This is a genomic window from Psychrobacter sp. H7-1, from assembly GCF_904846585.1.
Taxonomy (GTDB): Bacteria; Pseudomonadota; Gammaproteobacteria; order Pseudomonadales; family Moraxellaceae; genus Psychrobacter; species Psychrobacter raelei.
Genome location: NZ_CAJHBH010000008.1, coordinates 1 through 57,671, shown reverse-complemented (window position 1 = coordinate 57,671; position 57,671 = coordinate 1). Strand labels below are relative to the sequence as shown.

Sequence of the window (57,671 nt, the reverse complement as noted above, 5' to 3'; positions counted from 1 at the left end):
TTTAAAGCCATTAAAACTTCGATGTTTTAAAAGAAAATTATTTATTAAAACTAAATAAAATATTGGGACATATTTTAATCTAAATGACAACCAGTACCCAAAAAAAATAGCCTAAAAATCACAAAAAACCCCTAAACATCGTCGGTAATTAAATCAAAAAAATAGCCTGCAAACCCTTTTACAACAGTGTATAACAACTGTAACACGGGACTTGCCAGTATTTAATTCTACTAATATAATGACCCTCGACGGCACTTAGCACGCAGAGAAATACTGATTGTATAAATCCGTTATAAGACCTGCTTTTAGTTAAGCTATATTATTAAATAGAATACTAGCCTAACCCAGGATGCCCAGCCACGTTAATTGCTAAAGCATTTATCTAGCAGCTCTGTAATTAACTCATTTAAATTCTAATTAATCATATAAATAGGAATAAAAACTATGTCTACTTCATCTAAAGCATTATTAGAACTTTTAACGCCAGAAAATTGCCAAGTAATCTTTATTGACCAACAACCACAAATGGCATTTGGCGTACAGTCTATCGACCGTCAAACTCTTAAAAACAATGTTGTTGGTTTAGCCAAAGCTGCTAAAGTTTTCAATATTCCTACTACTATTACTACTGTTGAGACAGCCAGCTTCTCTGGTAACACCTTACCAGAACTATTAGAAGTGTTCCCAGATAACGATCTTCTTGAGCGTAGCTCAATGAACTCTTGGGATGACCAAAATGTTCGTGATGCTTTAGCCGAAAATGCTAAAAATGGCCGTAAAAAAATTGTTGTGTCAGGCCTATGGACTGAAGTATGTAACCTATCTTTCGCTCTTTCTTGCTTACAAGATACTGATTATGAAATCTATATGGTAGCTGACGCTTCTGGTGGTACTACTGTAGAAGCACATCAGTGGGCTATGGAGCGTATGCTTCAAGTAGGCGTTGTTCCTGTAACTTGGCAGCAAGTGCTTCTTGAGTGGCAACGTGACTGGGCTAACAAAGCAACTTATGATGCTGTAATGGACATCGTACGTGAGCACTCTGGTGCGTATGGTATGGGTGTTGACTATGCCTACACTATGGTTCATAAAGCGCCTGCGCGTGTTGCAGCTAAAGGTAGCATCGGTCCTAACCCTGCTCCAAAAAAATAATTAACGATTAAACGTTACCTTTATTTTTAAATAAAAAAGGGCGAACTTAGCTTGTGAACTAACTTAATCCTAGTTATATCGAGCTCAGTTAGTCCTTTTTTGCATTCACCCACCCGAGTATATCCCTCATGAAAATCTATTTAGCTTCTTTAATTGTCGGTATTGTTGTTGGTGTTATCTATAGTGTTGTCAATGTTCGCTCTCCTGCACCGCCTACTTGGGCATTGGTCGGGCTGTTGGGAATGCTGATTGGGGAGCAGCTCATTCCTTTTGTTAAGCAGCACGTATTTCACACGCCACCGTCTGCTGAGCAAGTAGTACAACAAGATAGCTCTCAAAATAATATGCAGTAATCTCTGCTTGCTATTCATAGCATACAGACAAGGAAATAAAGCCTAGTCTCTATGGCTCAATAACTTTTATTTTCTTATTTGTATTTGTGAATTTAACCAAGCATTATTATAGATTAGCTAAACTATTTGGGTTGTCTAAATTGCAAATCATAGGGATTAACCTTTAGTGCATGAAATGTCACATAGGTAATCTATGACTGCGCTCACATTAAGCGATATAAGATGTAGCCAGTCATTTTGTAGATTACGAAAAAAATATTGTATGGCTTTAGTGTTGTTGTGTATTGAATAAATACTTAATAGTTGCGACTCACTGATATCTTATATACGATAATAAAGCGATGACGATAAGATCTAATAAGTAATTATCCATGGAAGTCGACAAGTCTGTGAAATTGCACTGTAATCAATCATACCTTGTTGAATAATGTTTTACTTCATTATAATTAGGATAATAATATGACAACTCCAGACATTATCTATCATAACGGGAAAATAACCACTTTAAATCGCTCACAGCCTACGGCGGAAGCGGTCGCTATTAAAGATGGTAAATTTGTGGCCGTAGGTAGTGATTCAGAAATTCTTTCAATGGCAGGCAGCAATACTAAGTCGATTAACCTAAAAGGACGTAGTTTATTACCAGGCTTATTTGATAATCATACTCACGTCATCCGCGGTGGCCTCAATTACAACATGGAACTGCGCTGGGATGGTGTACGCACGCTTGCAGATGCTATGGCGATGTTGAAGCAGCAAGTGGCAAATACCCCTTCTCCTCAGTGGGTACGTGTGGTTGGTGGCTTTACTGAAAATCAGTTTGCTGAAAAGCGCCTTCCTACCATTGATGAAATCAACGCCGTTGCTCCAGATACGCCTGTATTTATCTTACACCTATATGATCGCGCTTTACTGAATGCGGCTGCTTTACGTGCAGTAGGTTATACAAAAGAGACGCCAGAACCACCTGGTGGCGAGATTCAACGTGATGCCAATGGCAATCCAACAGGCCTACTGTTAGCCAAGCCAAATGCTTCAATTCTTTATGCTACTTTGGCCAAAGGTCCAAAGCTACCCTTTGAATACCAATTAAATTCTACGCGTCATTTTATGCGTGAGCTGAACCGCTTAGGTGTGACTGGTATTATTGATGCTGGTGGTGGCTCGCAGAACTATCCTGATGATTATGAAGTGGTTCAAAAGCTTCATGATGAAGGTCAGCTGACTGTTCGTATGGCCTACAACCTATTTACTCAAAAGCCAAAAGAAGAAAAAGAAGACTTCTTAAACTGGACGTCATCGGTCACTTATAAGCAAGGTGATGACTACTTCCGCCATAATGGCGCAGGTGAAATGCTGGTGTACTCAGCTGCTGACTTTGAAGATTTCCGTCAGCCACGTCCTGAAATGCCAGCTGATATGGAGCATGACCTTGAAGAAGTGATTCGTATTTTGGCTCAAAACAAATGGCCATGGCGCTTACATGCTACTTACGATGAGACCATTGAGCGTGCCCTTAATGTTTATGAAAAGGTGAACGAAGAGATTCCTTTTGAAGGTCTAAACTGGTTCTTTGACCATGCTGAAACCATCTCTCAAAAAAATATCGACCGTATTGCCGCTCTAGGTGGTGGTATTGCCGTACAGCACCGTATGGCTTATCAAGGTGAGTACTTCGCTGAGCGCTATGGCACAGCGGCTGCTTCTAACACCCCACCTATTAAACAAATGCTAGACAGTGGTGTTAAAGTTTCTGCCGGTACTGATGCGACACGTGTTGCCTCTTATAACCCTTGGGTATCGCTATCTTGGTTGATCAGCGGTCAAACCGTTGGCGGTATGCAGCTTTATGATCAAGACAACCTATTAGACCGTGAAACAGCGCTACGTATGTGGACTGAAAAAGTCGCTTGGTTTACCAATGAAGAAGGCAAACGTGGTCGCATTGAAGAAGGTCATTTAGCAGACTTCATCGTACCAAACAAAGACTTTTTCGCCATTCCAGAAAATGAAATTCCTTATCTTACCTCAGATTTAACAGTCGTGGGCGGTAAGACGGTATATGGTGCGGGTGAATTCTCAGACTTCGACTCACCAATCCCTCCTGCTATGCCAGATTGGTCACCTGTCAATCAGTATGGCGGCTACGCTGCTTGGGGTGATCCTGAAGGGGCTGGCAAGAACTCTTTAGCGCCAAACAGTGCTACCATGGCCGCCTCTTGTGGCTGCTCAAGTGCCTGTAACTTGCATGGCCATAATCATGCCAAGGCTTGGAAATCAAATGCACCTGTCTCTAACATGAAAGACTTCTTCGGTGCCTTTGGTTGCTCTTGCTGGGCTGTTTAAGCACTTTTAATAAACGCCTAGTTTGGTTTTTAATAACGAGAAGCCCGCTGATTAGCGGGCTTTTTTGTATTTTGAATTATAACTTGATGAGTATAGAGTAATAATAGCAGAGTATTCACATTATACGCCACCAGCACCTCTCATTGACTGCTCACTGTTCTTTACTAACATATGCTTAGCGGTTTCTTTCAAAATATCCCATTCTACGGAGTTAACTTTAATTCCAGTATCCCAAGATAATTGATGGCGCTTTAAGATTTCCTCTGAGCTTAGATAGTCCACGTGGTTTTTTCCATAGCGCTCTAGGACAAAATCATTATCAGCAAGCTCAATAATCATATCCTGTGGCCCGTCTATCTCATCGACCTGTTCATCAAAGAAGTAAAGCTCAGGATAAATATTACCTAAGTTTAAAATAAACAAAGTATGTTTAGGATCTGTACCATTATCCCAGCGTGCCATACAAGCAATACCTTTTACAGCAAGCCTGACTAACTCCCCGTAAGCCAGCCAGCGATTATGGCAGTTTTTTAGCTCAATCTTAATATGATGGTGCTTATCATCTGCAAAATGCTCTAACGCATAGTCTAAAACTGCCGGTAGGTGATAAGCGATACTATTACCATGAAAATCAAACGTCAAAGTTAATGAAGACTTAGACTTCTCATCATTTTCATCTAATACCACTTCATCAACAATCTGATTATTGATAATATCTAATTCGACTTCTTGCTCATTGAACAGAAAATCACTAGCATTGTTAAATTGGCGAATACCTTCAAGCCCAGCCATCTGTAGCTCTGCCACCATGTTGGCAATGAGATCGGCCTCGCCATATTCATTACGCGTGCCCAAAAAAGCCTTTTGCACCAAGCTTATAATTTCATTATGAGAGACTATCATATTTCATCTCCTTGCTGTATTTCTGCTTCTGTCGGCAACAAAGGAAATAACCACTCTGCTTCGTGAGCCTCTTCAAATAAAGGCGCGCCTTGGAATAAAGTAATGCGTACCCACCGATCTGAACGCGGATCAAATTTAGTCGCTCCAAATATAGATAATTTACAGCGCAGTAAATTCATAGGTAGTGCATCCTTATGTAGCACATTCATTTGAATATCACCCATTGGCTTGTTACCCATATTCCACACACGGCGAATAATACCGCGATACTTTGGATGCTTTAAGACAAACTCTGACAGCTTTTGCGACTCATCAGCCTGTTTCATCGCCAAATAAAGATTGCGTGCTTGCCTACCGATATCTAAGGGCAGCTCTTTTTCAACACCTTCCTCTACACCTCTAACACCAAGCCTTGGCTCTTCTTTATCTTCAGAGCGATACCAAAACCAGTAAGCATTATTAGAATCAGTGAAGTCGGTATGAATTGCCCACTGATAACGAGCTTCCAAGATACGGATAATGTCGCCCACCTTTTTACCTAAAGGCACCTCCATGGTTTCATCCGCATTCATAAGTGACTCAAACGCATCTACTTTTTCAGGATACAGCTCCATTAAGCAGGCGATTAAGACCTCCTGCGCCTCATAGCTCATATATTGATAATGTTTGAGCAGCTCTCGCCAAATGCATAAAGTTGATGCAGTCAACTCAACAGACTTAAGCAGCTCTTCAAGTTCTGATACTGCCGTTTGATTCTTTTGTTGCTGTCGCTCATTGATAGTAACAACTTGCTGTAGGTGTTTTACAGCTCGCTCAAGGTATTGTTTTAATGTGGCAAACTTGTTCGTTTCAATCTTGCCCTCTAATACAGTGGCTAATGCCTGCTCTCTGCTACTTAACCACTGATCAACAATACAAGGGTGGTTAATGAGGTAAGGCGCCATACCCAAACCCGTTGCATTGCCCACACCTAGATAACGTTGTAGTTTAGGATGCAAACCAACTGCGGTCTCCCCGCCTCTATTCTTCGCTAAGAAATCCACCAAATCTAGGCTGAACTGGCGTAATAAATAGACGGCACACATCTGAGCACTAAATGACTGACCAAAGTCGATGGTTTTTTCTAATGGTTTAAAATCATGGATTCCAAATTTGCCATTGCCATAGACAGCAGTCGTTCTTAGAATATACCCCACTTGTGCTAGCACTTCAGGCTTTGGCTGATTGCCACTCGCTAAGCTGTCAACAATGTGCTCAAACACGCGCATACTCTTATTCGCCCGTGCCAGCACAATCACTTTATTTGAGTTACGTCCCGCCTCTTGCAGCGGCACATTTGCACGCAGCTGCTCAAGTAGCTCATCAGGCACCTCACCTAGGACGAGGCAAAAAGTCACATCCCACCGCTCTGCAATCACACGGTCATTTCTCTCTTCATCTGCAATCTCATCACAGAAGACTACTAAGTGATAGACACCATTGTCAGTGGTTAAGCGATAGATGGCATGTCCATACCCATCACTTGATAAACACCAACTTTGTGTACTAAGCTGCCAGTTTTCTCGACTTATTTTTCTGAGCAGCGTTCGAACAAAGCTAATTCTGGTTTGATGCATGGCGCCTAGCCTGTCTGGATGCATAACATCACTTGGATCTCTCAGATTCAGTGGCTTGATGTCACATATCAAATCACTTGGTTTATCACAATTATTAATCGTCACATTCATATCCTTATCATCCTTAATACTACCGATTAAAAGCTACTGTATTTCCTTTACGATAATCTTGGGCCCTCATCTTTTAGCTATCACATCCGATTTAACAGCAGCTTGAACTATAGGCTGCCCAGTTAATAAACGATTGGGGCGATACAAGTCTTGATCTTTTGCCATTTGCTTCGCTATTTGGGGGCCATTCCATAGTGCTGGCAGCATAATAAAAGAAACAGGTACGGCAGTAATCACAATAAATGATTGTAGTGCTGTGACACCGCCTGCGCCGATAGAAATGAGTGCAATTGCAGTGACCCCCATCATGACCCCCCAAAACGTGCGGATAATGGCATTTGGCTCGCGCTCACCACTAATCACCACACTGATGGTATAAGTCATAGAGTCACCTGTCGTCACAATGAAAATGGTCGTTAAAATTAAGAATAAGATCGAGGTAACCATAGGAAACGGTAACTGCTGAGTAATGGCTAATAAAGCCCCCGGCAAGTTAAACCCTTCAAATGCTGCGCTCACGCTACCTGGGTTCGCAATTTCAAACGCAAGCCCTGTTCCGCCAACAATAGTAAACCAAAAGCAGGTCACTAAAGGCGCTACAATACAAACTGTCGTGATTAGCTGGCGAATGGTGCGACCACGTGAAATACGAGCGATAAAGATGGCCATCATAGGACCATAACCTAAGAACCAGCCCCAGAAAAATACGGTCCACCAGCTCAACCATCCCTCATCACCTCGGAAGGTCGCCATAGGCAGAAAGTTATTAACCATACTACCCATACTTTGAATATAACCATTGACAATAAAATTACTTGGACCAAATACTAAGATAAAAAGCATCAATGCAAATGCTAAGATAACGTTAAAACGGCTAAGCAGCTGCATACCTCTAGCAAGGCCACTGATGGCTGATAAGGTATATAAAGCAATGGCGAACAAAATAATGATAAGCTGGGTGATGAAGGTATCTGGAATACCAAACAGTGTGTTTAGGGCATAACTGATTTGTAACCCTAAAAAGCCAATGGGACCAATTGTTCCTGCTGCTACAGCAATAATACAGCAGGCATCGATAATGGCACCTGTATGACCGGTTAAAACACGCTCTCCCAATACTGGATACAGAAAAGTACGCGGCTTTAATGGTAATCCTTTGTCGTAATGCAAGTGCATAATGACAATAGCAGATAAGCTACCCACAATCGCCCACGCTAAAAACCCCCAATGCATAAAAGATTGTGATAATGCATTGAAAGCTCTTTGCTGGATATCAGCCGTCTCTGCAAATATTGGCGGCGGCGTGACAAAATGTGCCATAGGCTCAGCTGCTGCCCAGAAAACACCGCCACCTGCTAACAATGTACAAAATAAGATAGCCATCCATTTGAAGCTATCCATTTCAGGCTCTGCTAAGTTTCCTAAGATAACTCGGCCAGTGCGGCCCGCACCCACGGCTAAAGCAATTAAGAAAGTAGCTAGCAACAGTATCTGCCAAAAAGGACCAAAAAACTTCACTGACCAATTAAAGCCTATTTCAACTGCTTGAGCTAAATACTGCTGACTAAAAATAGCCATCAATACGAATATAATAATAAAACCACCGCTATACCATAGGGCTGGGTTTTTCAGGCCCAGCGCATCTTTCGACTCTAAATGAGGCTGCGGTGTTTTGTGTACGTTTGAGCTCATATTTGGCTCAGTGGTAGGTGTCATCTCTATATCAGTCATAATCGTATTTCCTTATACTAGATTGGTATTGTTTGTCAGATATGCATTCTTTAATAGCCACTCACCTAGGGCATCCGAGCCCAGTTAAGATCTATAACGGTGTGATATCAACCAAGATTCAATTGTCCTTTAATAATTTAAAATAGCATCACCTAACCGGTAGTTTATTCCCTAAGGTATAAACTACTGCGGCCAATCAAACGCAAGTTTTGAATAAAACTGACTACGAAATAAGTGATGTGAAAAGCTAGAATGCCAGCATGAAGTATCTATTAAGCGATTACTTCAGAACGTTGACGGTCTTTTTGGTAACTGCTGTTAAGCTCTGGCATAGGTACAAGAGAGCGCTCTAAGAATTGATACCAATTACCGCCAATAATTTGCCCTGCCTCATTCTCGCTAAAGCCAGTTTTGAGTAGACCCTCATAGATATTACGCATACCATCCCTGCCAGCAAACCACGGCAGAGAGTCTGGCCAACCAGAATTATTGGCAGAGCCTTCGCCATAATCCATCTGCTTAGACCAGCGCCCATTACGCATCCATTCCAGCACAGATTGCGGCTGATTTAGGCACAAATCACTACCAATACCTAAGTGATCCACACCCACCATGTCTGCTGTCTTGGCGACCATCGCACAGAAGTCCTCTAAACGGCAGTCACTGCCATTGGGCAAATGAAAAGGATATAAGCTAAAGCCTAATAGACCACCGCGCGAGGCTAACGCTTTAATGACTGTATCTGACTTATTACGTAGCGCATCATGAGCAAAGGTTGGATTAGCATGGCTGATACAGATAGGACGCTCAGACAAATCAATGGCCTCAAGCGTTGAGCGCTCTGCACTGTGCGACATATCGATAATCATACCAACACGGTTCATCTCCTCGATGACTTGCTTACCATAACGTGTAATACCCGAGTCATTGGCTTCATAACAGCCCGTTGCCAATAGACTTTGGTTGTTATACGTCAGCTGCATGATAAGTAGGCCTTGCTGGCGCATCACACTAACAAGGCCAATCTCATCTTCAATTGGAGAGCAGTTTTGTGCCCCAAATAAAATACCTACCTTACCCAGCTCTTTTGCTTTTTGAATATCCTGAGCACTGTATACCGGCATGATGACATCCGAGTTTTGCTCAAAGCGCTGATCCCACTCGGCAAAACGTGTTAGTGTTGCTCGGGCATCTTCATGGTACACCAAGGTTGCATGTACCGCATGAATACCGCTGGCTTTTAGCATCAAAAAATAATCTCTGTCCCAATTGCTGTATTGCAGCCCATCTATAACTATCTGATTTTCAAACATGGTACTTCCTTGTATCCGATTTTAATAAATATCCCTTTCGCCTTTATGACTAAGCGCTTGAACATTATTTGGCACTTAAAACCATCAGTAAGCGCGCTGATAAGCAGTTTTAACAATGGTATAAAACTCTTTGGCGTATTGACCTTGCTCACGTGGACCAAAGCTTGATGATTTACGACCACCAAAAGGTACGTGATAGTCGGTACCCGCTGTGGCTAAGTTCACCATGACACATCCTGCTTCAACTCGCTCTTTAAACAAGGCACTGTTGCGTAAGCTTTGAGTAATAATGCCGCCTGTTAAACCAAAGCGTGTCTCGTTAGTAATCGCTATCGCCTCTTCAATATCATCACTAATACGAATGACGGATGCTAATGGTGCGAAAACCTCTTCTTGGTTAATTTCCCAGTCGTTTTGTGTGCCGAGCAATAAGGTAGGTGCCATATAGTAGCCTTCATGTGGCATGTCTAAACGCTCGCCACCTAAAGCGATTTCAGCGCCTTGTTTTTTGGCTTTTTCAACCCAGTTAAGGTTAGCGGCCAGCTGCTTATCGTCCACAACAGGACCCATAAAGATACCTTCTTCTAGCGCATGACCAATCTTAAGCGTCTTCATACGCTGAGCTAATCTCTCAACATATTCATCATAAACACTGTCCATCACTAGCAAGCGTGAAGAGGCGGTACATTTTTGACCCGCACCTGAGAATGAACCGCCAATAGTCGCTTCAATAGCAATATCTAAATCGGCATCATTAGCAATCACTAAGGCGTTTTTACTGCCCATCTCTAACTGACAGCGTACAAAGTTTGGTGCAGTTGCTGCCGCTACTTTACGACCTGTTGGTACAGAGCCTGTAAAGCTCACCGCATCAATATCTGGTGAGTTAATAAGGGCATCACCGACGCTACCGCCACTACCTAACACAAGGTTAAAGGTCCCTGCTGGCAGGCCATGACGATGGATAATTTCTGTTAATGCCACAGAACTGGCAGGCGTTAAGTTAGCCGGCTTCCAAATCACACTGTTGCCAAATGCCAAAGCAGGTGCAATTTTCCAAACCGCAGTCGCTGTTGGGAAGTTCCATGGTGAGATAATAGCAACCACACCCACCGCTTCGCGTGTTATTTCAATCTTAACGCCAGGGCGTACCGAATCTGCTAGATCACCCATTTGACGCAGCACTTCTGCCGCAAAATAATGAAAGAACTGACCTGAGCGATAAATCTCGCCACGCCCTTCAGCAAATGGCTTACCTTCTTCACGAGAAAGCAGACGACCTAACTCATCACAGCGAGCGATTAGCTCATCACCAATAGATTGTAAAATAGCTTGCTTACGCTCCATTGGCACACGCGCCCACTCAGGCTGAGCACGGCGAGCAGCAGCAATGGCTTCTTCTACATGAGATTCATCTGCTTGAGCATACTCACCAATGGTTTCACTGATATCTGATGGATTAATATTGGTAATAGTGTGCGTACCTGTACGCCATTCACCGTTGATATAAAGTGCATTATTAGTTGGTAGATTAGTCATAGTTGCATCCTTTGCAAAACATTCAATAAAATGAAATAAGTTAGTATTTAAAATAATTTATATGAGTCATGATTTCTTGCACGCATGTCTTTAATATCATGCGATGTTATATGGTGTATTGATCAGCTGTTTACTGTCCAACATTGGCATAAACCACCAACTCTACTAGCATCTCTTCACGTGCCAGCCCAGCCACGACCACTGCGGCTCTATTGGGATAAGGCGCAGTGAAATACTCTGCATAAATCTTATTAACCGTCGCAAGATACGCTCGATCTGTCACATAGATCAAAGCCTGTACCACTGAATCCATATCTTCACCAGCACAGGAAAGTGTATGCTTTAAGTTTTCCATTGTTTGACGGGCTTGAGCCTCAATACCACCTTCTACTACCACGCCATTTTCATCAATAGGGATTTGAGCGGTATATAAGGTGCCATTGCTGACCACTGCCCACTCTAGCGGGGCTTTTGAGGCATAAAGATCGGTTTTCACTGCGGTTTTTTTGATAGATTGTGACATGGCTCCCTCCAAAATCAGTAAGAAGTTGGCAATCGAATCAGCCCATCCTAGAGCTATATTTTGATTGCCTTATTTGGTTAGCTGCTATATTAGGCAAATTCAAGTGATAAATCTAACAAATAATATCTTAGATATGATAGATTTAATCTATCGATAAAAATAGTAATCAAATATAAGCAACAAGGAGGTTGTCGTTATGAATATCAAGTTACAACAGCTGCGTCATTTTTTGTATGTGGTAGAAGAGGGTGGCTTTCGGGCAGCGGCTTCTCGTGCCAATCGCTCCCAAGCCACTTTATCCTCTTCTATAAAAGCCTTAGAAAGTGAATTAGGACGAGCCTTATTTGAACCTGGTAATAACTCGATCTTAACGCCCTTTGGCGAAGAGTGCGCACCCAAAATCGATCAGTTTATGCAGCTTTATCATCGCCTTGAAACCGACCTACAGTCTACTGCTTTAGGAAAATACGGTAAGATAAGAATAGCCACTGTTCCCTCTATAGCCACCAAACTGCTGCCTGACGTCTTAGCAGAATACTCCAGACGTTATCCTGATGTAGAGATAAGCTTGGTTGATGACAACTCGGTAGGTGTTTGCAACCGTTTGCTTGCTGGCGAGGTCGATATTGCGCTAGGTAATTTAGACACCACCCATGAGCAAGAGGTAACTTTTATGCCGTTACTTGCTGACCCTATTGGCGTGGTCTGTACCAAAAACCATCGACTTGCTCAGTTTGAAGAGGGCGTCGTGTGGCAAGAGCTGTTAGGCGAACCTTTTATTTATAATGGTACCTGTCAGTTACTCAGCCATACCCCTGCTTATGAGATAAATATCAAGCCTAGATATGAGGTGGGCAATATTACCTCCTTATTCTCATTATTAAGAAATGAGCTCGGTGTGACGACCTTACCCAAGCTTGCCTTTCCAGAGTACGATAACCATTTGGTATGGATACCGCTTATTGACCCTATTGTAAAACGTCAGATAGGCATGTTTAGCATTGCTGGCAGAACATTACCACCGCAAGTACAGCTCTTTACTCAGCTTTGCTCCAGTTATATAAAAAGCTTAAATTGAGTGTAGACTCATTGAGTTAATGGCCCAGCTTACTTATAAAGACAGCACTTATAAGGAAAGCCCCATAGATTTTCAGCCCAGTTTTCATTAAACTTAACCGCTTAACTTAGCAATAAACAACCTTAAGATACCCTATGACTGCTCCTTTTGCTTCAAAGTCTACACCTATACACATGGATGTAGACCGCCACAGTCCTGATTTACGTCAACGTTTAAATAGCGTCCGTATCGTTATGGTCAATACCACTCTGCCTGCTAATATAGGTTCAGCGGCTCGTTCCATGTTCACCATGGGGCTAACAGACTTGGTTGTAGTCAACCCTAAACACCCGATTGATGAGGACAGTATCGCTCATGCTGCAGGGGCGCAAAGTGTTTTAAGAGATTGCTGCGTAGTAGATACCTTAGATGAGGCTTTGAGCGACTGCCAGCTGGTATTTGCCGCCAGTAGTCGCCAGCGCCACATTCCGCGTCCTGTTGTCACCCCAGATGAGTCAGCCCAATTGGTTTTAGATAGACCCATCAGTGAGACCAAAGTTGCCATTTTGTTTGGTAGAGAGGACCGAGGGCTTACCAATGAAGAGCTGGCACTGGCAGACTATCATATTCAAATCGATGCCAATCCAGACTACCCAGTGCTTAATGTGGCCTCAGCAGTTCAAGTAATTGCCAGCTTTTTTTACAGCCGTTTCTTGCAGCACAGCCACAGCAAGCTAAATCAAACCAATGACACTGCTGATAAAGACGGTACTGATATTGAGGTAATGATACGCCAAAAATGGGATGCACCGGCTGTCAATCAACAACAAAAGCAAAGCTTACAGTCTCGTATAATAGAGCTGATGCATAGCCTAGAATTGGTAGAGAGTACAGAGCATGATAAGCTAAGAGAGTTGCCCAGCCGACTATCACGGCTGCTATCTCGACTACAGCTTGACCAAAAAGAGTATGAGCTGTTAAGTGCCATCATTGCTAAAGTACAGCGCAGACTCTAAAATGAGCGTTTACCTTGTTTTATTACTTCAAGGGATTTAGCACTTTTACGTACGTATAAGCACTCTTAAGTTGTATAATCTAAATAAGATTACTTACCTATTTCATTTTAAACAACAAAATAAGACATCGCCATGAGACTCATTAAAGCCATTAAAAAAGCCAAGGCCTCATTACAAGAAGACATTGCCGCTGTATTCAATCGTGACCCTGCAGCCCGTAACAGTACCGAGGTACTGCTGACCTATCCCGGTATTCATGCCTTAATATTACACCGCGGTGCCCATTATTTATGGAATAAAGACTACAAGTTCTGTGCTCGCGCCATCTCATATGGTTCACGCATGGTCACTGGTATTGAGATCCACCCAGCTGCTCAAATTGGTCGTCGATTTTTTATTGATCATGGCATGGGTGTGGTCATCGGTGAGACCGCCAAGATTGGCGATGATGTGACTTTATATCATGGAGTTACCTTAGGCGGCGTCTCCTTAGGTCAAGGTAAACGCCACCCTACTTTAGAAGATGGCGTGATCGTTGGTGCTGGTGCAAAAGTATTGGGCCCCTTCACAGTGGGTAAAAACGCTAAGATTGGCTCTAATGCAGTGGTTGTCAAAGAAGTGCCTGCCGAAGCCACCATGGTGGGCAATGCGGCGCGTATGATTACAAGTAGTGCTGAGGATGAAGCGAACAACACTTCGGCCGCGTTAGAGGCGACCAAACAAAAGCCGACAGCTAACAATGAAATCAGCTGCCCTGATGAGATTATTGCTAAACCGCAAAAGGCGCATAAAAAACGTCTGTCAGAGCGGGTAGACTTTAATGCTTATGGCCTCAATCCAAACTCTGAGGACCCAGTAGCAGAAGCCTTTAGCAAGATGCTCAGCCACATTCAGCAGTCTGAGACACGTATTAGCGAGATGCAAGAGGCGCTGTGCCGCTTGGACCCCAATTTTAAGCCCAAAGACTGTCATAAGATTTCAGCCGATGAGATTGATGTTATTAATAATTAGTCAGATGCGGCCGCAAACCCATCGCTAAAAAGCGCAACGTAAAAAAGGCCACTTACTCTAAGTGGCCTTTTTGATGCAGCTCTTGTAGTCCTACCCACTCATGATGCTTAAAGGGATAGCGCTCTGCGATACCAATCAGCTCATTATCGGCTGTTTTAATAGCCAGTACATCTATATCTATAATCACCCTGCGATTCTTAGGCTCACTCATATTATGAATCACAGAATGCACATCAAGCTGACTGAGTTTTTGGGCTTCAAAAAACTCATTTTGTATCTGTTTTTCAATAATCTTCGTGGTTTTTATCAGCTCCCCCAAGCTTGGGTTATCCAAGGCGGTGTGTACACCCATAATCAGATAGCCACACTGATTGGTATAATCGGGTTTGGGATTATCTTCGGTGGCAGTATAGTCTGGATTGACAAACTCAGTTGACCACACGCTGTTTTTGGCAAGCTGAGATAAGCACTGCCGAGCCTGCGCCAGATGTTTATCAGCCGCCTCATTGCTACCCAGCTCAACCACATATCCTATTGGTTGGGTCTGGCAAATCTGCGCTAAAGGCTCAATGGCACTCAACACCTTTACCAAAGAGGCATCAGAATCATCGGCAGGTGCAGATTTACTTTTTTCGCTTATGCTATTTTTATAAGGCACTATACGGCTCATGACACACCACTCCTATGTCCATCCAGGCGCTTACTCTGCTGTTTTGGCAGTACGCGTAATTTGTACCGCAACGTAATCCGCCTCTTTAATGGCCGTGGGTTTGGCTACCGTAACCGTCACTTGAGTGGTGGCATATTTTTGTAAGATATTTTGAGCAATTAATTCAGCCAGTGTCTCAATCAGCATGGCTTTGGCCTGCTGACACCACTGGGTGATGTCATCACACACGGCTTTGTAATTAATGGCATGGTCAATATCATCACTACTTGCCGCCTCCCTGATATCCGTTGCCATCGTCACATCAATCACCAAGGGCTGAGTAATTACCCGCTCCCAATCAAATACCCCGATTACTGCCTCAACTTTTAAGCCGTTAACTTTGACAAAATCAGTGGGGTTGTCTTTTTTACTCATTACAGTCTACTTTTATCAATTATTAGGAAGTTCAATTATTCGCAAATTTAATTATTAACAAGTTAATTAGCACGCTTATTGAGCTGTTTGCTGGGGCGATTTTGCCATAAATCTATACTAAACAACAAAAGCCCAAACCAGATAAGACCAAATATCATTAGCCGATGTATATCAAAAGGTTCATGGTAATAAAATATTGCCAATAAAAATATAATCGTTGGGGTCAAATAGTTCATAAAGCTTAAAATACTATAGGCCACCATCTTGGTCGATTGGTTAAACAGCAGCAGCGGTATTAGGGTGATCGGACCGGCCAACATCAAAAACCAAATGTTATCGCTCCACCAAAATGACAAACTTGAGCTGGCCACATTGGATGTCATAAACCACCAAATACATAGCGGCACAAGTAGCGCCGTTTCCAAAAACAGCGAGTCAAGCGCAGGCAGTGGCGTCCGTCTTTGCATAACCCCATACACACTAAAGGAGCACGCCAATATTAAAGACACCCACGGCAAATTACCCAGCATAATTACTTGGATAAGTACCGAGGAGATGGCAAAGCCGACCGCTATCCATTGCAGCGGCCGCAAACGCTCTTGCAAGAATACCAAAGACAATAAAATACCAATTAACGGGCTAATAAAATAGCCCAAACTGGCCTCTAAAATCTGATTGGCATTGACCGCCCACACATAAGTGAGCCAGTTAGTGGCAATGATAAGGCTTGATAAAAAGGTAATCCAAATCAGCCGCGGCTGCGCCTTTAAAGTAGCAATCCACTGCCATCGCTTGCTTACTATCAGCACCAAACTTAGGCACACAAAGGTCCAAATAATACGGTGGCCGATAATCTCTACGGCATTATACTCACCCAAACGCTTGAAATAAAAAGGAAAACTTCCCCATATTGAAAAAGCAATTAAAGCGGTGATGATGCCCTTACTGGTGGTATGAACCACCGCAGGCTTGGGCTTACTGGGTGTGCTATTGGTGGGAGTGGCTAATGACATAAGACATCCAAAGGGCTAAATGCAGTCAGCTATATTAAGATATAGGCAATGTTAATAAACGCAGAAAAATCAAAATTATAGTCATAAAGACTATGATAAGCAGCAGCGATACAAAAAATATTGAAATTATAACTCGAGAAACCGCTCAGCGTTGTATCAACTGCTTATAAATGCACAGTTAAATCATAACAAACGTTTTGGCTGTTCTAAACAGCAAAGCCATCTCATAACAGATGGCTTTGACTTACACCGTGCAGCTAACAGCAGATAACTTAGCTTTTTAGCCTTGACGAGTGGCTAGGTTCATACCAATTTTATTTGCCAACTCTGCAAAGCCTGGGAAGCTGGTATTCACGGTTTCTACCCCTTGAATGGTAATGGTGTCAGTAGCACGCAAGCTTGCCACAGAGAAGCTCATCGCGATACGGTGATCGTGGTGAGAGTAGATTTCACCGCCGCCAAACACCGCTTGATGAGATTGACCATCGCCTTTACCCTCGATAATAATGCCATCTTCAGTTACTGTACAGTCCACACCCAATTGGGTCAGACCATCTGCCATTACTGCGATACGATCTGATTCTTTTACGCGCAGCTCTTTGGCTCCCGTTAACACGGTTTGACCTTGGGCACAGCTGGCGGCAACGAATAGCACTGGAAACTCATCAATCGCCAAGGGCACTAGCGCCTCTGGAATGGTAATGCCTTTTAACTGAGCCGACTTGATAGTGATATCTGCCACAGGCTCACCGCCCACAAAAGTCTCATTACTTAGGCTAATGTCTGCACCCATAAGCTTTAAGATATCAATGATACCAGTACGTGTCGGATTCATACCCACTTGAGTGATGGTAATTTGGCTGTCTTTGGCAATAGAGGCCGCCACCATAAAAAATGCTGCTGAGGAGATATCAGCAGGTACAGCAATATCACAAGCAGTCAGCTTACCGCCGCCCTCAACGCTGATGGTATTGCCCTCGACTTCCACATCATAACCAAACGCGCTTAACATACGCTCGGTGTGGTCACGGCTAATCTCTGGCTGAATTACGGTGGTCTTCCCCTCAGCCCATAGACCGGCCAAGATTAAGCAAGATTTTACCTGAGCTGACGCCACCGGCATGTCATAAGTGATGCCATGCAGCTTACTGCCACGCTTGTCGCTGCCCGTGATGCTAATAGGCGCCGTGCCTCGCTCTCCTGTGGTCTGTAAGGTGGCACCCATTTCACGCAGCGGCTTGGCCACACGCTCCATCGGGCGCTTAGATAAGCTTGCATCGCCGGTTAATACGCTATCGAAGCTTTGGGCGGCCAAAATACCCGATAATAGACGCATGGTAGTGCCTGAGTTCCCCATATATAAAGGGGTGCGACTAGGCTTTAGACCATTGATACCTACCCCATGAATGACCACATTACCATTTTCTGGCCCCTCAATAGTCACGCCCATGTCTTTAAAGGCTTGTAGTGTCGCTAGGGCATCCTCGCCTTCTAAAAAGCCACTTACCCGAGTCACGCCTTCAGCAAGGCTACCAAACATGATGCTACGATGTGATATTGACTTATCACCCGGCACAGCGATAGTGCCATTAATGGTTGAGCTTGGAGTAATAATGTATGCACTAGAGGCATGGGTTGAGGTTGCCATAGAGTTTTCCGTATTGGTTTTTGTGTTAGATATTTCCGTGAGATTTTTAGTATAGGGGGTACCGGTTAGCATATGCCCAAAGTGCTTTCTGGCAGACTGAGCGCGGCCCAAAAGCCCCAGTAGCTGAGTTGAATCCTCATCTTGAATAAGGCGGCGCAGCTTAGCTAGATATTGACTGTATTCATCTAATGCATTTAACAAAGCAGGTTTGTTGGCAATAAAAATATCATGCCACATTACCGGATCGCTTGCGGCAATGCGGGTAAAATCGCGAAACCCGCCAGCGGCATAACGAAAAATATCCATATTATCATCATGATCCGCCAACTGCTCAACCAGATTAAAAGCCAACAAATGCGGCAAGTGACTGGTGTAAGCCAATACTGCATCGTGATGTGCCACATCCATTTTCATGACTGTCGCGCCCACACTCTGCCACAACTGGCTGATTTGAGCAATGGCCTTAGGTGTGGTGCTTTTTAACTCACACACAATCAGGCTGTGATTGACAAACAAATCACTGCGGCGGGCATGAAACCCAGACTGCTCGGCACCGGCTATCGGGTGTGCAGGCACAAACCCTGTGGGCAGCTGACCAAAAGCCTTTTGTGCGGCATCTACCACGTTCTGTTTGGTACTACTGACATCGCTAATTAAACACGCTGTCGTAATCAGACCTTGCTGCATAGCGCTGTTAATATCAGCAAATACAGCACCCACTGCCTTGACCGGTACCGCTAGGATAATACAATCACTGCCTGCGACCACCTCAAACAGTGAGTCGCTCCCCTTATCAATAACGCCTGCCTCTATCGCTGACTTAATACTAGGAGCATGTCTGTCTACGGCCACAAGCTTTGCAGCCAGCTGTCTGTCCCTAATTGCTTGAGCAAGGCTTGCGCCAATAAGGCCCAGACCAACAATACAAACCTGTTCAAACAACATATGCGCCAAACCTATCTTATCTTGTTATGTGAATAATCAATAAAACCACGTCAGTATAACCGACTACAGGGACTGCAACGTATCACGCAGGGTATCTATCAATCTTGTATTGTCCTCAGGCGTTCCCACAGTGATACGCAGCCACTCGGGCAGACCATACGCAGTCAGTGGATACACAATCACTCCTTGCTCCAATAAAGCCTGATTAATACTTTGAGCATCCCCCACGTTGACCATCACAAAGTTGGCATAGGATTTGACGAAACCCAAACCCAGTGCATCAAATTGCTTGCATATCCAGCGCATCTGACCATCATTGATTTTATGCACTTTGGCAATAAAGTCTTGATCGCCCAAGGCCGCCACAGCAGCTGATTGCGCCACCAGACTCACATTAAAAGGCTGACGCACTCTATCAAGCATAGTTGCCACTTCAGGATGGCTCAACGCATAACCCACGCGTAGACCTGCCAGCCCATAAGCTTTAGAGAAAGTGCGCACAATAATCACATTATCAAAATCCTCAAGTAAAGCGCGATTATTACTCTCAGGGCTATACTCGACATAGGCTTCATCTAGCACCACCAACACATGTGAGGGCACTTGAGCGACAAAATCACGTATCTCTTCACTGCTTAACAAGGTGCCGGTCGGGTTGTTAGGATTGGCAATAAATACCAAGCGCGCATTGGGGGTATGTTGAACTGCATCAAGCATAGCCGGTAAATCATGACCATAGCGCTTAGCGGGTACTTCAACACCCTTAGCCCCTAGTATCTTAGCCAGCATAGCGTACACAATAAAAGCATATTCGCTATAAATAATGGCATCTTCATGGCCCACAAAGGTACGGGCTATCAAGTCGAGCAAATCGTTAGAGCCATTACCTAAAGTGACCTGCTTACTGTGTACCTCATTAAAATACGCTATCGCTTGTTTAAGGTCATGCCCTTTGCCATCTGGGTAGCGAGCCAATTGCCCCAGCTGCTCAGTGATGGCCAAGGTTACGTAAGGCGAGCACCCTAGCGGGTTCTCGTTGCTGGCAAGCTTTAAGACATCATTTACCTCATACTCACGTTTGAGCTCCTCCACAGACCTACTCGATTGATAAGCGCTTAGGGTGGCTATGCTGGCGTAAGCTGGGGTTGCAAATGTCTTTTGACTCATGATACTACCTTTATAAGTGGGCCTTTATAGGGCTATTGAACGTTTAGCTTTTAGGTTTTTTAGGTTAATGGCTAGCGCTTAAATCACAGCTTGCGGATAAGAGCCTAAGACACGAACATCTCGAACTAAAGGACGAATCTCTTCAATGGCCGCGCGCACATTTTCATCCTCAATATGACCTTCCATATCGATAAAGAACACATAAGACCATTTATTAGGACGCTCAGGACGGGTCTCGATGCTGGTCATAGATACGCCGTGCTTAGATAATGGCTTTAAAATCTCAATTAAGGCGCCCGCTTTGTTATGCGCTGAGACCAAAATAGAGGTTTTGTCTTGGCCTGAAGGCGCAATATCTTCATGACCTATGATCAAAAATCGAGTGGTGTTACCTGGATTATCTTCAATATTTTCATGCAGCTTATGTAATCCGTATTCTGCGACAGCCACATCACCGGCAATCGCCGCTGAGTGCCATTCGTTCTTAAGACGGCGCGCCGCCTCCCCATTGCTTGACACTTGAACACGCTCAACATTAGGATAATTCACATCGAGCCAATGACGGCACTGTGCCAACGACTGCTGATGTGAATAAATACGGCTTAGACTATCCACCTTGGTATGCTCAGCCACTAAGAAGTTTTGATGAATGGGCAGCTCCACCTCACCAATAATTTTTAGAGTAGAGCCTAAAAACCCATCGAGTGTGTGGTTAACAACGCCTTCAGAGGAGTTCTCAACAGGCACAACCCCATACATAGCAGAACCCGACTCCACCTCACGAAATACATCGGTAATGGTGGTTAACGGCACGGTGGTTGACGCTTTGCCAAAGTGCTTCAGCGCAGCAGCGTGAGTAAAGGTACCGACTGGGCCCAAAAAGGCAATTTTTTGCGGGGATTCTAAGTCCAAACAAACCGACATAATCTCACGAAATAAGCGCGCCATTTTTTCATCACTAATGGGACTGTCTGACGCTTGATTGCGCTTCATGATGTTTTTTAGCACTTGTGCTTCTCGCTCTGGGCGATAAAAGATAGGATTAGACTCTACCTCATCGGCGTGCTCTTTTTTAAAGATGGCCACTTCTTGAGCCAATTTGGCACGGTTGCTAATAAGTTGTAAAATCTCGCCGTCTACGTGATCAATTTTTTGGCGAAGCTCACCTAATACATTTGTCGAGGCTGCTTGAGCCGCATTATTATCGTTATTTGTTGACGAAGTCATAAAAAAGCCTATAGGTCATGTTATGATAATTGGATAAGTTACACGTCATAAAAATGACGTTTCATCCAAGCGACTTTATAAAAAAAAAGTCCTAATAAAGTAACTATAACAAACTTACGCCCTGTTAAGATAGCGCCGTTTAAATACCAACTTCACTGAGCTTCCATTGTACCGTACGGTTTTTGGAATGTTTAGCATATTTTTAATGGTATTAAGCACATAGCTAGTTTAATATGCAGGCGAAATTAACGCTAGGGTGTCCTGCCTGATTGCTCAAGTTAGCACAAAATCAGGCCAAGATACCCTTGATATTTTTTAATCTCATAGAAACAAATTAGGAATACATGATGAGTGCCTTATCTCAATTACAGACCATGACCACCATTGTTGCTGATACCGGTGATTTAAGCGCCATTGCACGCTTAAAACCAGTTGATGCAACGACCAACCCTAGCCTCATTACCAAAGCACTCACTCACCCTGACAAGCAGGCCATGTTATCTGACACCCTAAATCGCTATTCAAATCATGGCGAGGATATGATTGATAAAGTAATCGATGACTTGACCATCCAAGTGGGCTTAGACATCCTAAAACTTATCGATGGCCGTGTGTCTACTGAAGTTGATGCCCGCTTATCTTATGATACTGAGGCCACCATTGCCAAAGCGCATGAATTTATGGAAGCGTATGCGCGTGCCGGCGTGGATAAAGAGTGCATCTTAATTAAGATTGCCGCCACTTGGCAGGGTATTAAAGCGGCTGAACAGCTTGAAAAAGAAGGCATTCATTGTAACCTGACGTTGATTTTTGGTCAGCATCAAGCCGTTGCCTGTGCTGAGTCTGGCGTGACTTTGATTTCACCTTTTGTGGGTCGTATTCTAGATTGGCAAAAGCGCGAGCAAAACCGTCAAATTATCCCAATTAGCGATGATATGGGCGTGCAATCTGTGAAGCGTACGTATCAGTATTACAAACAGCACGGCTACAACACACAAGTAATGGGTGCAAGCTTTAGAAGTGTAGAGCAAATACTTGCCTTGGCCGGTTGCGATTTATTGACCATTTCACCTGACCTACTTGATGAGCTAGCGGCTTTAGATACCCCAGTTGAGCAAGTATTATCACCTAAAATGGCAAGTGACATCATGCCAAAAGTCAGCCTAACTGAAGCACAGTTTAATGCCGCTTACGAACAAGATAGCATCACTCAGCACTTATTGCCCAAAGGTATCGATGGCTTTATCGCTGCTCGTGATGAGCTGGCCAAAGCCTTACAGCAATTGGTAAAGTAATGAATCGATAAGCTTTAGGCTTATAAAAATCCAAAAAAAAAACTCTACTGCCTAAGCAGTAGAGTTTTTTTGTATCAAAGAGATTTTAGCCTTCAAGCACAGTATAGACGGGTACTGGGAAGGTATCATGCAAATCTACCAAGTCTAGCAATACCAACACGCCCGCCACGCTATGACCTGCTTCGATGCACAAATGATAAGCTGTTTTTAAGGTGCCGCCAGTGGCTAAAATATCATCAACCAATAGCACATTACAGGCATGTAGGCCGTCTTGAATCTCTAACGTATCACTGCCGTACTCAAGGGCGTAAGACTTATTGGCTACCGGAGGTGGTAATTTACCAGGCTTACGTAGCAGCATCATGCCCTTGCCCAAGCGGCCTGCCAATAGGCTGGCAAATATAAAGCCGCGCGCTTCGATGGCCACAAAGCAATCAATCTCCTCTAACATACCCTCTGGCAAAGCATCCAACATGGCATCAATGACTTCATTGACATGATTAAGCAGTAAAGGGGTAATATCATAAAAATCAATACCAGGCTTTGGAAAATCAGGCACAGTACGAATGGCTTGCCAAAGCGGATGCTGGCAGCGCGTCGACTGCTCTACGTTGGCCTGATTAGAAGGACTAGAAGAATTAGGGGTTTGATTACTCATAAATGATTTCCAATACTCATTGGTCTATTAGGTCATATTATATTTTAACATATCTTGAGTTGCGCGTGCGGCCGCAGCGCCAATTACCCTGCCTAATCACTGATAATTTTGAGCAGATTTATCCCATAAGACTCAAAATACTCAAGGTGATACTTACGCTTAGATAACAGTTATTGAGCGGCAGTTACTGGTGAGCGGTTAAAGTGTAATTGTGGGCAATGTAAGCTCACTAACAGTTACACTGCAAGAGTTGGTTTGCTATAATCAGTCTGTGAAATTTGAGTTTATCCTTGTTTACTAGAATCTTGATTCAGATGAGAGTTTCTAGCTCAAGCAGGATGGTTACTTTGTTTATTAAAGAGTGCTTTTATGAAAAAATGGGAATGTATCATTTGTGGCTGGGTATATGATGAGGCGTTAGGCTGTCCAGAGGAAGGGATTGCGCCAGGAACCAAATGGGAAGATATCCCCGATGACTGGACGTGCCCTGAATGCGGCGTAGGTAAACTAGATTTTGAGATGTCAGAAATCTAAAGGCTCAGCTCAGCTGCCATACCCCTAGGATGTACCAAAAGGATTCCCCCTTATGCGCAAGCGCTCAACAGACTATCAGTGGTACCCCTCACCCGTCTCTGACTTTATGCAGCAGGCCATCATTCCGGTCTCTGATGAGATTGAATTGTGTGTTGAGGTGGGGGGCAACCCGAACAATCCGCCCCTATTACTGATCATGGGACTGGGCTCGCAGCTGATTTTTTGGCCCGATTCGCTACTAAAGCGCCTTATCGATGCCGGCTTCTACATAATTCGCTATGACAATCGTGACATTGGCTTATCAACTAAGATTAAGCGCGATGACCTGCCTCGGGTCAATACCTTGTCAGCTATGTTTAAGCTGCAGTTTGGACTCGATAACTCGCAGACGCCGGTGCCCTATCGCTTAACTGATATGGCAGATGATGCCGCCCATTTAATTCAAGCTCTGGGTCTGTCTCAAGTGCATGTTTTAGGGGCCTCTATGGGCGGTATCATTGCTCAGATTTTATCGGCAAAGTATCCTCATTTAATCAATCGCTTGGCGCTTATCTTCTCAACTAATAACAAACCGTTATTGGCCCCGCCACGTCCAAAGCAGTTGTATACCTTAATTAAACGCCCTGATAGTCATGCTGAAGAGGACATTGTCAATCATGGCAAATGGTTTATAAAAACGGTGGGCTCCAAAGGCCATATTAATGAGCAAGCAGTGGCTGATATTGCCCGCCTACGCTATCAGCGCTGTTTTTATCCAGCCGGCACGTTACAGCAGCTGACGGCTATCTTAATGACCGGCTCAATTCAGCCTTACAGTAAAGAGGTCAAAGCCCCTACCTTGGTGATGCATGGCAGTAATGATGGCTTATTACCTCCCTCACATGGCAAAGCTGTGGCCAGTGACATCCCCAATGCCAAATTCAAGCTTATAAAAGGCATGTCTCATGATTTGCCTGAGTATTTCCAGCCGTTTATCGTCAGTCAACTAAAGCGCCACATGCTACAAATATAGCGCAATACCTGCTGTGCTTGGTACAGGTTGCAAATTAAGACGCCTCACAGCGGCGTCATAAAACTGAAACAGCCCTGCTTTATGGTAGAGATAAGCTGCCGGTCGTATAACACCCGGCGTACTTAAGCCTGTCCACACCACTTTAGGTGCTTTGTTTATGCCATGCTCTCACACTCCCTATCAAATCAAGACCAAGCCCTCCAAATACGCTGATTTTATGCAAGCGTACAAAATAAAAACCCCAAAATATAAGTTTTATCTGGAGCGTGGCGGCGATACAGAGGATCCTATTATATTGCTGGTTATGGGGCTTGGTGCCCAGTCTTTGGTATGGTCAAATGTATTTTGTAAGCGCTTAATAGACAATGGCTTTCAAGTTATTCGCTTTGACAACAGAGACATTGGAAAATCCAGCAAGCTCAAACACAAAAATCCACTCAATCAAGTCTACAAGGCGCGCCGTAAAAAGCTGAAGATGCTTGCTAAATTCAAACTCGGCCTACCCCTAAAGCTTGATGATCAAAGCATTCCTTATACTTTGTATGATATGAGTGAGGATATCAACCAACTGCTTAATGCGCTACAAATTGAGCGATGTCATGTGCTAGGTATGTCTATGGGGGGTATGATTGCACAGATTTTGGCCGCTCACTATCCGCACCGAATAGATAAACTCGGCTTACTTGCTACCAGTAATAATAAGCCGTTATTGCCGCCGCCCAAATGGGATGCGCTAAGAGCCTTGACTCAGCCTATACCCGAAGACAAAGATCCGCAGCAAATCATCAATAACCATTTGCACCTACAAAGAACGATTGGCTCACCGGACTTTTTTGATGAAAATCTTGCTTTAAGTCGCACTAAGCTGCTGTATAAGCGCCGGTTTTACCCCAAAGGAGTATCACGTCAGCTGCTGGCTATTTTGGCCACAGGTTCTTTGACCAAGATAGACAAGCTTATAAAGCAGCCTACTCTTATTGTACATGGTGCTTGCGATCGACTCCTGCCACCGGCACATGGTCACAGTTTAGCCAAAACCATCGCTCATGCTAATTTTAAACTGATACCCGGACTTGGCCATGATATCCCCTACCCTTTAGCCCGCTACCTTGCCGACCTATTCAGTGAGCACTTTTATACCCCTGATTCAGATGTCGCTTAATAAGACAGTGAGCTGTTTTTGACCGTTATTTTCAAAAAAAAGCGCCCTTTAAAGATATAAAGGGCGCTTTTTAAGCAGATATAAGCTTAGCAAATCATTAGTAGCTGATTATGCTATCAATGAATTATAGCTGCTCAGATTTTTTTGATAATACTTCGTTTAAAATCCAAACGGGTCTTACCACACCAGAGACTTCATCAGCCACAGCTTCTTGACGAATGTCTAGTAAATAGCGGTAACCTGGCTCAAAGGTAAAGCCTTGGATATCACCTGATAGCGTATTGAAGTTCTTTTGGAAAGGTTGACGATATTGTAAGCACTCGCCCTGAACCATAGTACCGTTAGCGGCAGGAATGTCACACACCGCTTTTTTTGGATCAACTTCAATCTTGATGCTAGGAATATTAATAACCTTAACAACTTGAGCCTCACCGTCCACAACCATAGCGCGTTCGTCGTTAAGTTGAGTGGTAGTACAGCCTGCTAAAGCAACCGTAGCCAATAAAACTGAAGATAGTAATAGTTTCATAAATACCTCTAAGTATAGTCAACTCAAATGAGTGAAAAGTTAAATAAATTAAAATCGTTCTTTCGTTCTTTTAGAGGCAAGCGATGCCCTCTAATTATGAACCAATTATAAGGGCAATACTGTGTTGCTATCCACTCACTATTTGTAATATTAGGTTAATAATGTCAATAGATATGGGTAATTCACTAAACTAATTACCCATTGATAACATTTTAATGAATTAGCTGCGGTAGTCGGCATTAATAGAGACGTATTCGTGTGATAAATCACAGGTGTAGACCGTATCTGTGGCTGATCCCATACCCAAATCAATGTGAATGGTAATCTCAGGTCGACTCATTACTGCTTGGCCTTGTGCTTCACTATAACTGTTATCCAACTGGCCACGAGTACAGATTGCCACATCATCTAGCTTAACGCTCACTAAGTTGGCATCTAAGTTTTTTGCCCCAGAGTAACCAACGGCTGCTACAATGCGGCCCCAGTTTGGATCACTGGCAAAAAAGGCTGTTTTAACCAGTGGCGAATGAGCCACCGCATAAGCCACGTCACAGCAGTCTTCTGTGGTCTTACCGCCCGTAACCTTAACGGTAATAAATTTGGTCGCCCCCTCGCCATCTCTGACAATCAAGGTTGCCAAACGCAAAAATACTTGCTTTAACGCCTCATAAATAGCAGCATAATGCGGATGCTGCTCTGAATCAATCACATGACTGCTGTCTTCACCCGTCGCAATCAGCACACAGCAGTCGTTGGTTGAGGTGTCACCATCAATGGTGATACGGTTGAACGATTGATTGGTCAATTCCACCAATATCTGCTGTAATAAAGGCTGTGCGATAGGCGCATCTGTTGCCACAAAGCCAAGCATGGTCGCCATATTCGGGCGAATCATGCCCGCGCCTTTTGAGATACCAGTAATATGATAGCTGATGCCATCTGCCACTTGCACTTGCTGACTGTCAAGCTTAGGAATAGTATCTGTAGTACGAATGGCATTGGCGGCAGCCAGCCAATTATCTGCTCCTAATGCAGCCAGACATTTATCTAGGCCGGTAATAATGGCCTCACTATTAATAGTCTCGCCAATCACACCCGTTGAAAAAGGCAGCACCTGTGTGCTCTCTACAGCGCCTTTATCTGCCAGCGCCTGACAAGTTTGTAAGGCACGTTTATGGCCTTCATCACCTGTCGCAGCATTGGCATTACCGGTGTTAATCAGCAGATAACGTGGCGAGCTGTTATTGGCGGCTAACTGAGCCAAATGTTCACGCACCAATAATACCGGCGCTGCGCAGCACTGATTGCTGGTTGTCACACAGGCTACCGCAGCGGTCGGGCTTAGCTCAAACACCACCAAATCATCTCGATTTTTATAACGTACGCCAGCGGCAGTAATACCGATTTTAACGCCTTTGATGGCATGAATGGTGCTAGGTGGGGCAATATTTCCTACTGGCATAGTGGTCCTTTTTATAACTGATTAATGATTTTTCTTAGATAACATACAGCTCTATTCTATTAGAACTTAAATGAAGCCCAAATTGGCGCATGATCAGAGGGCTTCTCCATAGCACGCAGCTCATAGCTGATACCAGCATCAATACATTTGTCCTCAATATCTTGAGTACACAAAATATGATCAATCCTTAGGCCACGCTTAGGGTCATCATCAAAGCCGCGGCTACGGTAGTCAAACCAGCTAAAGGTGTCATTGGCGTCTGGATAATGGATACGGTAAGTGTCTGATAACTCACGGCTCATAAGCGCACTGTACCACTCACGCTCCTCAGGTAAAAACGAGGTTTTGCCTTGGCTTAACCACCGCTTGGCATTTTTTTCACCAATGCCAATGTCATTATCTTCCGGCGCAATGTTCATATCACCCATAATGATAAGGGTGCGACCTTCTGCCTTTAGGGCATCAATATACTGGTTTAAATCAGCATAGTAAGCGCGCTTCATAGGAAACTTGGTTTCATGATTGCGGCTTTCACCTTGGGGAAAATAGCCATTTAATACATCCACCTCTTGCCCGTTAAACACATAGCGGGCATGAATGAAACGTTTTTGGGCATCTTCTGGCTCATCAGGAAAGCCTTTTTGGACGAATATGGGTTTTACTTTAGACACCAAAGCCACCCCATAATGAGCTTTTTGACCAAAAAACTCCACATGATATCCCAGTGACTCTACCAGTTCTAAAGGGAACTGCTCATCATGAACCTTGGTTTCTTGCAGTCCCATCACATCAGGGTCGATAATATCTCTTACCGCTTCTAATTGATGTTGACGGGCTCTAATACCATTAATGTTAAAACTGACAAAACGGGTCATTAATACATCCTAAACCATCGAATTTAATATCTACTAGATTTATCACTTGGTAATTACCAAGGCGTTTACTGCGCTAGCAATCATCGACTAGGGCAATAAACGGGTAATCTGCCACGTGTCTTGGGTCGATGCTCTTGAGTATAACAAACGGTCGTGCAGCCTATTGGCTCGTCCTTGCCAAAACTCAATTTCAGTAGCAGCAATCTCATACCCTCCCCAAAACTCAGGGGTGGGTACTGTATCACCTTCTGGGAATTTTTGCTTTAAGTTGGCAAAGATCTCATCCATGGCCTCACGGCTGGCGACCTCCCCGCTTTGAGGCTGACTCACCCAAGCGCCCACCTGACTTTCATAAGGGCGCTTTTGAAAATAAGCCTCAGTCTTGGCGCGATCGACTTTAGTAATGACGCCGCGCACACGCACTTGACGCTGCATGTCATGCCAAAAAAACAAAGCTTCAGCATGCGGGTTTTGCTCGATATCTTGACCCTTGTGGCTTAAGTAATTGGTATAAAATACAACGCCAAGCTCAGTAACTTCACGTACCAATACGGTTCTGACCGCTGGCATATTATCCGAGCCACAAGTCGCCAAACTAATGGCATAAGGCTCGGGTACGTTTTGTTCTATGGCCTCATTAAGCCACTGTTTTAACATAGCAAAAGGCTCTTGTGGTAAGATATCTTCGTGCAAAGCGCCTTTTTCATAAGACAGTCTTTTATCGCTAAAATCCATCATGCATCCTTAATATGTGAGTATTCGCTTAGAGGTAGTCAGACAGCTCATCGAATAAGCCATCGAATATCAAGAGCCGTTGGAGACTCCCAACAGCACTTGAGTTGACTGATTAAGCCATCACCTGTTTGACTTTATCTGCTAATTCATGTGCTAATTTGTCGCACTCTTCTGCATTATCCAGCTCAACCATCACTCGAATGAGCGGCTCAGTACCTGATTTGCGAATTAAGATACGGCCACGCCCTTCAATCTGTTTTGAGGCCGCCTCAAAGGCTGCCACCAACTCAGGGAAGTCATAAGGATCTTGCATTTGCTCTAAACGTACGTTGACCAGGCATTGAGGCAACAGCTTAAAGCCTTCTGTCAGCTGGCTTAAGCTCTTTTGAGTTTGCGCCATGACCGCCAGTACTTGAAGGCCGGCAATAATCGCATCTCCAGTGCGACTTTTATCTAAGCACAAGATATGACCTGATGGCTCACCGCCCAAAATCCAGCCTTTGGCCTCTAGGCCTTGCATCACATAGCGGTCTCCCACTTTGGCTCGCTCTAAAGCTATACCGGCCGCCTCTAATGCCAATTGCAGCCCCATATTGCTCATCTGAGTACCTACCACACCTTCAGCCTTGGCCTCTGATTTAGTGGCCAGGATATATAAGATACCATCGCCATCGACCACCACCCCTTTTTCATCGACCATAATAATACGGTCACCATCTCCATCTAAGGCAATACCCACATCAGCCTTGTGCTCAAGCACCGCCTTTTGTAGGGTTTCTGGATGGGTTGAGCCGCAATTATCATTAATATTAATGCCATTAGGCTTGTTGTGAATGGCAATAACGTTGGCACCCAGCTCACGCAGTACTCGAGGCCCCACACTGTAACCAGCACCATTAGCGCAGTCGATAACCACGGTCAAATTAGATAAGTCATACTGATAGGGAAAGCTGCCTTTACAAAACTCGATGTAACGGCCTTTGGCATCATTAATACGAAAATGCTTGCCAAGCTGAGCAGGATCATCTTGCGTATAATCGGCATGGCCTTCAACCACTGTTTTTAGCTTATCATTGATGGCATTTTGCATCTCATCGCTAAGCTTGCGGCCGTCCGCAGCAAAGAACTTAATACCATTATCATAATAAGGATTGTGTGAGGCTGAAATCACCACCCCAGCATCTGCATGGAAGCTGCGGGTTAAGTGCGCAATAGCCGGAGTTGGCAACGGGCCAATCATGTGCACATCTACCCCAGCTGAGTTGAATCCTGCCTGTAGCGCTGCTTCGATAACATAACCGGATAAACGGGTATCTTTGCCTATCACCACGCTCGGCTTTTTCTTAGGGTTGGGGTTTTGTTCCACCAATACCTGACCGGTGACATAACCCAACTTTAAGACAAAATCTGGGGTAATAGGAAATTTGCCAAAAAGACCACGAATACCATCTGTACCGAAATAGCTCATAAATACCTCAAATAATTAAAAATCAGTCAACACTTTATTATGCCTTAATATACTACAAAAAAAAGACCAAAAGATATTCTCTTTTGGTCTTTTTCAAAGCTTATCAAGCAGAGTAAAGCTTTTATTATCAAGGTCAAACAGCCAGGCCAATGTATTGTATATTAGCCCAGCCTTAGCAACTTTATACTAAGCCCTACCTTAGATTAGCTAATACGGTAGTTTGGTGCTTCTTTGGTGATTTGCACATCATGAACATGCGACTCTTTCATACCTGCAGAAGTAACTTTGATAAACTCAGGCTTAGTACGCATCTCATCGATGGTAGCACAGCCGGTGTAACCCATTGAAGAGCGTAGGCCGCCCACCATTTGGTTAACAATACCGCTTACGGGGCCTTTATAAGGAACACGGCCTTCGATGCCTTCTGGTACCAGCTTTTCAACACCGTCTTTGGCATCTTGGAAGTAACGATCTGATGAGCCGTTAGAGCCTGACATCGCACCCAAGCTACCCATACCACGATAAGCTTTGTAATAACGACCTTGGAACAGCTCAACCTCACCTGGCGCTTCTTCAGTACCGGCTAATAATGAGCCTACCATGATGCATGACGCGCCAGCAACAATGGCTTTGGCCATATCACCTGAGTAACGAATACCGCCATCAGCGATTAATGGAATACTGTCTTTTAGCGCTGATGCTACGTTATCAATCGCTGAGATCTGAGGCACACCCACACCAGCAATGATACGAGTGGTACAGATTGAACCTGGGCCAATACCCACTTTTACAGCGTTGGCACCGGCATCACGTAAAGCCAATGCCGCATCGCCTGTTGCAATGTTACCACCAATAACTTGGATGTGCGGGAAGTGCTTTTTCACCCAGCGTACTTTATCAATAACGCCTTGTGAGTGACCGTGGGCTGTATCGACCACAATCACATCCACTTCAGCTTCTGCTAACGCTTCTACACGTGCTTCAGTATCTGCACCTGTACCAACTGCGGCACCTACACGTAAGCGACCTTGAGAATCTTTACAAGCGTTAGGGTTGTTCTCCGCTTTGTTAAAGTCATTAACGGTGATCATACCTTTTAGGCCGAAGTTATCATCTACTACCAACACTTTTTCGATACGGTGCTCATGGAGTAGCTTCTTGATATTCTCGTTGCTTTCGCCTTCTTTGACAGTCACCAGCTTGTCTTGCGGGGTCATCACGTTACTTACAGGCTGGTTGTGATTGGTCTCAAAGCGCACATCACGGTGAGTAACAATACCCACGACTTGGCCACTACCGGCTTCTACTACCGGTACCCCTGAGATATTATTTTCGTGAGTAATGCGTAGTAACTCGCCCACGCTAATGTCTGGCGTCACTGTAATGGGGTCAACCACGGTACCGGCTTCAAACTTTTTGACACGGCGCACTTGCATCGCTTGGCGATCGATATCCATGTTCTTATGCACGATTCCCATACCACCAAGCTGTGCCATGGTGATGGCCATCTCTGACTCAGTCACTGTGTCCATTGCTGCAGAAATGATTGGAAGATTCAATGAGATATCTTCGGTTAATCGCGTCGTCAATGAAGCTGATTTAGGAAGCACATTAGAATATGCTGGTAAAAGTAATACATCATCAAAAGTTAGGGCATCATCTACGATTCGCAACATACAAACCTCTTGGCTGGGAAAAATAAGCAATCTATTATAGCAAAATAATTGTTTTTTGAGCAGGTGAATTTCACTTGGTAAGCGGTCTAAATACTTAAAAGATAACTACTAATAAATAAAAGCCATGCCAGTGAGGATGATCACCGCATTCCGTCACTATAAGTTGGCATAAAGACATAAACAGATAAAGACATAAACAGATAAAGACTTAAACAGACAAATACAAAGCTATCTGCGACATTGCCATTTTAATTCGTAAGCGTTTACTTCATTATTACAATAGTCACACTTAGCAGCGTGTCATTCACTGTAAGCCTTTAATGGGGCGTATTTTTTAAAAATAAACCGCTCGAAGTAAAAAGTTAGGGTTTAGCGGTTATCAGAGCTGTGTCTTAGCGGTCTAGGGGTTAAAGTAATGCGGTCAGTGGGTAGATGCATGCGGTGCTGCTGATTTAAATACGCCAGCATCTGCTGACGGATATCACACTCTAAATTCCAAGCATTTAAAGGCCCATCAGAGCTGACTTTTCCGCGTAAGGTGATGCCATCTTTAGTGGCGTCTATGACTCTAAAATCTGGCTCAACCTCTACATTATAAAGCTCATGTGCTCTTACCAACTCAAAGAATTTATCGGATATGGCATCAATGTCGGCCCCATAATCGACATACAAATAGATGGCGCTTGATTGTTGGGTGTTGGTGTGCGACCAGTTTTCCAATACCTCGGTCACAAAGTACTTCATGGGCACAATCAGGCGTCTGTCATCCCAAGTTTTGAGCACCGCATAGGTATAGCGTAAATCCTCAACCTCACACCAAATGTCATCGACCATAATGGTATCACCGATTCTCACCGGCTGCGTCACTGCCACCTGAAAACCAGCGATGATATTACCAAGCGTGGGCTGTGCCGCAATACCTATCACCACACCGGCAATACCTGCTGAGGTCAGCAGCGTGGTACCTAGTCCCTCTAAGTCAGTAAACTCAGCCAGACTGATCCACAGCCCGCCCATGACCATAACAAAGATAAAAATGCGTCTAAAGATAGACACATAAGTCATACGCTCACGCTGAATACTAAACTGCTCTTCATCGAGCGCATCGATTTGATAATCTTGATAACGATTGGCAAAAAAATTAATGCCACGTATGCCCAGCCACAACCCGCTTATGATCAAACAAATCCAGATAATGGGGCGTGTTGAGGTACCTATGGCCTCAACCTTAGGCAGGCTCCCTGAAACAAGGGCAAACATTAAAGACAAGCTAATAGTGACCGTAAGCGGCACGGTAATTTTGTAAAAAAAGTCAGTAATACCCTTACTGTGTAAAGACAACTCCTCAGTGTTGCCGCGCTTTTTGGCATGAGTGACATACCAATCACTAAGTTTTGCTACACCTTTACTAAGCGCAAAGCCAAGTCCCATAGTGGTGAACATAAATACGATGAGCACCAGTATCTCCCAGACACTGATACCAAGAACTTTGGCCGTTAATACCTCTGGCAGATAGCGCTCAAAGCCGGCAGGCTTATGGATGCTATATAGCGCCTCAATATTGGCGACAGTTTGTGAAGAAAAAACCCAAACTGGTGCTTCACCCTCGACACGCACCCGCTCTAAATAAAGCGGTACGCTGCGATTTTTGTAATTAATACTGCCAAGCTTAATGGAGCGCCTAGCGATACCTTGTATGGGGTTAGAGCCGCCCAATGCTGGTTCAATCAAGCCGTCTGAGCGATCAGGCAACTCATCGAAGACATACAGGCCTTGTTCACTTAGCAAGTAATCCAGCTTCTGTGCCAAATCTGAAGCATGACTAACCTGTAGGTCATCTTCTATAGAGTTGAGGTTGAGTGCATAACTTGCCAGCGCAAAGTCACTTTTTAGACTGGCACTGTTAAAAAAATCCAGCGTAGCCAGTGGTGTCTCTAAATTTGGCGGAGGATCAAGCTTAGGTAGCCCTGCATTGAGCTTATTAACCGCAAAATAAGCGTCATTAAATTCTCCAGTCAGCTCATTTTTGGCCAACAAACTGCGGGTGGGTGTCAGCGTGTCAGCTTGGGGCTGCTGCATCTGCTGCTTGACATAGGCCACTAAGCTATCGGGCTGCTGGATAACACTAGACTTAGCAGCATAGGCGCTTAGGGGACTCGCCATCAATACAACGGCGATGCACACCGCCCAAAGCGGTATCAGCAGGCGCAAAAAAGTGCCGTTAGAAGGATATTGGTCTGTCTGCGATGTCATAGCGCTCTACCTTTATCTGATTTCTAATGACACTTTTATGGTGCGTATTTTAGGGTACGTAAGTTTGCTAATAGCGGACATCTTTGGGTTTGACGCTACCGCCAATTTATTTGGGGCCACTTAATCCTCAAGCAGCCTAACAGATTAGGTGCGGCGCCACGTGGTACCAAGCTTACCATCTTCAAGCTCAATACCGCTATTTTGCAATAAATCACGAATCTCATCAGCACGTGCAAAGTTTTTATTGGCCTTAGAGTCGAGGCGCTCTTGAATTAACGCTTCAATTTGCTCATCACTCATTTGGCCCTCTACCACCTCACCAATTTGTGCCTGTAAGAACTCGGCAGGATTTAACTGACCAATATTTAAGATGCCTGCCAGCGCTCTTAGTTGAACAGCTTGCAGTTGTAATTGAGCCTGTGTGTCAGCATCATCCGCGTCACGGGCCAGTTTATTGACCTCTTTTGCCAAGCTAAATAACACACTAATGGCCTGCGGGGTATTGAAGTCATCGTTCATCGCGGCGATAAAGTCAGCACTGTGGGTACCGGCGTGCTCAGTATTGATAGACTCAATAGACTCAGCGGCACTTACTGAAGTATTTAGTACGGCATCGGCTGCCTTTAGGGCTTGATAGATACGGGTCAAACCAGAATGTGCTTCTTTTAACGCCGCATCAGAGAAGTTCACCTGACTGCGATAATGACTTGATAAAATAAAGAAGCGGATGGTCTCAGGATGAAACTTCTGCATCACTTCACGAATGGTGAAGAAGTTGCCCAATGATTTGGACATTTTTTCGCCATCAACGTTAATAAAGCCCACATGCATCCAGTTATGAGCATACGTGCAGCCCGTAGCCGCTTCGGATTGGGCAATCTCATTTTCATGATGCGGGAACTGTAAGTCGTGACCGCCGCCATGGATATCAAAGCTATTACCCAAGCACTTAGTCGACATGGCCGAGCACTCAATGTGCCACCCAGGTCGGCCACCACCCCAGCTTGATGCCCACTGAGGCTCACCGGCTTTGGCCGCCTTCCATAGCACAAAGTCAAATGGGTTTTTCTTATCGGTGTCCACATCCACACGTGAGCCAGCTTGCAAGTCCTCTAGTTTGCGCTTAGACAGCTTGCCATATCCTTCAAAGGTATCGACGGCATAATAGACATCACCATTAGAGGCGGCATAAGCATGCTGTTTTTGCTCAAGCGTGCCAATCATATCAAGCATCTCATCAATGTGCTCGGTGGCGCGTGGCTCAGCATCGGGGTTTTCACAGCCCAAAGCCGCCGCATCTTCATGCATCGCTTTAATAAAGCGATGGGTCAACTCACCAATCGGCTCACCATTTTCATTGGCACGCGCAATAATCTTGTCATCAATATCTGTAATGTTGCGCACATAATTGACCTCATAACCCAGATGACGCAACCAGCGAGACACCACATCAAAGGCGACCATGACGCGCGCATGACCAATATGACAATAATCATAAACTGTCATACCGCACACATACATGCCAATTTTACCCGCTTGTAATGGCTCAAAGCTGCGCTTGTTGGTGGTCATCGAATCATAGATCTTCAATGCCGCCTGCTGTTGCAGTAGCTGTTTTGATAAAAATTCAGGAGTTTGTGCGATTTTGGCAGGTGAGGACATAATAAAAAAACCTTAAAGTTCAAATGAGTATAAAAAGCCAACAACTGATTATTGTTTTAATGACGGCCATCTTACCTAAGCTTGACAAAAATTGCTATATTTCATGGCCATGGGTTATGATGCGCCTAGCCTATTTGGCCACTTTTTATTACTAACGGAGTTCCTTGTTATGGGTAACCGATTAACCAAGATATATACCCGCACAGGTGATGATGGCACCACTGGCCTAGCCAATGGCAATCGCGTCAGCAAATCTGATCTTATATTTGTCGTTATGGGGGATGTGGATGAGCTAAATGCTCATGTGGGTATGATTAGCGCCCATCTTAATAACCTAACACGCTTGCCTAAGCCATTAGATAATCAGCCCACGCATGCCCAATTACAAAACAGCTTAAGCACTGTGCAGCATTTATTATTTAATGTCGGTGGCGAGCTGGCCATGCCTGAATATAAAGGCATATCCGATCAACACATCACTTGGCTTGAAGATCAGATTGATGCGCTCAATCAGCACTTGCCAGCGCTCAAGGACTTTATATTACCAGCAGGGTCTGTCTTGGTCAGCCAAATACACATCGCTCGTACCGTGTGTCGCCGTGCTGAGCGCCAAGCGGTACACCTAGTCAATCACAGCTCTGACGCTTTATCTAGCCCCTCTCTTAAGTTATTAAACCGCTTGTCTGATTGGTTATTTGTACTCTCAAGATATTGTGCCAAACTTGAGCAGTCCCAAGAAGTCTTATGGGACAAAAACATCTTAGATAAATTCAATGGCTAACAAAATAAAAATTAAGCATAAAACAGCCCTCAATTTGAGGGCTGTTTTATGCTAGGCAAATAATACCGGCAACGCTTCAATGCTCATCATGGATGGCGAGAAGCTGCGTCTTAGTAGGTGCCATCTTCTTCAATAATCACCATTTCTATGTTGTCATCTTTTGGCACAACCAATTTAGGTTTTTCAGCAGACTGAGCAGGTGCGGTAGTGGCTGCAGGTTTTTCGACACTGGGCTTAGTGTTGTCAGTAGACACAGAAGGCTCTGTTGGCTTGGTGGCAGCTTTTGGCTCAGCGCTACGGGCAGGCTGCGTTTCACGAGCAGGTGCTTTTTGCTTTTGCTCAGGCTCTGGACGCACACGAGGCTGGGCGGGCTGCTTAGGCTCAGCAGGTAAGGCTGGTGCCGGTCTTGGCTTATTGGTCTGCGGGGCGGCGCGATTGGCTTCTAATACCGCTTGGAATTGAGATTTTGCAATGATATCTGAAGCGGCGGTCAATATAGCAGGCTGACCGACTAAACGCGCTGTTACTTGCCCTCCTTGCATACCAACCACATAATTGAAGTTATTGCTCACCAACATATTGTTGTTTAAGGTAATGTTCTCTGATTGCAATAAGTCGGCTAAGTTACGGTCTTCTAAAGAGGCATAGACACGGGTAGCACGCGCTACATCTTGATTGGGTAAGGTTAAGCTTAAGCTTGCGTTACAGGTCACCATACCTTGAGCATTGGCTTCTTGCAAAATAGTAGGATTGGCAATATCCACCAACACAGAGCCCACAGCGGTATTGACATTGTTTAAGCTCAAGCTTTCGCCTGCACTTTCAGCATAAGCGCTAAATAGCTTTTGCGATTGACCGGTCAGCGTTGATTGCACCATATTAGTCAACTGAGCTAAGGCCACTTGATCATTACATGCCACGACAGGCGCTGGCGCCACTTCAACTTTAGCCTCTTCTGCTTTGTCAGCGGTAGACTCCTCTTTTTTACTACACCCTACTGCGGTTAGGCCACACAGTATCACAACACCAACTAAGCTGGCAGGACGAGAAACGCGATCAAAACTTAACTTCATTGTAACCTCTTAGATGACCCACATTAGCTTTTGCAAGGTAAGTCGTATATTTAATAATGTATTTATGCTCGTCAAACTACGAACTAAGGAGTCTTACTAATATAATACTTGCTCTTTACTTAACAAATCCATTTTTGAAAGTGTCCGTAAAAAGCTGCTACCAGACTGATACATAAGCCTTTTTTAAAAAAGACAAGCTGATAAGCCATGTCGCTTGGTATTATACGCCAAACATTTAGCATTTGTTAATTAGTATTACTGTAAGCGTATTGTAATGCCGGTGTGTGTCAATTTATATCTACAGTTTGTAAAATGATTGTCCTACCTTCAAGATATGTTCAAACTTTTATCCACTTTAGCCATTAATTTATGCGAGTGCTTATCTATGAGCCGTTCCTGCGTAACCTGCGCCCTTGATACTCATAACAGCCACCTGCTCGGACACCGAGGGGCACGGGGCGAATACTTTGAAAACACACAAGCTGGCTTTCAGCACACCCAGCGGTTACAGCAAAGCTTTCCAAATCACTTAGTCGGCATAGAGTTCGATGTACAGCTGACACTCGATGGCCACCTTGTGGTATTTCATGATGAATCTTTGCTTAGGCTATATGGTAGACAATCTCGTATAGATCAGTTGAGTACCGCTGAGATTAAGCGTTTAAATAAAAAAAATAGCGCGGCCAGTCAGCCGGCCATTGTCACTCTTGATGAGATGCCTAGATGGCTGAGCACTTATCAGCACATCGAGCTTGAGATCAAAACCCACAGCCGCACTAACTATCAAGCGCTGATCAAGGCTCTAAGACGATGCTTAGCGCACCCAGACTTTGACAGCTTGCCAATCACCTTAACAAGCTTTGACTTACGCCTTCATTATTATTTGCAAATTGATTCATTTTTAAGCCACCTACCCCGAGGGCTTTTGGTCGAGCCGCTATCTTGGTCATTATCTGAGCTACCGTCTGTTTTTTCGCCCAGTGGAACCCTAACTGAATCCTCATCTGCTGATCGTTTAAACACGCTACCGCTTAGCACTCATCAGATGCTGTATGACACCCCATCGCTTGCCGCACGCTTAGGCTGTAGCAGCCTCGGTCTTTATTATCCTTTGTTTAATGCCTCAGTTATCCAAAGGTGCCAATATTATGGATTGTCAACCACAGCTTGGACAGTAAATCAACCGCAGCAAGCGATAAACCTCATTGAGCTTGGGGTGAATTATGTCATTACCGATTATCCCACTTTATTCTTACAGCAATAACTGTCAATATCCTGGTGTATAAGGGGTAGTTGCTTTTGTTACCCTGCTATTAATTGAGTGTTTAATATAGGTAACTAACCCCTTATTTGCGCCTTATTTCTTCAAATTCTTAGTGTATAAGTGTTCACTTTATCGCTGATTTGAGGTATCCTACTGCTATCAAGTCAAAACTATGTATATGTAATGCAAGGAACGCCCCAAGAATGCCTACAAACAAAACAAGCCTTTTAAGTATTTTGCGCTCAAGTGCTCAGCTGTCCAAGCTAAGTGCCAGTCGTGCGGTATTTACCGGCAAAAAAATAGCCAATGCTTTGGCCCAAATCCCTTTGTCTGTGCTAAATAAAAACAAGCCAGTCAATGAGGGTCAGCGTTTGAGCTATCAGCCTGGGGTTACACTATCGGCAAAAGGTGCTGACGCTTACGCCCATCTTGAAACCAACGAGATAAACAGTGAATTGATGGCCAAAGAGCTTGAGTTTAAGCGCGCCCCCATTAACTGGATTCCTGCCGCTGTCTTAGTAGCCACGCCCATTGCCGCAGCTTTGATTACACCTTGGTATCTTGCTACCCATAAGGTCAGCGCCCCTGTTTGGCTCACTTTCGGTGCCGTGGCGGTTTGGACCGGGATGAGTATTACCGCAGGCTATCATCGTCTCATGTCGCATCGTGCTTACAAGGCGCATCCTGCTGTACGCAACTTTTTCTTATTGGGTGCCACATTAGCGGTGCAAGGCTCTGCTTTTGATTGGTGCTCGGGCCACCGTACTCATCACCGTCATGTTGATGACCCTATGGATGACCCTTACTCAGCCAAGCGTGGTTTTTGGTTCAGTCATATCGGTTGGATGTTAAGAAACTACCCAAGCGGTAATTTTGACTATAAAAACATCCCTGACTTAACCAAGGATAAGGTGCTGCAAATTCAGCATAAGTACTATGGTCTGTGGGTAGTGGCTACCAACGTGGGACTGATTGGTGCTATTGGCTGGCTTATTGGTGATGTCTGGGGCACTTTATTGCTTGCAGGTCTGGTGCGCTTGGTCATCAACCACCACTTTACTTTCTTTATTAACTCTTTATGCCATATGTATGGTACACGCCCTTATACAGACACCAATACTGCGCGTGATAACTTCATACTTGCCATTCCTACTTGGGGTGAGGGCTATCATAACTATCACCACTTCTTCCAATACGATTATCGTAATGGCGTCAAATGGTGGCAGTACGACCCCACGAAATGGTTAATCGCAGCATTGGCAAAATTAGGCTTAGCTTCTGAGCTTCGTACCGTTGATGATATGACTATTAAGCATGCAGAAGTACAAATGCAGTTTAAACGTGCTCAAAATAAGTTGGCTAAGATTACCAATGAGCAAGGACAAGTGTTAGACAATAACTTGCCAAGCAACTTACAGAAGTTTAGCGATAGAATCAACTTTGAGTACCAACAGTTTAATGAGACGGTCAAAGAATGGCAGGCCCTAAAAGCCAAAGCCATTCAAATGAAGAAGGCTGAATTCTCTGAGCGTCTGCATGAGGTAGATGAGGTGTTAAGAGACCAATACAAAATCTTGGAGCAGCGCATATTCGCTCACAACCGTAACTTAAAGCAGGCGTTTAAACAATTGAATTATAAGCCCAGTTAGCCTCGTTAACTAAGCTTAGCCTGGTAGAGCAGCTTGCTGTAGAAGTACTGCTCTACACCACCGACCCAATAAAAATAAAATACAATAAAAATAAAGCTCAATATTAAAACAATAATAATAACAAGCGTATGCTTTCTCCACCCCTTTGCCTCTGGTGAAGGGTTTTTTTTGCTTAAACTGTGCAACCAACCATAACAGTCAGACCACAATAAGCGGCTCTCAGGTTTGTTAAACTTCTGTTTGTTAGACTTCTATCAGACAACTTATCATCCATCTTTTTATCACCCATCTTTAAATTCTTAAAAAGTCGATACTTATGCAATACCATAATAGCTACGCCAAACTTGATCCTCGCTTGTACAACAAACAAATGCCCACAGCTTTGGATAACCCAAAAGCTGGACACTTTAACCCAATAGTTGCCGCTCAAATTGGTTGGGATCAATCTTCTGAGCTTATGGACAACTGGGTAGATATTTTATCAGGCAATAAGGTTCCTGAAGACTTCGAGCCACTGGCTATGGCTTATGCCGGCCATCAGTTTGGTCAATGGGCCGGTCAATTAGGTGATGGCCGCGGGCTATTAATGGCACAGGTCATTGACAAAAACTCAGAGCTGACCGATTTGCATCTTAAAGGTGCCGGCTTGACGCCCTACTCTCGCATGGGCGATGGTAGAGCCGTTTTGCGTAGCACCATAAGAGAGTATTTGTGTGGTCATGCCATGAGCGCATTGGGCGTTCGCTCTTCAAGCTCACTGGGCTTTGTTACCTCACAGACTCCCGTACGCCGCGAGACCGTAGAGACTGGCGCCGCTTTAATGCGCGTAGCCGATACCCACATTCGCTTAGGTCATGTCGAATGGATTGCAAGCTTTGCCCCAGACTTATTGCCAAGCTTTACTCAGTATATGATTGAGACTTACTATCCTGAGCTGACTACCTCCAAGACGCCCGTCGCGGACTTCATTGCTGCTGTAGTGGCCAATACCGCTACCATGATCGCTGACTGGCAGCTCGTTGGCTTCGCTCATGGTGTTATGAATACAGACAACCTATCTATTACCGGTACTACCTTAGATTATGGACCATTTGGTTTTCTAGAGCGCTTTGATCCTGCTTGGATTAACAACCACTCTGATTACTCTGGCCGTTATACCTATCAAAATCAGCCCGCCATCGGCCATTGGAACCTAAACGTGTGGATCATGCATTTTATGCAGCTGTCGGATAAGGTCTTATTCGGCACGTGTAAAGAGCGCTTAGACCGACAAACTTTGGCCACCGCCTTATCTGAGTATGAAACTCACTTTATGCGCCACTATCAACACGGTATTTGTCGTAAATTAGGACTGCCTTGGGAGGGGCTTGGTGATTTACAAAATAGTCAGCATCAGTATCAGCGTAGCACCGAAAGCATCAATACCACGTTAAAGCTGGCCTTTGAACTGCTTGAGATTATTGAGCACAATAAACTTGACTACACCAACAGTTTTCGCGCTCTTATGGCTGTGCTTGAGCCAGGTAGTCACTCCCATGAAGATCAGCTACTTGCCAATATATCTCAGGAGCTCAGTGCTGAGCAGCAAACATTGTGGCAAAATTGGCAACATAAATATCGCGCTCATATCAATGAGCAAATTGCGCTAAATGACCACCGTTTTTCGGCCACACAAGTGGTCGAGCAACTCGCCCAAGCCAACCCTGTCTATGTGCTGCGTAATGGCATGGCACAGCGCGCTATTGAACAGGCGCAGGCGGGCGACTTATCTGAGGTGGATCGCTTATTTAAGCTGCTAAGCACCCCTTATAACGTCAATGACATGGCGAAGCTAACAGACTATACACCGCCAGCCAGAGAAGATAAGCCGCTGGTAATTAGCTGCTCATCATAAATATTTTGGGCGCCATTAAATATTTTTCATGTAAAAAACACCTTCTATAGCTGCTTAAGCACCCTATATGAGATGTAAACCTGTATAATTGTGCTATTAGTGACTTAGCGAGCAAGCTGTGGCTTACTTAGCTTGGTTAGTAATACGATAATACTTATAAAATGAGTGCTGCCTCTTTGGTTAGTATAATAGCTAGAAAAATGCTAAAATATGAGGCGCACAATAACATTGAATCTCCGGTTACGGATTTCCTTTCTCAAGAGATAATTGGTCTTAAACATGAGCGATAATACTTCAAATTCTATTCCTTCAGATCCTAATTCCATTAATGCAATGAACAAAGAGCAGTTTGAACAATCCGCTTTGCATTATCATGAGCACCCAACACCTGGTAAGATCTCAGTTACCCCAACTAAGCAGATTGCTAACCAACATGACTTAGCCTTGGCCTACTCTCCAGGGGTAGCTGTTCCTTGCTTAGAAATTCAACGAGATCCAAAGCTTGCGGCAAAATATACCGCACGCAATAATCTAGTTGGTGTTATTACCAATGGTACGGCCGTACTGGGTCTAGGTAACATCGGTCCTTTGGCATCAAAACCGGTTATGGAAGGTAAGGGCGTATTATTTAAACGCTTTGCAGGTATCGATGTATTTGATATCGAAATTGATCAAAATGACCCTGACAAATTCATTGAAGCTGTGGCCTCTTTAGAGCCTACCTTTGGTGGTATCAACCTTGAGGACATCAAGGCGCCTGAATGTTTCAAAATTGAGCGCGAACTACGTAAGCGCATGAACATTCCTGTATTCCATGATGACCAACATGGTACGTCAATCATTGTGGGCGCCGCTTTAATTAACGCTTTAAAACTGATCGACAAAAAAATTGAAGATATCAAAGTGGTGTGTTCTGGTGCCGGTGCAGCCGCCATCTCATGCTTAGACTTAATTTGTGCGTTAGGCGTTCAACGCTCTAACATCTTTGTATCAGACTCACGCGGTATCATCTCTACCAAACGTGACAACTTAGATGAAAGCAAGCAGCGCTTTGCTCGTGACACAGAAGCCACAAGCCTTAATGATGTGATGGACGATGTGGATATGTTCCTAGGCTTATCTATGCCAGGTATCTTAACCCCTGACATGATTAAGCGTATGGCTCGTGACCCTATTATCTTTGCACTGGCTAACCCTACTCCTGAAATTATGCCTGAGGTTGCGCATGCTGTTCGTGATGACGTTATCATGGCAACCGGTCGCTCAGACTATCCTAACCAAGTAAACAATGCCTTGTGCTTCCCTTATATCTTCCGTGGTGCACTAGATGTGGGCGCAACCACAGTAAACGAAGAAATGAAGATTGCTTGTGTGCACGCTATTGCAGCCATGGCTCATGTAGAAGCCACGCCACTGCAAGGCCAAAAATATGTGGATAGCTCTAAGATCTTTGGCCGCGAGTATCTGATTCCTGGCCCACTTGAGCCAAACTTAATCGTTGAGATTGCCTCTGCGGTAGCAAAAGCGGCCATGGATTCGGGCGTAGCCACACTACCGATTGATGACTTTAGTGCTTATCGTCAAAAACTTTCAGCCTTTGTGTATAACTCAGCCTTTGTAATGAAGCCTTTGTTTGCGCGTGCCAAAGAAGATCCAAAACGTATTGTCTTCTGTGAAGGTGAAGATCCTGACGTACTGCGTGCAGTTCAGGTAGTGGTTGATGAAGGCTTAGCTCAGCCAATCTTAGTGGGTCGCCCTGCAATTATTCAATCACAAATCAATGCCTTGAGCCTGCGTCTAAAAGCAGGTGAAAACATTGAAATTGTAAACCAAGATGATGATCCACGCTATAAAGACTACTGGCAGACTTATTACGAGCAAAATAAACGCAAGGGCGTCAGTATTGAACTTGCTCGCCGTGATGTGCGCCGTAAGACCACTCTAATCGGCTCTTTGTTGGTCGAAAAAGGTGATGCTGATGGTATGATCTGTGGTACTTTCAGTCACTACAACTTGCACTTAAACTACGTAGAAAGAGTCATTGGCAAGCTTGAGGGTGTTAAAAACTTCTACTCAATGAATGCCGTATTGATGCAAAACCGCAACTTGTTTATTGCCGATACCTATATTCATGAAGACCCAACCGCTGAGCAGTTGGCAGAAATGACAGTACTGGCTGTAGATCAAATGCGCCGCTTTGGCATTACTCCACGTGTTGCTCTGCTTTCACACTCAAACTTCGGTACCTCTAACCGTGATAGCGCCATTAAAATGCGCAAAGTGTATGAGCTGCTAAATGAAATGAATGTGGACTTTGAGTTTGATGGCGAAATGCATGGTGATTCAGCACTAGATGACCGTATCCGTAATCAAGACTTCCCACACAGTGTGTTAAAAGGCCCAGCTAACTTGTTGATTATGCCAACCCTTGATGCCGCTAACATTGCCTTTAATTTGTTAAAGACAGCTACAGGTAGTGCCACCATTGGTCCAATCCTATTAGGTGCCAGCAAGCCTGTACATATCTTAACGCCTTCTGCTACTGCTCGTCGTATTGTCAACATGACTGCCCTAGCGGTTACAGAAGCTCAAGATATCGAAGCCAATGCAAAAAACTAATCTTAGCTTATAAGCCTTAAGCCAATAAAAAAGCCAGCAATCGCTGGCTTTTTTATTGATAAACCTAGATTAAAAAATTGAGCCGTATTTTAGCAGTATGCCCAGCGTAATAACCACGAGCCCAAACAGTAGCCAATGCAATAATCCTGAGTCCATAATGCTGACCACATCATTTTTAGGATCTCTGATGATGTTATAAACTTCTTGATACTGTGGGTCATTAACGGTATTGGCTTCAAGTTTTTGCATCACACAAATAAAATGCTCAACGAACCAAGGCGACCAGGTTAACGGCTTGAAGGGTAAAAACTGATTTAACTCAGGAGTATGTGCTTGCATCGAATCAGCCGTCCATGCTGTTTTATCAAAGCTTAAACTGCTCATCTGCCACTTGTGGAAGCTGTATTTATTAATGTGCTTTAACAAAATAACTTGCATCTTTTTATGACGCTTGTCGACAAATATTCGAGCCATAAGTGGTACAAGTACCTTTTTTTGACCCTCTAAACACTGTAAAAAATGACGATGATCATTACAGAGCACCCCTTTAATAGAGTTTTTAAGATTATAATCTTCAGCATGTACTCTGATGTGTTCGAACAACTGCGGGTCTGAGCTGCTTTCCTTACTAATTATGCTCACATAAACCAGCCTAATAAGCTCACCATCTTTAACATTTTCAAGGGCTTTATCTAGCTGGTTAGCATTTGAGATCATCATTTACATCAACTCCACTATCGCTTAAGTATCATCTATAGGATGAATAGCATCCCAAATAATGCGTTATACTCCTTATAGATTTTAATCACTTAGTCTCTTGGAGCCTTGAGAATAAAGCGGTTGATTATATCAAAAACATTATTGATACTGATACTTTAATTTATACGCTCTTAATAATAAAATTAAAACATAAGGATGACTATGCAAGTTTATATTGTGGGTGGTGCAGTCAGAGACGAGCTACTCAACAGACCCTATACCGATAAAGACTTTGTTGTCGTTGGCGCCACACCCGAGCAAATGATTGAAGCCGGCTTTATCCAGGTAGGCGCAGATTTTCCGGTATTTTTGCACCCTAAAACCAAAGAAGAGTATGCCTTAGCACGTACTGAGCGTAAATCTGGCAAAGGGTATAAAGGCTTTGAGGTTTATGCCTCACCCGAGGTGACTATTGAAGAGGATTTACTGCGCCGTGATCTGACCATTAATGCCATGGCCATAGAAGTCAAAAGCCTGATGGACGACACCATTCTCACAGGTGAAGTCATTGATCCTTATGGTGGCCGTGAGGACATTAAAACTAAAACACTAAGGCACGTGTCTGAAGCTTTTAGTGAAGACCCTCTGCGGGTATTAAGGATAGCTAGGTTTTATGGACGATTTTATGATCCAAAAGCTGAGCATAACTTTGAGGTGGCCGCTGATACATTAAAGCTAATCGAGCATATCAATCAAGCCGATGAGCTACAGCACTTAACCGCAGAGCGTGTCTGGCAAGAGACCAGTCGTGCATTGATGCAAGACACACCACACGCTTATTTTGACTGTTTGCTAACCGTAGGCGCCCTACCCCATATTTTTCCCAGTATTGCCAATGCGTTAGGCGATGACAAGATAAAAGCATTGGTGTTTCAAGCCCTACAATTAGCAGGCCAACTGAACTTAAGCTTGCAGCAGCGCTGGGCGATAATCATGTTAAGCTTGGCACAAGAGGTGATAGATGTGCTTAATCCACGCCATCACTCAAATCATCATCCGCATCAAATCGATGAGGCCTTATTCAGCGCCTGGGCAAGCAAGCTTAAACAGGTGAGCCATAACTTGAAGGTACCAAAAAAAACCACTCAGTTTGCTGCATCTTATGCCAATTGCTCAGGGTATTTAGCAGCCTATCCATACCTAGGGCAACACAGCGACTCTGATGCCAATTCGTTGGCGAAGCTCATCGTGCTCACTAAAGCGGATAAAGACCCCTCTGAGCTCCATGAGCTAATACAATTACACAAGGTTATTGAAATGGCGTGGCAGCAGCTTGAGATGACTGATTTTATTAAGGCTTATACTCAGATCAGCATGGCGGATATCGACCCAGATTTACAAGGCAGCGCTATTGGTACGGCATTGAGTGCCGCTCGAATAAATGCTATTGCTCAGATTTTATAAAAAAATCACCCAAAATTAGCGTCTTACCCTTGCAAATTTATAATTTTCAGGTAATATAATGCGTCTAATAAAGCTGATTAAACGGCTTGTTATTAGGGCTCATAGCTCAGTTGGTTAGAGCAGAGGACTCATAATCCTTTGGTCGTAGGTTCAAGTCCTACTGGGCCCACCAAATTCAAACCCTTACAGTCATTGACTTGTAAGGGTTTTTTATTGTCTAAAATTCATGGGAACGCATTTATGTAATTAATTTTTTGATACTATCTTGATACTTTGACCTTTGTAGTAATTAAAGTATGATAACTACTAACACTATGGTTATGTACTGCTGCATGGGTGATATATGAAAGTTAAACTTACCAAAAAACTTATCGATTCAGTAGACTATACCGCTAAAGGTACTGAAATCTATATGGACGATGTACTAACTGGTTTTGCGCTACGGGTGGGCAAGCAGTCAAAGCGCTATACACTGCATAAGCGCATCAATGGAAAGCTGTATAGAGACGAAGTAGAAGAAACGCATTTAATTACACTAACCGAAGCACGTGAAAAAGCCAGCATAATGATGGCAAATATAAAAAAAGGTATGCATGTTTACGATGGTCTTCATGAGAACTTGGAAGACCTGAAAGATAAGACCAATAATGTACCAACACTTAAAGAGGCTTATAAGTACTTTAAATCAACAAAGACTGGGTTAGCTAAAGGCACTATTACCACTTATGATCGTCAAATATTACATAAGCTAAAAGACTGGTTAAATATTTCTCTAAATGATATTACTAAGTCAATGATAAGTGATAAGCATAAAGAGATAAGTAAGCATAGTGAAGCTCAGGCTAACGCAACTATGAGAGCTCTAAGATCAGTTTGGAATTATTGTCGTGATAGCTTTTTAGATGATGACGAAGATTTTTTAATCAAAGAGCAACCAGTACGCATACTCAACGCCAAGAAAGATTGGAATAAAGTTAAGCCACGTACCAAACATATTGAAGAAGAGTATTTAGGTATATACCTCAAAATACTTTTAAATTATGTTGACAGAAGCTCACACATGCAAGCGCCTCACAGCAATAATGCACGAGATATCATGCTACTTTTTATGTTCACTGGTGTGCGTTTGAATGAAGCGCAGTCCTTAAAGTGGTCTGACATCGACCTCAAGGCTGGCAGGATAGTATTCAAAGACACGAAAAACGGTTCTGATTATCATATGCCTACTAGTAATATCCTACAGGCTCTACTTAAGGAGAGGTGGAGGCTGAGTTCAGGCAAGCAATGGGTATTTCCAAGTGATTTGCAAGCCAGCGATGACCATATAAAGGATTTAAGTGGTAGTTATAAAGCCATAGGTAATCAAGCAAACTTGTATATTACGCCACATGATTTGCGCCGTACTTTCGGAACGGTAGCTAATAGCTTAAATATTAGCTATCCAGTCCTTAAACGCTTGCTCAATCATCGTGAAGCTAAATCAAGCGATGATGTTACCCTACAGTATGTTCAAGTGTCACAGCGGCAACTAAGAGACGCTTTAAATTCAATAGAGTCTTTCTATTGTCAGCATGTTGGCATGACACAAAACGAAATAATCATTAAATATTACTAACCTAATAAAATTCCAAGAAGAGTTCTTTAAAATGTCGTCAACTGATTTAGTAAGAACGAGCCGTGATGGCGACCAGTTTCATTATTTATGGGCATCTAGAAGAGCTTTATTACTGCTACAGTCCGATTCCAAGTTAAAGCTAATAACGATAGAAGGAGTTTCTTCTGTTGAGCTAGGTGACCAGCATGTTTCTGATGGAGAATATGTGGTTGACATCGCTGAATATTATGGCGGAGAAAGTTTTGAGACAGCTGATAGCATAAATTATTATCAGCTAAAACATACGACGAAGAGTAAAGAAACTCCTTTTGACCCAAGTAAAATAAGAAATACGATAGAAGGTTTTAGCGACCGCTACAAAGCTCTTATCGGAGTTATTGGCAAGGGTTCAGCTCAAGCTAAGCTCAAGTTTATATTCGTATCGAACAGATCTATCAACGAAGGCTTTCATGAGAGTATCAAGCAAGTAGCTCTAGGGGGCTCTACTAATCTGACCAATCAAAGAAAGCTTGAGCTATATACAGGTTTAAACGGTAATGAGCTCTCTGATTTCTGTAAATTACTGACTTTTGATATTACTACTGACGACTACTGGGAACAACGTAATATTCTTGCCTCAGAAACCACAACTTATCTCGCTGGTTCTGACGTACACTCCCCTATTAGTTTAAAAGAGCTAATCACGAGAAAGGCATTAAGCGAAAGTCAAAATAGCAACTCTATTAATAAAATCGATGTTTTAAGAACGCTTAATACGAATGAAGACGCTCTATTTCCAGTGAAAAATCTAATTAAGACACTTGAGAACCCTATTCAACGTGAGCAAGAGCAACAACTTACTAGCCAGATTATTGATGATAATTTCAATGTTTTTATAATTCAAGCAGAAGGTGGTGTTGGCAAAACTATCTTTGCTTCTCACATTCATCAATACCTACCTGAAGATTCAATCTCTATTGTTTACGATTGTTTTGGGGATGGGGATTATAGAAACACCTCAACTTTAAGGCATACTCACAGGACAGCTCTGGTTCAAATAGCTAATGAACTAGCAGCAAAAGGGTTATCCCATCCTTTAATTCCAAGCTCCTCAGCTACAGATTTCGATTATATTAAAGCATTTTTATCAAGAATTGAGCAAGCCGCAAAGCAGCTTAACTACATTAACTCTAACGCAATCCTTTCGATTGTGATTGATGCCGCTGATAACGCTCAAATGGCAGCTGAAGAATTTGGAGAAGTTAGATCTTTTATTAAAGACTTAATCAAAGAATCTTTTCCTGACAATGTCAAATTAATTAGTTTCTGTAGACCCTACAGATTGACGTTACTTGATGCACCTTCAGCAGTTAAGACCCTTAATTTAAACCCCTTTACTCTTGAAGAAACTAAGCATAATTTGGAAAAATACTATGATCAAATATCGCCTGCAGATGTGTCAGAATTTCACAGACTAACATCTCAAAATCCACGTATCCAATATATGGCACTGGCAAAAGAGCGCAGCTTACCAGAAACCCTACGCTTCTTCGGTACAAACCCTAAAAGCATTGAAGACACTATAAGTGATTTATTAGAAGCAGCCATCGATAAGATTAAAGAAGATAACTTTATTGAGAGCGCCAAAATAGACAAGCTGTGTGAGTCTATTGCGATTCTTAGACCTCTACTACCTATCGAGGTACTCGCGAAAATATCACAGGTTCCTGAAGAGCAAATCAGAAGCTTTATCGCAGATATTGGTGGACATCCCATTCGGTTACTAGATGATTATATCCAATTTATTGATGAACCAACAGAAACTTGGTTTAGAGACAAGTATCGTCCTAAAGACAGTCAACAACTTGGAGCTTATATCACTACGCTCAAACCTTTAGTTAGCGACTCACATTATGTGGCCTCAGTTTTACCACAGCTAATGCTAGAGGCTGAAGAATATGAAGATCTTTTCGATGCTGTCTTAAGCTCTAAACTTCTACCTGAAACCTCCTCACTAGAAAGAAGACACATTGAAGTACAACGGCTTCAATTTGCAATCAAAGCAGGTATTAAGCTTAATAGGTTAGTTGATGTTGCTAAGTTAGCATTAATGGCTGGTGGTGAAAGTGCTGCTCAAACTCGGCAAAATGCTTTAATAGCAGACAATTTAGACTTAGCTTCAGTTTTTTTTGATGATAATAAGTTACAAGAGTTAATCGCTAATGATATTTTTACTTTAGAAAATAAATGGCTAGGTGCAAAATTTGCCTATGAAGCGCAACTGCTTTCATATAAAGAAAATTTAATGAGTGAAGCAAGAAGTAAACTTCGAGTAGCTGAAGACTGGCTTCATAGCTTGTTCAAGCAACCTGAAGATGAAAGATATCATACGGGAGTTGATGACAAAGATATTGTGCGGCTATTTATTGCTCATTTCAACATACATGGTGCTGAACAGAGCTTAATTTGGCTGGATAAGTGGAAACCAAAGTCAGTAACCTATATGGTAGCAACTCAAGTAGCTCAGGAATTTCTACTCTATAACAAGTTGGTAGATTTAAAGTCCATGCTACAACATGCCAGCAATAACATTTATTTCACATTGGGTACAGTGAACGAAACCGTTAAACATAACTATGATATTCCCGCTCAATATTTATCAAGATCTTTCAAAATTATAAGTCGTAAAGGCGTTTTAATTAAATTGCAAGATGGAACTCGACCTGTAAGTTTGCATACTATGACGAACTACCTGCTAGCATGTTATAGATCTGAAGTCTGTAATGGCATAACTGCTTCAGATATATTATCCCGTTATATGCCAATCAGATTGCCTTATGAGCTTAAAGATACTCGTGGTCACTATGAAAAATCAATATATATGCTTGCTTATGCATTATTAGCTAAGTGGCAAGCTAGCGAATTAACAATAGAAGACATTATTGACGCAGACAGTAAAGCAAAAATCGAAAAATCTAACAGTTCATTTGAACTGAATGAAATTACCAATAATATTGAAAAATTAATTCCTTGGTATAACTTATTAGCTGATAGTCTGTTATCTACGTCAACAATTTTAGGTATTGAAGAGTCAATTAGTATTGTTTTAAATGACTCCTATCTCCCTAAAGCAGATGAATATCGCTTTAATCGTAGTATGGCAGAAGACATTGCATGGGCATGGTTTAAAATTATCATTACTAATAGTCAAAACCTAAAACAGTTAGTACAGGAGTTATTTGATTATCTAAGTATTAGGGAAATTACATTACTTCCAAGAACCCTAAATGAGTTTACAAAAATATGCTGTCAACGTTCTGAACTTAAAGACTTTGCTTACGATTTGAGTCAACAAAACTTTGAGAGAGCAATTAAAGCTCAAGTAAATGCAAATGAGATACTGGACGATATCGTAGAAGTTGCGAGAGCAATATTACCATTAGATACCAAGCAGGCTGAGTCATATTTCAATAAAGCTATAGAAGTCAGCAGTAAAATTGGCGATGAAAATTTTTCTCGATGGGAGGCTTTAATTTATCATGCTTCTAATACCAATGGGTTAACACATAGTGAACAACCTGAACTAGCCTACAGATTCGCTAGATGTTCCGAGCTCACATATAAATATATATACGAAGACCATTTTAACTGGGATGCAACCGTTAAAGCACTCGTCGATATCCATCCAAATTCAGCTTTAGCTATTGCAAGTAGATGGCGTGATAGACGTTTTGGAGAAGATGAATTAGTAATCAATGCAATAGGAGAAAAGCTGTTAGAGCATAAACTCATTTCACCATTAGCACTTCTTTCCTTGCTTTGCCTAGAAACAGGTTCTTATTTAAAAGACATATTAAATAGTATTCCATTTAATAGTTTAGATAATGAAATTCAAAAGGCTGTGATTCTTATAGTCTATCAATATCAAGTTATACCTAATCCATCTGAAAACAATAGAACTATACTTAAAAAGCTATACGATCATTACTCACTACAAATAGATGAAATACAAAGGTTTTTCGATACCTATGAGCCTGATGAACTGAAATCAAAAGACTCCAGCTATGATTGTAGCTCTACAGTCGAGAGTATAGATTGGGAAAACGTTTTTATCAATGATCAACTAGATAGCCAATACGACTATCAATCAGCTCAAGATAGATACCTAAATATTAAAGAATATAGTTCATTAGATGATAGATACTATAGCGAGCTTCATAATAGGCTGTCGAATGCCTACGTTTACGATTATATAGAGTCGACTTTAAATGATCCTAAAATAGAAGTATATAGATTAAACTTTATTTTGAAAACAATACCTGACAAATGGAAACGACGTGAAGCCGTAAGAGAATGTTTTAGCGAACAATTCAAAGTATATTGTCGCAGGCATGCATTAGAACTATTCATTAGTCTTCGCTATGGTGACTTAAAGTTAATTACTGTAATGAGTTCAATCTCTAATCTCCCAGAGAGTGAGTTACTTGGACAGGTATTATTAGGGCGTTCAGAAAGTTCGGAACTTTTAGATAGTGATCAACTATTTAACATGGTAAGCATGATTAGTAAAATTATCGATCCTGAAGACTCAAAAGACGTATTAGAATATGGTTTAACCTTGTTAGAACAAGATTTATCTGATGATATATCTGACGGTGAGTGGCTTGCTCATTTGATACCTCCAGATACTATTGAGGAAGCCTATGCAGGTTATCTTGTTTCAGGGTTAGCATCACCCTTTCTTTATACACGTTGGCTTAATGCTCATGCTGTCAAAGCACTGGGAGAGCTCCAACAAAAACCCGTATTAGATGCTTTAGTAAACCAAATACACACTCAAGCTAATAAAGCTTTTATAGACAACCGTTTTATTTACTACAGTTATACTGCCCTTCAATGGTTGCTCATAGCTTTTTTAAAGGTTTCCAACGAACATGCCAGCGCAATAGCACATTATATTGACTTCTTTAAGTCTAATATCAATCCAGATAAACCTCACATTTTAATCCGTTTGTATTCTACAAAAATCCTTCTAAACCTAAATGAACAAGGCCTTCTTAGTCTAACGTCCACTGAATTAGAGACCTATAAGTCGATTGGCACCTCAAATTTTGAGGTTATAAAAAAAGAAGATGTTAATTTAGATGAATATCAGAATATTGATAAGTCTGAAGTAGATTCATTTGGTATTGATTTTGGACCTCATTGGATTGAGCCTCTTGGCAAATATTTTGGTTTACATGCTAAATATGCCTATTATGAAGTATCTCTTGTCAAAGACAGCTTGTTTAATAATCCGAATAAATTAACAGATAATAGACACTCATCTTCAATATATGAATGGCAAGCAACAAATCATAGCCATGGCTCAGCACCAGAAGTAGAAGATTTAGAGTTTTATAGAAACTATCATTCACTGATGATTGCGACAGATGTATTGTTAAATAAAAGGCCCTTAGTTCAACAAGACTGGTATACATTTTCTTATTGGCTATCGCAGTATGATTTTACATTGCTGAATGGCGCTTGGCTATCGAACTATAGAGATCCTACACCTAAACGAACGAACGAGTGGCATATTGGTATCGAGCAGAATAGTCCAAGTTGGGAGTACAGCGTGTCATCAAGCGACTTTGATGAACATTTTAATTTTGATAATGATTGGCTACCTATATGGGGTAGTTGGACAGAAGTATTTGATAGAAAAGTGAAAAGTTTTAACATGCGTTCAAGCTTAGTAGCTCCTAAGACATCTCTTGCTTTATTACGTTCGTTGCAGTCTTACACAGACCCTAGCGATTATTGTTTACCAAAACAAGGCGACGATTTTAATATAGATAACGGTGTGTTTAATTTAACATCATTTATATCAGAATCTGAATGGTTCGATAATACCATTTTCGAGAAAGACCCTTGGTCAGCATCTATTGAGTATAGAAGTCTAAAGCCTACTGACGGTGTTATTGAACTTATGAGCCTAAGCTGTGATTCACTTGGTAAGATTTGGTTTGATAAAAATGGTAGTGAAGCTATTAGAACGTCTTGTTGGGGGCGTTTGCGCTCTCGTAATGAAGAGTATTCCCATGGTACTAAAATGCTCGTTTCTAAGCATTTTCTTATCAGTATTCTTAGAGCTTTAGATATGAACTTAATAGTATCATTTTCAGGTGAACATCGACTTCATTCAAGATATGGAAAGGACGATGATTATTACAAGAAGTTTGGGTATATTCCTAATAGTAAAAAAGCATATTTAATCACTAAGGACGGCGAATTATATGGATATTAACTCACTGAAACAGTTAGGCAAGACCCTTATAGAAGAATATGGACTTGAAATCTCTACCAGTACTTTAGAAAGATGGATGCTTCACTATTTAGCTGAACTTTTTGATAAAGAAAGAGAATGCGATAATGCCGACGAGGCAAAAACTATTCAACTTGAGATTAAAGAAATAATTTTAGAGTTTTGGCGATTAAGATATCACTTAGCAGATGAAGATAGTTTATTTAAGAAAAACAAGGCTCTTATTGATACGTTAAAAAAGATAAGTCCCCAGTCCGTTATACCTATTAGCTCGTTTTTTAATCCCTATGATAGTAAAGACACACTTGAAGTTAGCGAAGCGGGATGGCAAGAAAGACTGTTAGCTATCGAAAAATCATCAAAAGTAGTCATGTCACACTGTGTCTTAAGATACCTTAACGAAATTGCTGATAAAAACAGTGATATTGTAAAACTCATTGAGTCTATTGAAGCTTTTAACTCTCCAGAATCCTATTTAAGTAGGTTTTATAGTGATGAGACAGCAGAGACAGATAAAATTGAAAATATAGAAGAGCGCATTCAAAACTTAACTGTCTTTATAGATACAGCAGAATCTGTACTCGAAGAATATAAGGCTAAACTGAACGACTTACTAGATAAGTCTAAAGGCTCAAATAATGGCTCTTAGCCTACCTTATTTGATTAATACATTCTTCATGGCATGTTAAATAAATTTAATAGCAATGATATTTAAGGATAGATATGAAACTGCCGAAGGGTACAATTCGTGGTAAGGAGCTTAATACCTTCTTTAAGGATTCAATAGAATATCATCGTAGGACATTCTACGAAATCCTATCACAGTACGATTCTGATACACTTTTTCATAACTGGCGTATACTTATCCGTTCAATCGATGAGATGATAAACATCCCATTAGAGCTAGGGAGTGAAAAGTATAAAAATGCTTACTTAAACGTAGCTTTTGACTTTTCTAATTTAAATAACTTCCCTCTCCTCTATAAAGCACTTAACACATTGCAGGAAAATTTTAATTTAGATATTGCAGATCGTTTCAAAACTCTTGCGATTATTTCCTTTAGTATAGATGCTGCATATCAAAGCCATAACCTATTTAAAGCGATGGGTTCAGATGAACGTCTGGAAATACCCCCATATTTAAAACACTAAATAAGTAGAACTAAGCTGCCATATTAAATTTCTGAATCGGCGTAAAGCCACCATTAGCCATATTGGGTCTTTCGTTATTATAGTGATTGATCCAAGCTT

At 42.8% G+C, this 57,671-nt stretch carries 43 protein-coding genes and 1 tRNA gene; 21 read left to right on the top strand and 23 right to left on the bottom strand.

The features are described 5' to 3' along the window. The first annotated feature begins 444 nt into the window (after nt 1-444). The 3 genes from JMX92_RS04490 (at nt 445) to JMX92_RS04480 (ending at nt 3,851) form a co-directional block, all read left to right on the top strand. Nucleotides 445-1,152 carry a hydrolase gene (locus JMX92_RS04490; protein ID WP_011960486.1) on the top strand — a complete coding sequence of 236 codons (708 nt, stop codon included), beginning with the start codon at nt 445-447 and terminating at the stop codon, nt 1,150-1,152. 128 nt (nt 1,153-1,280) lie between these two features. Beyond that, nucleotides 1,281-1,505, top strand: a complete 225-nt coding sequence (locus JMX92_RS04485; RefSeq protein WP_011960487.1) for a DUF1427 family protein — start codon at nt 1,281-1,283, stop codon at nt 1,503-1,505. A gap of 459 nt (nt 1,506-1,964) precedes the next feature. Continuing rightward, nucleotides 1,965-3,851, top strand: coding sequence for an amidohydrolase (locus JMX92_RS04480; RefSeq protein WP_201544148.1), 1,887 nt, complete (start codon nt 1,965-1,967; stop codon nt 3,849-3,851). 120 nt (nt 3,852-3,971) lie between these two features. Here JMX92_RS04480 and JMX92_RS04475 read toward each other — a convergent pair whose 3' ends face one another. From JMX92_RS04475 to JMX92_RS04450, 6 genes are all read right to left on the bottom strand, one after another. Continuing rightward, nucleotides 3,972-4,754: a DUF3726 domain-containing protein gene (locus tag JMX92_RS04475; RefSeq protein ID WP_201544147.1), complete on the bottom strand. Its 783-nt coding sequence runs from the start codon at nt 4,752-4,754 to the stop codon at nt 3,972-3,974. Then, entirely contained in the window at nt 4,751-6,481 is a 1,731-nt protein-coding gene (locus tag JMX92_RS04470; RefSeq protein ID WP_201544146.1) for a hypothetical protein, read from the bottom strand. Before JMX92_RS04470 ends, JMX92_RS04475 begins: the two co-directional genes overlap by 4 nt. A 66-nt stretch (nt 6,482-6,547) precedes the next feature. Beyond that, nucleotides 6,548-8,212 carry a BCCT family transporter gene (locus JMX92_RS04465; protein ID WP_201544145.1) on the bottom strand — a complete coding sequence of 555 codons (1,665 nt, stop codon included), beginning with the start codon at nt 8,210-8,212 and terminating at the stop codon, nt 6,548-6,550. A gap of 272 nt (nt 8,213-8,484) precedes the next feature. Then, nucleotides 8,485-9,525 (bottom strand): membrane dipeptidase, encoded by a 1,041-nt coding sequence (locus JMX92_RS04460; RefSeq protein WP_201544144.1) that lies wholly within the window; start codon nt 9,523-9,525, stop codon nt 8,485-8,487. Nucleotides 9,526-9,609: 84 nt separating this feature from the next. Beyond that, the gene (locus JMX92_RS04455) at nt 9,610-11,064 is read right to left on the bottom strand and encodes an aldehyde dehydrogenase family protein (RefSeq protein WP_201544143.1); all 1,455 of its coding nucleotides are present in this window, start codon (nt 11,062-11,064) and stop codon (nt 9,610-9,612) included. Between the two features lie 130 nt (nt 11,065-11,194). Then, nucleotides 11,195-11,587: a RidA family protein gene (locus tag JMX92_RS04450; RefSeq protein ID WP_110816595.1), complete on the bottom strand. Its 393-nt coding sequence runs from the start codon at nt 11,585-11,587 to the stop codon at nt 11,195-11,197. A gap of 196 nt (nt 11,588-11,783) precedes the next feature. On the opposite strand from JMX92_RS04450, the gene JMX92_RS04445 reads away from it, so the two are divergent. The 3 genes from JMX92_RS04445 to cysE all read left to right on the top strand — a co-directional run bounded on the left by JMX92_RS04445 (nt 11,784) and on the right by cysE (nt 14,671). Then, nucleotides 11,784-12,665 (top strand): LysR family transcriptional regulator, encoded by an 882-nt coding sequence (locus JMX92_RS04445; RefSeq protein ID WP_201544142.1) that lies wholly within the window; start codon nt 11,784-11,786, stop codon nt 12,663-12,665. Nucleotides 12,666-12,838: 173 nt separating this feature from the next. Beyond that, entirely contained in the window at nt 12,839-13,660 is an 822-nt protein-coding gene (locus tag JMX92_RS04440) for an RNA methyltransferase (RefSeq protein WP_201544179.1), read from the top strand. A gap of 132 nt (nt 13,661-13,792) precedes the next feature. Continuing rightward, the gene (gene cysE, locus JMX92_RS04435) at nt 13,793-14,671 is read left to right on the top strand and encodes a serine O-acetyltransferase (RefSeq protein ID WP_110816598.1); all 879 of its coding nucleotides are present in this window, start codon (nt 13,793-13,795) and stop codon (nt 14,669-14,671) included. A gap of 52 nt (nt 14,672-14,723) precedes the next feature. Here cysE and JMX92_RS04430 read toward each other — a convergent pair whose 3' ends face one another. The 6 genes from JMX92_RS04430 to pheA all read right to left on the bottom strand — a co-directional run bounded on the left by JMX92_RS04430 (nt 14,724) and on the right by pheA (nt 21,755). Further along, on the bottom strand, nt 14,724-15,341 hold the full coding sequence (locus tag JMX92_RS04430) for a hypothetical protein (RefSeq protein WP_201544139.1): 618 nt from the start codon (nt 15,339-15,341) through the stop codon (nt 14,724-14,726). Nucleotides 15,342-15,371: 30 nt separating this feature from the next. Further along, nucleotides 15,372-15,755: a dihydroneopterin aldolase gene (gene folB / locus JMX92_RS04425; protein ID WP_011960498.1), complete on the bottom strand. Its 384-nt coding sequence runs from the start codon at nt 15,753-15,755 to the stop codon at nt 15,372-15,374. A gap of 62 nt (nt 15,756-15,817) precedes the next feature. Then, complete coding sequence (rarD, locus tag JMX92_RS04420) at nt 15,818-16,768, bottom strand: EamA family transporter RarD (RefSeq protein ID WP_201544137.1); 951 nt, start codon at nt 16,766-16,768, stop codon at nt 15,818-15,820. A 280-nt stretch (nt 16,769-17,048) separates the two neighbouring features. Continuing rightward, nucleotides 17,049-19,361 carry a bifunctional prephenate dehydrogenase/3-phosphoshikimate 1-carboxyvinyltransferase gene (locus JMX92_RS04415; protein ID WP_201544135.1) on the bottom strand — a complete coding sequence of 771 codons (2,313 nt, stop codon included), beginning with the start codon at nt 19,359-19,361 and terminating at the stop codon, nt 17,049-17,051. A gap of 63 nt (nt 19,362-19,424) precedes the next feature. Then, nucleotides 19,425-20,528, bottom strand: a complete 1,104-nt coding sequence (gene hisC, locus JMX92_RS04410) for a histidinol-phosphate transaminase (RefSeq protein ID WP_011960501.1) — start codon at nt 20,526-20,528, stop codon at nt 19,425-19,427. Nucleotides 20,529-20,606: 78 nt separating this feature from the next. Beyond that, nucleotides 20,607-21,755 carry a prephenate dehydratase gene (gene pheA, locus JMX92_RS04405; protein ID WP_201544133.1) on the bottom strand — a complete coding sequence of 383 codons (1,149 nt, stop codon included), beginning with the start codon at nt 21,753-21,755 and terminating at the stop codon, nt 20,607-20,609. Between the two features lie 347 nt (nt 21,756-22,102). Between pheA and JMX92_RS04400 the strand changes: the two genes are divergently transcribed. Beyond that, on the top strand, nt 22,103-23,050 hold the full coding sequence (locus JMX92_RS04400; protein WP_201544177.1) for a transaldolase: 948 nt from the start codon (nt 22,103-22,105) through the stop codon (nt 23,048-23,050). Nucleotides 23,051-23,135: 85 nt separating this feature from the next. Here the strand turns inward: JMX92_RS04400 and JMX92_RS04395 are convergent, their stop codons facing one another. Next, entirely contained in the window at nt 23,136-23,708 is a 573-nt protein-coding gene (locus JMX92_RS04395) for an adenine phosphoribosyltransferase (protein ID WP_201544132.1), read from the bottom strand. 369 nt (nt 23,709-24,077) lie between these two features. Here JMX92_RS04395 and JMX92_RS04390 point away from each other — a divergent pair, with 369 nt between their 5' ends. From JMX92_RS04390 to JMX92_RS04380, 3 genes are all read left to right on the top strand, one after another. Next, on the top strand, nt 24,078-24,242 hold the full coding sequence (locus tag JMX92_RS04390; RefSeq protein ID WP_011960505.1) for a rubredoxin: 165 nt from the start codon (nt 24,078-24,080) through the stop codon (nt 24,240-24,242). Between the two features lie 52 nt (nt 24,243-24,294). Further along, complete coding sequence (locus JMX92_RS04385; RefSeq protein WP_011960506.1) at nt 24,295-25,254, top strand: alpha/beta fold hydrolase; 960 nt, start codon at nt 24,295-24,297, stop codon at nt 25,252-25,254. Between the two features lie 157 nt (nt 25,255-25,411). Continuing rightward, nucleotides 25,412-26,416 carry an alpha/beta fold hydrolase gene (locus JMX92_RS04380; protein ID WP_201544130.1) on the top strand — a complete coding sequence of 335 codons (1,005 nt, stop codon included), beginning with the start codon at nt 25,412-25,414 and terminating at the stop codon, nt 26,414-26,416. A 124-nt stretch (nt 26,417-26,540) separates the two neighbouring features. Here the strand turns inward: JMX92_RS04380 and JMX92_RS04375 are convergent, their stop codons facing one another. The 8 genes from JMX92_RS04375 to cysS all read right to left on the bottom strand — a co-directional run bounded on the left by JMX92_RS04375 (nt 26,541) and on the right by cysS (nt 37,076). After that, the gene (locus tag JMX92_RS04375) at nt 26,541-26,945 is read right to left on the bottom strand and encodes a DUF4377 domain-containing protein (protein WP_011960508.1); all 405 of its coding nucleotides are present in this window, start codon (nt 26,943-26,945) and stop codon (nt 26,541-26,543) included. Nucleotides 26,946-27,165: 220 nt separating this feature from the next. Next, a complete protein-coding gene (gene argJ, locus JMX92_RS04370) occupies nt 27,166-28,407 on the bottom strand; it encodes a bifunctional glutamate N-acetyltransferase/amino-acid acetyltransferase ArgJ (protein ID WP_201544129.1) in 1,242 nt (413 codons plus the stop codon). Nucleotides 28,408-28,466: 59 nt separating this feature from the next. After that, on the bottom strand, nt 28,467-29,282 hold the full coding sequence (xthA, locus tag JMX92_RS04365; protein ID WP_011960510.1) for an exodeoxyribonuclease III: 816 nt from the start codon (nt 29,280-29,282) through the stop codon (nt 28,467-28,469). Between the two features lie 87 nt (nt 29,283-29,369). After that, nucleotides 29,370-30,017 (bottom strand): pyridoxamine 5'-phosphate oxidase, encoded by a 648-nt coding sequence (gene pdxH / locus JMX92_RS04360; RefSeq protein WP_201544128.1) that lies wholly within the window; start codon nt 30,015-30,017, stop codon nt 29,370-29,372. A 112-nt stretch (nt 30,018-30,129) separates the two neighbouring features. After that, on the bottom strand, nt 30,130-31,485 hold the full coding sequence (glmM, locus tag JMX92_RS04355) for a phosphoglucosamine mutase (RefSeq protein WP_011960512.1): 1,356 nt from the start codon (nt 31,483-31,485) through the stop codon (nt 30,130-30,132). A gap of 203 nt (nt 31,486-31,688) precedes the next feature. Further along, complete coding sequence (guaB, locus tag JMX92_RS04350) at nt 31,689-33,161, bottom strand: IMP dehydrogenase (RefSeq protein ID WP_011960513.1); 1,473 nt, start codon at nt 33,159-33,161, stop codon at nt 31,689-31,691. Nucleotides 33,162-33,530: 369 nt separating this feature from the next. Then, nucleotides 33,531-35,414: a mechanosensitive ion channel family protein gene (locus JMX92_RS04345; protein WP_201544123.1), complete on the bottom strand. Its 1,884-nt coding sequence runs from the start codon at nt 35,412-35,414 to the stop codon at nt 33,531-33,533. 144 nt (nt 35,415-35,558) lie between these two features. Further along, nucleotides 35,559-37,076, bottom strand: a complete 1,518-nt coding sequence (cysS, locus tag JMX92_RS04340; protein ID WP_201544121.1) for a cysteine--tRNA ligase — start codon at nt 37,074-37,076, stop codon at nt 35,559-35,561. A gap of 169 nt (nt 37,077-37,245) precedes the next feature. On the opposite strand from cysS, the gene JMX92_RS04335 reads away from it, so the two are divergent. Beyond that, nucleotides 37,246-37,857: a cob(I)yrinic acid a,c-diamide adenosyltransferase gene (locus JMX92_RS04335; protein ID WP_155587671.1), complete on the top strand. Its 612-nt coding sequence runs from the start codon at nt 37,246-37,248 to the stop codon at nt 37,855-37,857. Between the two features lie 110 nt (nt 37,858-37,967). Here the strand turns inward: JMX92_RS04335 and JMX92_RS04330 are convergent, their stop codons facing one another. Next, on the bottom strand, nt 37,968-38,930 hold the full coding sequence (locus JMX92_RS04330) for a hypothetical protein (RefSeq protein WP_011960517.1): 963 nt from the start codon (nt 38,928-38,930) through the stop codon (nt 37,968-37,970). Between the two features lie 385 nt (nt 38,931-39,315). Between JMX92_RS04330 and JMX92_RS04325 the strand changes: the two genes are divergently transcribed. The 4 genes from JMX92_RS04325 to JMX92_RS04310 all read left to right on the top strand — a co-directional run bounded on the left by JMX92_RS04325 (nt 39,316) and on the right by JMX92_RS04310 (nt 46,356). Next, nucleotides 39,316-40,194: a glycerophosphodiester phosphodiesterase gene (locus JMX92_RS04325; RefSeq protein WP_201544119.1), complete on the top strand. Its 879-nt coding sequence runs from the start codon at nt 39,316-39,318 to the stop codon at nt 40,192-40,194. A 458-nt stretch (nt 40,195-40,652) separates the two neighbouring features. Continuing rightward, nucleotides 40,653-41,843, top strand: a complete 1,191-nt coding sequence (locus tag JMX92_RS04320; RefSeq protein WP_011960519.1) for an acyl-CoA desaturase — start codon at nt 40,653-40,655, stop codon at nt 41,841-41,843. A gap of 316 nt (nt 41,844-42,159) precedes the next feature. Beyond that, nucleotides 42,160-43,737, top strand: coding sequence for a protein adenylyltransferase SelO (locus JMX92_RS04315; protein ID WP_201544117.1), 1,578 nt, complete (start codon nt 42,160-42,162; stop codon nt 43,735-43,737). A 279-nt stretch (nt 43,738-44,016) separates the two neighbouring features. Beyond that, the gene (locus tag JMX92_RS04310) at nt 44,017-46,356 is read left to right on the top strand and encodes an NADP-dependent malic enzyme (RefSeq protein ID WP_011960521.1); all 2,340 of its coding nucleotides are present in this window, start codon (nt 44,017-44,019) and stop codon (nt 46,354-46,356) included. 69 nt (nt 46,357-46,425) lie between these two features. On the opposite strand, the gene JMX92_RS04305 is transcribed toward JMX92_RS04310, so the two are convergent. Further along, complete coding sequence (locus tag JMX92_RS04305) at nt 46,426-47,076, bottom strand: BLUF domain-containing protein (RefSeq protein ID WP_155587668.1); 651 nt, start codon at nt 47,074-47,076, stop codon at nt 46,426-46,428. Between the two features lie 201 nt (nt 47,077-47,277). On the opposite strand from JMX92_RS04305, the gene JMX92_RS04300 reads away from it, so the two are divergent. From JMX92_RS04300 to JMX92_RS04275, 6 genes are all read left to right on the top strand, one after another. Then, complete coding sequence (locus JMX92_RS04300; protein WP_201544115.1) at nt 47,278-48,519, top strand: tRNA cytidylyltransferase; 1,242 nt, start codon at nt 47,278-47,280, stop codon at nt 48,517-48,519. Between the two features lie 95 nt (nt 48,520-48,614). Next, nucleotides 48,615-48,691: transfer RNA gene (locus JMX92_RS04295), tRNA-Ile, on the top strand. 171 nt (nt 48,692-48,862) lie between these two features. Further along, complete coding sequence (locus JMX92_RS04290) at nt 48,863-50,134, top strand: tyrosine-type recombinase/integrase (RefSeq protein ID WP_201544113.1); 1,272 nt, start codon at nt 48,863-48,865, stop codon at nt 50,132-50,134. A gap of 31 nt (nt 50,135-50,165) precedes the next feature. Continuing rightward, nucleotides 50,166-56,402: a hypothetical protein gene (locus JMX92_RS04285; RefSeq protein WP_201544112.1), complete on the top strand. Its 6,237-nt coding sequence runs from the start codon at nt 50,166-50,168 to the stop codon at nt 56,400-56,402. Then, complete coding sequence (locus JMX92_RS04280) at nt 56,392-57,069, top strand: hypothetical protein (protein WP_201544111.1); 678 nt, start codon at nt 56,392-56,394, stop codon at nt 57,067-57,069. The genes JMX92_RS04285 and JMX92_RS04280 overlap by 11 nt, the downstream gene beginning before the upstream one ends. A gap of 74 nt (nt 57,070-57,143) precedes the next feature. Then, nucleotides 57,144-57,572, top strand: a complete 429-nt coding sequence (locus JMX92_RS04275) for a hypothetical protein (RefSeq protein WP_201544110.1) — start codon at nt 57,144-57,146, stop codon at nt 57,570-57,572. Nucleotides 57,573-57,671 lie beyond the last annotated feature (99 nt).

Excerpts from the sequence above, each read along its gene's own strand:
- JMX92_RS04490 (WP_011960486.1), top strand. The coding sequence starts at position 445 with ATGTCTACTTCATCTAAAGCATTATTAGAACTTTTAACGCCAGAAAAT.
- JMX92_RS04485 (WP_011960487.1), top strand. The coding sequence starts at position 1,281 with ATGAAAATCTATTTAGCTTCTTTAATTGTCGGTATTGTTGTTGGTGTT.
- JMX92_RS04480 (WP_201544148.1), top strand. The coding sequence starts at position 1,965 with ATGACAACTCCAGACATTATCTATCATAACGGGAAAATAACCACTTTA.
- JMX92_RS04475 (WP_201544147.1), bottom strand. The coding sequence starts at position 4,754 with ATGATAGTCTCTCATAATGAAATTATAAGCTTGGTGCAAAAGGCTTTT.
- JMX92_RS04470 (WP_201544146.1), bottom strand. The coding sequence starts at position 6,481 with ATGAATGTGACGATTAATAATTGTGATAAACCAAGTGATTTGATATGT.
- JMX92_RS04465 (WP_201544145.1), bottom strand. The coding sequence starts at position 8,212 with ATGACTGATATAGAGATGACACCTACCACTGAGCCAAATATGAGCTCA.
- JMX92_RS04460 (WP_201544144.1), bottom strand. The coding sequence starts at position 9,525 with ATGTTTGAAAATCAGATAGTTATAGATGGGCTGCAATACAGCAATTGG.
- JMX92_RS04455 (WP_201544143.1), bottom strand. The coding sequence starts at position 11,064 with ATGACTAATCTACCAACTAATAATGCACTTTATATCAACGGTGAATGG.
- JMX92_RS04450 (WP_110816595.1), bottom strand. The coding sequence starts at position 11,587 with ATGTCACAATCTATCAAAAAAACCGCAGTGAAAACCGATCTTTATGCC.
- JMX92_RS04445 (WP_201544142.1), top strand. The coding sequence starts at position 11,784 with ATGAATATCAAGTTACAACAGCTGCGTCATTTTTTGTATGTGGTAGAA.
- JMX92_RS04440 (WP_201544179.1), top strand. The coding sequence starts at position 12,839 with ATGGATGTAGACCGCCACAGTCCTGATTTACGTCAACGTTTAAATAGC.
- cysE (WP_110816598.1), top strand. The coding sequence starts at position 13,793 with ATGAGACTCATTAAAGCCATTAAAAAAGCCAAGGCCTCATTACAAGAA.
- JMX92_RS04430 (WP_201544139.1), bottom strand. The coding sequence starts at position 15,341 with ATGAGCCGTATAGTGCCTTATAAAAATAGCATAAGCGAAAAAAGTAAA.
- folB (WP_011960498.1), bottom strand. The coding sequence starts at position 15,755 with ATGAGTAAAAAAGACAACCCCACTGATTTTGTCAAAGTTAACGGCTTA.
- rarD (WP_201544137.1), bottom strand. The coding sequence starts at position 16,768 with ATGTCATTAGCCACTCCCACCAATAGCACACCCAGTAAGCCCAAGCCT.
- JMX92_RS04415 (WP_201544135.1), bottom strand. The coding sequence starts at position 19,361 with ATGTTGTTTGAACAGGTTTGTATTGTTGGTCTGGGCCTTATTGGCGCA.
- hisC (WP_011960501.1), bottom strand. The coding sequence starts at position 20,528 with ATGAGTCAAAAGACATTTGCAACCCCAGCTTACGCCAGCATAGCCACC.
- pheA (WP_201544133.1), bottom strand. The coding sequence starts at position 21,755 with ATGACTTCGTCAACAAATAACGATAATAATGCGGCTCAAGCAGCCTCG.
- JMX92_RS04400 (WP_201544177.1), top strand. The coding sequence starts at position 22,103 with ATGAGTGCCTTATCTCAATTACAGACCATGACCACCATTGTTGCTGAT.
- JMX92_RS04395 (WP_201544132.1), bottom strand. The coding sequence starts at position 23,708 with ATGAGTAATCAAACCCCTAATTCTTCTAGTCCTTCTAATCAGGCCAAC.
- JMX92_RS04390 (WP_011960505.1), top strand. The coding sequence starts at position 24,078 with ATGAAAAAATGGGAATGTATCATTTGTGGCTGGGTATATGATGAGGCG.
- JMX92_RS04385 (WP_011960506.1), top strand. The coding sequence starts at position 24,295 with ATGCGCAAGCGCTCAACAGACTATCAGTGGTACCCCTCACCCGTCTCT.
- JMX92_RS04380 (WP_201544130.1), top strand. The coding sequence starts at position 25,412 with ATGCCATGCTCTCACACTCCCTATCAAATCAAGACCAAGCCCTCCAAA.
- JMX92_RS04375 (WP_011960508.1), bottom strand. The coding sequence starts at position 26,945 with ATGAAACTATTACTATCTTCAGTTTTATTGGCTACGGTTGCTTTAGCA.
- argJ (WP_201544129.1), bottom strand. The coding sequence starts at position 28,407 with ATGCCAGTAGGAAATATTGCCCCACCTAGCACCATTCATGCCATCAAA.
- xthA (WP_011960510.1), bottom strand. The coding sequence starts at position 29,282 with ATGACCCGTTTTGTCAGTTTTAACATTAATGGTATTAGAGCCCGTCAA.
- pdxH (WP_201544128.1), bottom strand. The coding sequence starts at position 30,017 with ATGGATTTTAGCGATAAAAGACTGTCTTATGAAAAAGGCGCTTTGCAC.
- glmM (WP_011960512.1), bottom strand. The coding sequence starts at position 31,485 with ATGAGCTATTTCGGTACAGATGGTATTCGTGGTCTTTTTGGCAAATTT.
- guaB (WP_011960513.1), bottom strand. The coding sequence starts at position 33,161 with ATGTTGCGAATCGTAGATGATGCCCTAACTTTTGATGATGTATTACTT.
- JMX92_RS04345 (WP_201544123.1), bottom strand. The coding sequence starts at position 35,414 with ATGACATCGCAGACAGACCAATATCCTTCTAACGGCACTTTTTTGCGC.
- cysS (WP_201544121.1), bottom strand. The coding sequence starts at position 37,076 with ATGTCCTCACCTGCCAAAATCGCACAAACTCCTGAATTTTTATCAAAA.
- JMX92_RS04335 (WP_155587671.1), top strand. The coding sequence starts at position 37,246 with ATGGGTAACCGATTAACCAAGATATATACCCGCACAGGTGATGATGGC.
- JMX92_RS04330 (WP_011960517.1), bottom strand. The coding sequence starts at position 38,930 with ATGAAGTTAAGTTTTGATCGCGTTTCTCGTCCTGCCAGCTTAGTTGGT.
- JMX92_RS04325 (WP_201544119.1), top strand. The coding sequence starts at position 39,316 with ATGAGCCGTTCCTGCGTAACCTGCGCCCTTGATACTCATAACAGCCAC.
- JMX92_RS04320 (WP_011960519.1), top strand. The coding sequence starts at position 40,653 with ATGGCCAAAGAGCTTGAGTTTAAGCGCGCCCCCATTAACTGGATTCCT.
- JMX92_RS04315 (WP_201544117.1), top strand. The coding sequence starts at position 42,160 with ATGCAATACCATAATAGCTACGCCAAACTTGATCCTCGCTTGTACAAC.
- JMX92_RS04310 (WP_011960521.1), top strand. The coding sequence starts at position 44,017 with ATGAGCGATAATACTTCAAATTCTATTCCTTCAGATCCTAATTCCATT.
- JMX92_RS04305 (WP_155587668.1), bottom strand. The coding sequence starts at position 47,076 with ATGATGATCTCAAATGCTAACCAGCTAGATAAAGCCCTTGAAAATGTT.
- JMX92_RS04300 (WP_201544115.1), top strand. The coding sequence starts at position 47,278 with ATGCAAGTTTATATTGTGGGTGGTGCAGTCAGAGACGAGCTACTCAAC.
- JMX92_RS04290 (WP_201544113.1), top strand. The coding sequence starts at position 48,863 with ATGAAAGTTAAACTTACCAAAAAACTTATCGATTCAGTAGACTATACC.
- JMX92_RS04285 (WP_201544112.1), top strand. The coding sequence starts at position 50,166 with ATGTCGTCAACTGATTTAGTAAGAACGAGCCGTGATGGCGACCAGTTT.
- JMX92_RS04280 (WP_201544111.1), top strand. The coding sequence starts at position 56,392 with ATGGATATTAACTCACTGAAACAGTTAGGCAAGACCCTTATAGAAGAA.
- JMX92_RS04275 (WP_201544110.1), top strand. The coding sequence starts at position 57,144 with ATGAAACTGCCGAAGGGTACAATTCGTGGTAAGGAGCTTAATACCTTC.